The 55,563-nt window shown below is 40.3% G+C and carries 65 protein-coding genes, 11 tRNA genes and 1 pseudogene (1 of these 77 cut by a window edge); 68 read left to right on the top strand and 9 right to left on the bottom strand.

What is annotated here, in order from left to right; all coding sequences use genetic code 11:
- The 12 genes from ACI3ES_RS10395 to ACI3ES_RS10340 all read left to right on the top strand — a co-directional run.
- Positions 1 to 30 (top strand) — tRNA-Met (locus ACI3ES_RS10395); it begins 44 nt to the left of the window's first position.
- A gap of 13 nt (positions 31 to 43) precedes the next feature.
- Positions 44 to 117: transfer RNA gene (locus tag ACI3ES_RS10390), tRNA-Ile, on the top strand.
- Between the two features lie 22 nt (positions 118 to 139).
- Positions 140 to 229 (top strand) — tRNA-Ser (locus ACI3ES_RS10385).
- 29 nt (positions 230 to 258) lie between these two features.
- Positions 259 to 332 (top strand) — tRNA-Met (locus ACI3ES_RS10380).
- A gap of 2 nt (positions 333 to 334) precedes the next feature.
- Positions 335 to 408, top strand: a tRNA-Asp gene (locus ACI3ES_RS10375).
- A gap of 20 nt (positions 409 to 428) precedes the next feature.
- Positions 429 to 501, top strand: a tRNA-Phe gene (locus tag ACI3ES_RS10370).
- Positions 502 to 531: 30 nt separating this feature from the next.
- Positions 532 to 602 (top strand) — tRNA-Gly (locus tag ACI3ES_RS10365).
- 26 nt (positions 603 to 628) lie between these two features.
- Positions 629 to 702: transfer RNA gene (locus ACI3ES_RS10360), tRNA-Ile, on the top strand.
- 331 nt (positions 703 to 1,033) lie between these two features.
- Entirely contained in the window at positions 1,034 to 2,341 is a 1,308-nt protein-coding gene (gene serS, locus ACI3ES_RS10355; protein WP_114667424.1) for a serine--tRNA ligase, read from the top strand.
- Positions 2,342 to 2,469: 128 nt separating this feature from the next.
- Complete coding sequence (gene secA, locus ACI3ES_RS10350) at positions 2,470 to 4,884, top strand: preprotein translocase subunit SecA (protein ID WP_114667423.1); 2,415 nt, start codon at positions 2,470 to 2,472, stop codon at positions 4,882 to 4,884.
- Between the two features lie 50 nt (positions 4,885 to 4,934).
- Positions 4,935 to 6,053 carry a peptide chain release factor 2 gene (prfB, locus tag ACI3ES_RS10345; protein ID WP_114667422.1) on the top strand — a complete coding sequence of 373 codons (1,119 nt, stop codon included), beginning with the start codon at positions 4,935 to 4,937 and terminating at the stop codon, positions 6,051 to 6,053.
- Between the two features lie 148 nt (positions 6,054 to 6,201).
- A complete protein-coding gene (locus tag ACI3ES_RS10340) occupies positions 6,202 to 8,682 on the top strand; it encodes an ATP-dependent Clp protease ATP-binding subunit (RefSeq protein WP_004911311.1) in 2,481 nt (826 codons plus the stop codon).
- Positions 8,683 to 8,717: 35 nt separating this feature from the next.
- On the opposite strand, the gene ACI3ES_RS10335 is transcribed toward ACI3ES_RS10340, so the two are convergent.
- Together ACI3ES_RS10335 and ACI3ES_RS10330 are read right to left on the bottom strand one after the other, a co-directional pair.
- The gene (locus ACI3ES_RS10335; protein ID WP_233127267.1) at positions 8,718 to 9,080 is read right to left on the bottom strand and encodes a prepilin peptidase; all 363 of its coding nucleotides are present in this window, start codon (positions 9,078 to 9,080) and stop codon (positions 8,718 to 8,720) included.
- A gap of 33 nt (positions 9,081 to 9,113) precedes the next feature.
- Positions 9,114 to 9,368 (bottom strand): annotated as a pseudogene (locus tag ACI3ES_RS10330) (prepilin peptidase); the annotation flags it as partial.
- Positions 9,369 to 9,611: 243 nt separating this feature from the next.
- On the opposite strand from ACI3ES_RS10330, the gene rpsL reads away from it, so the two are divergent.
- The 36 genes from rpsL (at position 9,612) to rplQ (ending at position 32,126) form a co-directional block, all read left to right on the top strand.
- Positions 9,612 to 10,025, top strand: coding sequence for a 30S ribosomal protein S12 (gene rpsL, locus ACI3ES_RS10325; RefSeq protein WP_004911305.1), 414 nt, complete (start codon positions 9,612 to 9,614; stop codon positions 10,023 to 10,025).
- 15 nt (positions 10,026 to 10,040) lie between these two features.
- Positions 10,041 to 10,511 carry a 30S ribosomal protein S7 gene (gene rpsG, locus ACI3ES_RS10320; protein WP_004899475.1) on the top strand — a complete coding sequence of 157 codons (471 nt, stop codon included), beginning with the start codon at positions 10,041 to 10,043 and terminating at the stop codon, positions 10,509 to 10,511.
- A gap of 152 nt (positions 10,512 to 10,663) precedes the next feature.
- Positions 10,664 to 12,775, top strand: a complete 2,112-nt coding sequence (gene fusA, locus ACI3ES_RS10315) for an elongation factor G (protein WP_114667421.1) — start codon at positions 10,664 to 10,666, stop codon at positions 12,773 to 12,775.
- An 80-nt stretch (positions 12,776 to 12,855) separates the two neighbouring features.
- Positions 12,856 to 14,043, top strand: coding sequence for an MFS transporter (locus tag ACI3ES_RS10310; protein ID WP_080518851.1), 1,188 nt, complete (start codon positions 12,856 to 12,858; stop codon positions 14,041 to 14,043).
- A 96-nt stretch (positions 14,044 to 14,139) separates the two neighbouring features.
- Positions 14,140 to 15,243 carry an ABC transporter ATP-binding protein gene (locus ACI3ES_RS10305; protein ID WP_114667420.1) on the top strand — a complete coding sequence of 368 codons (1,104 nt, stop codon included), beginning with the start codon at positions 14,140 to 14,142 and terminating at the stop codon, positions 15,241 to 15,243.
- Positions 15,230 to 16,051, top strand: coding sequence for an ABC transporter permease (locus ACI3ES_RS10300; RefSeq protein WP_114667425.1), 822 nt, complete (start codon positions 15,230 to 15,232; stop codon positions 16,049 to 16,051). Before ACI3ES_RS10305 ends, ACI3ES_RS10300 begins: the two co-directional genes overlap by 14 nt.
- A 9-nt stretch (positions 16,052 to 16,060) precedes the next feature.
- On the top strand, positions 16,061 to 16,888 hold the full coding sequence (locus ACI3ES_RS10295) for an ABC transporter permease (protein ID WP_114667419.1): 828 nt from the start codon (positions 16,061 to 16,063) through the stop codon (positions 16,886 to 16,888).
- Between the two features lies 1 nt (position 16,889).
- Positions 16,890 to 17,969 (top strand): ABC transporter substrate-binding protein, encoded by a 1,080-nt coding sequence (locus tag ACI3ES_RS10290; RefSeq protein WP_114667418.1) that lies wholly within the window; start codon positions 16,890 to 16,892, stop codon positions 17,967 to 17,969.
- A 253-nt stretch (positions 17,970 to 18,222) separates the two neighbouring features.
- Positions 18,223 to 18,531 (top strand): 30S ribosomal protein S10, encoded by a 309-nt coding sequence (gene rpsJ, locus ACI3ES_RS10285; protein WP_002816040.1) that lies wholly within the window; start codon positions 18,223 to 18,225, stop codon positions 18,529 to 18,531.
- 75 nt (positions 18,532 to 18,606) lie between these two features.
- The gene (rplC, locus tag ACI3ES_RS10280; protein ID WP_407631993.1) at positions 18,607 to 19,293 is read left to right on the top strand and encodes a 50S ribosomal protein L3; all 687 of its coding nucleotides are present in this window, start codon (positions 18,607 to 18,609) and stop codon (positions 19,291 to 19,293) included.
- Between the two features lie 32 nt (positions 19,294 to 19,325).
- A complete protein-coding gene (rplD, locus tag ACI3ES_RS10275) occupies positions 19,326 to 19,949 on the top strand; it encodes a 50S ribosomal protein L4 (protein WP_004911281.1) in 624 nt (207 codons plus the stop codon).
- Positions 19,949 to 20,236 (top strand): 50S ribosomal protein L23, encoded by a 288-nt coding sequence (rplW, locus tag ACI3ES_RS10270; RefSeq protein ID WP_004911278.1) that lies wholly within the window; start codon positions 19,949 to 19,951, stop codon positions 20,234 to 20,236. The genes rplD and rplW overlap by 1 nt, the downstream gene beginning before the upstream one ends.
- A 22-nt stretch (positions 20,237 to 20,258) precedes the next feature.
- Positions 20,259 to 21,092 carry a 50S ribosomal protein L2 gene (rplB, locus tag ACI3ES_RS10265; protein ID WP_010296466.1) on the top strand — a complete coding sequence of 278 codons (834 nt, stop codon included), beginning with the start codon at positions 20,259 to 20,261 and terminating at the stop codon, positions 21,090 to 21,092.
- Between the two features lie 17 nt (positions 21,093 to 21,109).
- A complete protein-coding gene (gene rpsS / locus ACI3ES_RS10260; RefSeq protein WP_002816034.1) occupies positions 21,110 to 21,388 on the top strand; it encodes a 30S ribosomal protein S19 in 279 nt (92 codons plus the stop codon).
- Positions 21,389 to 21,402: 14 nt separating this feature from the next.
- Complete coding sequence (gene rplV, locus ACI3ES_RS10255) at positions 21,403 to 21,759, top strand: 50S ribosomal protein L22 (protein ID WP_004911267.1); 357 nt, start codon at positions 21,403 to 21,405, stop codon at positions 21,757 to 21,759.
- Positions 21,759 to 22,430: a 30S ribosomal protein S3 gene (gene rpsC, locus ACI3ES_RS10250; protein WP_004911266.1), complete on the top strand. Its 672-nt coding sequence runs from the start codon at positions 21,759 to 21,761 to the stop codon at positions 22,428 to 22,430. Before rplV ends, rpsC begins: the two co-directional genes overlap by 1 nt.
- Before the next feature lie 14 nt (positions 22,431 to 22,444).
- Entirely contained in the window at positions 22,445 to 22,858 is a 414-nt protein-coding gene (gene rplP, locus ACI3ES_RS10245) for a 50S ribosomal protein L16 (RefSeq protein WP_002816029.1), read from the top strand.
- Positions 22,858 to 23,064 (top strand): 50S ribosomal protein L29, encoded by a 207-nt coding sequence (gene rpmC / locus ACI3ES_RS10240; protein WP_002816028.1) that lies wholly within the window; start codon positions 22,858 to 22,860, stop codon positions 23,062 to 23,064. The genes rplP and rpmC overlap by 1 nt, the downstream gene beginning before the upstream one ends.
- Before the next feature lie 22 nt (positions 23,065 to 23,086).
- Entirely contained in the window at positions 23,087 to 23,353 is a 267-nt protein-coding gene (rpsQ, locus tag ACI3ES_RS10235; protein WP_004911259.1) for a 30S ribosomal protein S17, read from the top strand.
- 48 nt (positions 23,354 to 23,401) lie between these two features.
- Entirely contained in the window at positions 23,402 to 23,770 is a 369-nt protein-coding gene (rplN, locus tag ACI3ES_RS10230; RefSeq protein WP_004911257.1) for a 50S ribosomal protein L14, read from the top strand.
- Positions 23,771 to 23,793: 23 nt separating this feature from the next.
- Positions 23,794 to 24,102, top strand: coding sequence for a 50S ribosomal protein L24 (rplX, locus tag ACI3ES_RS10225; protein WP_002816025.1), 309 nt, complete (start codon positions 23,794 to 23,796; stop codon positions 24,100 to 24,102).
- A 23-nt stretch (positions 24,103 to 24,125) separates the two neighbouring features.
- A complete protein-coding gene (rplE, locus tag ACI3ES_RS10220) occupies positions 24,126 to 24,668 on the top strand; it encodes a 50S ribosomal protein L5 (protein WP_004911253.1) in 543 nt (180 codons plus the stop codon).
- 133 nt (positions 24,669 to 24,801) lie between these two features.
- Positions 24,802 to 25,200 (top strand): 30S ribosomal protein S8, encoded by a 399-nt coding sequence (gene rpsH, locus ACI3ES_RS10215; protein WP_004911251.1) that lies wholly within the window; start codon positions 24,802 to 24,804, stop codon positions 25,198 to 25,200.
- Between the two features lie 24 nt (positions 25,201 to 25,224).
- Positions 25,225 to 25,761 carry a 50S ribosomal protein L6 gene (gene rplF / locus ACI3ES_RS10210; protein ID WP_004911247.1) on the top strand — a complete coding sequence of 179 codons (537 nt, stop codon included), beginning with the start codon at positions 25,225 to 25,227 and terminating at the stop codon, positions 25,759 to 25,761.
- Positions 25,762 to 25,841: 80 nt separating this feature from the next.
- Positions 25,842 to 26,195 (top strand): 50S ribosomal protein L18, encoded by a 354-nt coding sequence (gene rplR / locus ACI3ES_RS10205; RefSeq protein WP_004911242.1) that lies wholly within the window; start codon positions 25,842 to 25,844, stop codon positions 26,193 to 26,195.
- A gap of 19 nt (positions 26,196 to 26,214) precedes the next feature.
- Complete coding sequence (rpsE, locus tag ACI3ES_RS10200; RefSeq protein ID WP_004911239.1) at positions 26,215 to 26,721, top strand: 30S ribosomal protein S5; 507 nt, start codon at positions 26,215 to 26,217, stop codon at positions 26,719 to 26,721.
- A gap of 11 nt (positions 26,722 to 26,732) precedes the next feature.
- Entirely contained in the window at positions 26,733 to 26,915 is a 183-nt protein-coding gene (gene rpmD, locus ACI3ES_RS10195; protein ID WP_004911238.1) for a 50S ribosomal protein L30, read from the top strand.
- A 29-nt stretch (positions 26,916 to 26,944) separates the two neighbouring features.
- Positions 26,945 to 27,379 (top strand): 50S ribosomal protein L15, encoded by a 435-nt coding sequence (rplO, locus tag ACI3ES_RS10190; RefSeq protein ID WP_114667416.1) that lies wholly within the window; start codon positions 26,945 to 26,947, stop codon positions 27,377 to 27,379.
- Entirely contained in the window at positions 27,379 to 28,713 is a 1,335-nt protein-coding gene (secY, locus tag ACI3ES_RS10185) for a preprotein translocase subunit SecY (protein WP_407631992.1), read from the top strand. Before rplO ends, secY begins: the two co-directional genes overlap by 1 nt.
- Positions 28,706 to 29,269: an adenylate kinase gene (locus tag ACI3ES_RS10180; protein WP_114667415.1), complete on the top strand. Its 564-nt coding sequence runs from the start codon at positions 28,706 to 28,708 to the stop codon at positions 29,267 to 29,269. Before secY ends, ACI3ES_RS10180 begins: the two co-directional genes overlap by 8 nt.
- A 103-nt stretch (positions 29,270 to 29,372) precedes the next feature.
- Positions 29,373 to 29,588, top strand: coding sequence for a translation initiation factor IF-1 (gene infA, locus ACI3ES_RS10175; protein WP_002816015.1), 216 nt, complete (start codon positions 29,373 to 29,375; stop codon positions 29,586 to 29,588).
- A gap of 45 nt (positions 29,589 to 29,633) precedes the next feature.
- Positions 29,634 to 29,753 carry a 50S ribosomal protein L36 gene (rpmJ, locus tag ACI3ES_RS10170; protein ID WP_002816013.1) on the top strand — a complete coding sequence of 40 codons (120 nt, stop codon included), beginning with the start codon at positions 29,634 to 29,636 and terminating at the stop codon, positions 29,751 to 29,753.
- 73 nt (positions 29,754 to 29,826) lie between these two features.
- The gene (gene rpsM, locus ACI3ES_RS10165) at positions 29,827 to 30,198 is read left to right on the top strand and encodes a 30S ribosomal protein S13 (RefSeq protein ID WP_002816010.1); all 372 of its coding nucleotides are present in this window, start codon (positions 29,827 to 29,829) and stop codon (positions 30,196 to 30,198) included.
- Between the two features lie 128 nt (positions 30,199 to 30,326).
- A complete protein-coding gene (gene rpsK, locus ACI3ES_RS10160; RefSeq protein WP_004911226.1) occupies positions 30,327 to 30,713 on the top strand; it encodes a 30S ribosomal protein S11 in 387 nt (128 codons plus the stop codon).
- A 47-nt stretch (positions 30,714 to 30,760) separates the two neighbouring features.
- Positions 30,761 to 31,705 (top strand): DNA-directed RNA polymerase subunit alpha, encoded by a 945-nt coding sequence (locus ACI3ES_RS10155; RefSeq protein ID WP_004911224.1) that lies wholly within the window; start codon positions 30,761 to 30,763, stop codon positions 31,703 to 31,705.
- A gap of 37 nt (positions 31,706 to 31,742) precedes the next feature.
- Positions 31,743 to 32,126, top strand: coding sequence for a 50S ribosomal protein L17 (gene rplQ / locus ACI3ES_RS10150; RefSeq protein ID WP_004911223.1), 384 nt, complete (start codon positions 31,743 to 31,745; stop codon positions 32,124 to 32,126).
- Positions 32,127 to 32,184: 58 nt separating this feature from the next.
- On the opposite strand, the gene ACI3ES_RS10145 is transcribed toward rplQ, so the two are convergent.
- Together ACI3ES_RS10145 and ACI3ES_RS10140 are read right to left on the bottom strand one after the other, a co-directional pair.
- Positions 32,185 to 33,183 carry a polyprenyl synthetase family protein gene (locus ACI3ES_RS10145; RefSeq protein ID WP_407631991.1) on the bottom strand — a complete coding sequence of 333 codons (999 nt, stop codon included), beginning with the start codon at positions 33,181 to 33,183 and terminating at the stop codon, positions 32,185 to 32,187.
- A gap of 60 nt (positions 33,184 to 33,243) precedes the next feature.
- Positions 33,244 to 34,920: an FAD-dependent oxidoreductase gene (locus tag ACI3ES_RS10140; protein WP_407631990.1), complete on the bottom strand. Its 1,677-nt coding sequence runs from the start codon at positions 34,918 to 34,920 to the stop codon at positions 33,244 to 33,246.
- A 174-nt stretch (positions 34,921 to 35,094) separates the two neighbouring features.
- Here ACI3ES_RS10140 and ACI3ES_RS10135 point away from each other — a divergent pair, with 174 nt between their 5' ends.
- The 13 genes from ACI3ES_RS10135 to ACI3ES_RS10075 all read left to right on the top strand — a co-directional run bounded on the left by ACI3ES_RS10135 (position 35,095) and on the right by ACI3ES_RS10075 (position 43,841).
- A complete protein-coding gene (locus tag ACI3ES_RS10135; RefSeq protein ID WP_114667412.1) occupies positions 35,095 to 35,913 on the top strand; it encodes an energy-coupling factor transporter ATPase in 819 nt (272 codons plus the stop codon).
- Positions 35,889 to 36,746 carry an energy-coupling factor transporter ATPase gene (locus tag ACI3ES_RS10130; protein WP_114667411.1) on the top strand — a complete coding sequence of 286 codons (858 nt, stop codon included), beginning with the start codon at positions 35,889 to 35,891 and terminating at the stop codon, positions 36,744 to 36,746. The genes ACI3ES_RS10135 and ACI3ES_RS10130 overlap by 25 nt, the downstream gene beginning before the upstream one ends.
- On the top strand, positions 36,739 to 37,542 hold the full coding sequence (locus ACI3ES_RS10125) for an energy-coupling factor transporter transmembrane protein EcfT (protein WP_004912908.1): 804 nt from the start codon (positions 36,739 to 36,741) through the stop codon (positions 37,540 to 37,542). Before ACI3ES_RS10130 ends, ACI3ES_RS10125 begins: the two co-directional genes overlap by 8 nt.
- Position 37,543: 1 nt before the next feature.
- On the top strand, positions 37,544 to 38,659 hold the full coding sequence (gene eis, locus ACI3ES_RS10120; protein ID WP_114667410.1) for an enhanced intracellular survival protein Eis: 1,116 nt from the start codon (positions 37,544 to 37,546) through the stop codon (positions 38,657 to 38,659).
- 24 nt (positions 38,660 to 38,683) lie between these two features.
- A complete protein-coding gene (gene truA / locus ACI3ES_RS10115; protein ID WP_114667409.1) occupies positions 38,684 to 39,454 on the top strand; it encodes a tRNA pseudouridine(38-40) synthase TruA in 771 nt (256 codons plus the stop codon).
- 15 nt (positions 39,455 to 39,469) lie between these two features.
- Complete coding sequence (locus tag ACI3ES_RS10110) at positions 39,470 to 39,976, top strand: hypothetical protein (protein WP_004912898.1); 507 nt, start codon at positions 39,470 to 39,472, stop codon at positions 39,974 to 39,976.
- On the top strand, positions 39,973 to 40,383 hold the full coding sequence (locus ACI3ES_RS10105) for a pyridoxamine 5'-phosphate oxidase family protein (protein WP_004912894.1): 411 nt from the start codon (positions 39,973 to 39,975) through the stop codon (positions 40,381 to 40,383). The genes ACI3ES_RS10110 and ACI3ES_RS10105 overlap by 4 nt, the downstream gene beginning before the upstream one ends.
- A 137-nt stretch (positions 40,384 to 40,520) precedes the next feature.
- Entirely contained in the window at positions 40,521 to 40,964 is a 444-nt protein-coding gene (rplM, locus tag ACI3ES_RS10100; RefSeq protein WP_114667407.1) for a 50S ribosomal protein L13, read from the top strand.
- Positions 40,965 to 40,982: 18 nt separating this feature from the next.
- Positions 40,983 to 41,378, top strand: coding sequence for a 30S ribosomal protein S9 (gene rpsI, locus ACI3ES_RS10095; protein WP_004912888.1), 396 nt, complete (start codon positions 40,983 to 40,985; stop codon positions 41,376 to 41,378).
- Positions 41,379 to 41,742: 364 nt separating this feature from the next.
- Positions 41,743 to 42,366 (top strand): hypothetical protein, encoded by a 624-nt coding sequence (locus ACI3ES_RS10090; RefSeq protein ID WP_242029734.1) that lies wholly within the window; start codon positions 41,743 to 41,745, stop codon positions 42,364 to 42,366.
- Positions 42,367 to 42,503: 137 nt separating this feature from the next.
- On the top strand, positions 42,504 to 43,592 hold the full coding sequence (locus ACI3ES_RS10085; RefSeq protein ID WP_114667405.1) for a DUF871 domain-containing protein: 1,089 nt from the start codon (positions 42,504 to 42,506) through the stop codon (positions 43,590 to 43,592).
- 55 nt (positions 43,593 to 43,647) lie between these two features.
- Positions 43,648 to 43,730, top strand: a tRNA-Tyr gene (locus ACI3ES_RS10080).
- Positions 43,731 to 43,769: 39 nt separating this feature from the next.
- Positions 43,770 to 43,841: transfer RNA gene (locus tag ACI3ES_RS10075), tRNA-Gln, on the top strand.
- A gap of 91 nt (positions 43,842 to 43,932) precedes the next feature.
- Here the strand turns inward: ACI3ES_RS10075 and ACI3ES_RS10070 are convergent.
- A tRNA-Leu gene (locus ACI3ES_RS10070) sits at positions 43,933 to 44,018 on the bottom strand.
- Between the two features lie 112 nt (positions 44,019 to 44,130).
- Here ACI3ES_RS10070 and ACI3ES_RS10065 point away from each other — a divergent pair.
- The 7 genes from ACI3ES_RS10065 to ACI3ES_RS10035 all read left to right on the top strand — a co-directional run bounded on the left by ACI3ES_RS10065 (position 44,131) and on the right by ACI3ES_RS10035 (position 52,070).
- Complete coding sequence (locus ACI3ES_RS10065) at positions 44,131 to 44,466, top strand: hypothetical protein (RefSeq protein ID WP_114667209.1); 336 nt, start codon at positions 44,131 to 44,133, stop codon at positions 44,464 to 44,466.
- Positions 44,463 to 45,272, top strand: a complete 810-nt coding sequence (gene tpiA / locus ACI3ES_RS10060; RefSeq protein WP_004912876.1) for a triose-phosphate isomerase — start codon at positions 44,463 to 44,465, stop codon at positions 45,270 to 45,272. Before ACI3ES_RS10065 ends, tpiA begins: the two co-directional genes overlap by 4 nt.
- Before the next feature lie 107 nt (positions 45,273 to 45,379).
- Complete coding sequence (gene eno, locus ACI3ES_RS10055) at positions 45,380 to 46,705, top strand: phosphopyruvate hydratase (protein ID WP_036067776.1); 1,326 nt, start codon at positions 45,380 to 45,382, stop codon at positions 46,703 to 46,705.
- A 72-nt stretch (positions 46,706 to 46,777) separates the two neighbouring features.
- Positions 46,778 to 47,392: a DNA-3-methyladenine glycosylase I gene (locus ACI3ES_RS10050; RefSeq protein ID WP_114667210.1), complete on the top strand. Its 615-nt coding sequence runs from the start codon at positions 46,778 to 46,780 to the stop codon at positions 47,390 to 47,392.
- An 89-nt stretch (positions 47,393 to 47,481) separates the two neighbouring features.
- The gene (locus ACI3ES_RS10045; RefSeq protein ID WP_114667211.1) at positions 47,482 to 48,960 is read left to right on the top strand and encodes an HD domain-containing protein; all 1,479 of its coding nucleotides are present in this window, start codon (positions 47,482 to 47,484) and stop codon (positions 48,958 to 48,960) included.
- Positions 48,961 to 48,969: 9 nt separating this feature from the next.
- Entirely contained in the window at positions 48,970 to 51,102 is a 2,133-nt protein-coding gene (locus ACI3ES_RS10040) for an RNA degradosome polyphosphate kinase (protein ID WP_114667212.1), read from the top strand.
- Positions 51,099 to 52,070: a Ppx/GppA family phosphatase gene (locus tag ACI3ES_RS10035; RefSeq protein WP_004912863.1), complete on the top strand. Its 972-nt coding sequence runs from the start codon at positions 51,099 to 51,101 to the stop codon at positions 52,068 to 52,070. The genes ACI3ES_RS10040 and ACI3ES_RS10035 overlap by 4 nt, the downstream gene beginning before the upstream one ends.
- A 224-nt stretch (positions 52,071 to 52,294) precedes the next feature.
- On the opposite strand, the gene ACI3ES_RS10030 is transcribed toward ACI3ES_RS10035, so the two are convergent.
- The 4 genes from ACI3ES_RS10030 to ACI3ES_RS10015 form a co-directional block, all read right to left on the bottom strand.
- Positions 52,295 to 53,362 carry a tyrosine-type recombinase/integrase gene (locus ACI3ES_RS10030; protein WP_317211696.1) on the bottom strand — a complete coding sequence of 356 codons (1,068 nt, stop codon included), beginning with the start codon at positions 53,360 to 53,362 and terminating at the stop codon, positions 52,295 to 52,297.
- 296 nt (positions 53,363 to 53,658) lie between these two features.
- Positions 53,659 to 54,423, bottom strand: a complete 765-nt coding sequence (locus tag ACI3ES_RS10025; protein ID WP_317211698.1) for a DUF5067 domain-containing protein — start codon at positions 54,421 to 54,423, stop codon at positions 53,659 to 53,661.
- Between the two features lie 63 nt (positions 54,424 to 54,486).
- Entirely contained in the window at positions 54,487 to 54,795 is a 309-nt protein-coding gene (locus tag ACI3ES_RS10020; protein ID WP_147651106.1) for a hypothetical protein, read from the bottom strand.
- 14 nt (positions 54,796 to 54,809) lie between these two features.
- Positions 54,810 to 55,496 carry an XRE family transcriptional regulator gene (locus ACI3ES_RS10015; protein ID WP_317211701.1) on the bottom strand — a complete coding sequence of 229 codons (687 nt, stop codon included), beginning with the start codon at positions 55,494 to 55,496 and terminating at the stop codon, positions 54,810 to 54,812.
- Positions 55,497 to 55,563: the final 67 nt, after the last annotated feature.

The following is a 55,563-nucleotide window of genomic DNA, read 5'->3' as shown; positions in this document are numbered from 1 at the left end:
AGGTCGAGGGTTCGATTCCCCCCGCCGCGATAGGCTCGAAAGAGGACCATTAGCTCAGTTGGTTAGAGCAGACGGCTCATAACCGTCCGGTCGTTGGTTCGAGTCCAACATGGTCCATGCAGGACGAAGCAAAGATAATGGAGAATTACCCAAGTCTGGCTGAAGGGAACGGTCTTGAAAACCGTCAGGTCGGGAAACCGGCGCGTGGGTTCGAATCCCACATTCTCCTTAGGCATGAAGATGTCGCAATAAAATTATCGCGGGATGGAGCAGTCTGGTAGCTCGTCGGGCCCATAACCCGAAGGTCGTAGGTTCAAATCCTGCTCCCGCAATTGGTCGCATGGTCTAGCTGGTTAGGACGCCTGCCTGTCACGCAGGAGATCGCGGGTTCGAGCCCCGCTGTGACCGTTCATTGGGAACAATGAGATGGCTCTGTAGCTCAGTTGGTAGAGCAATGCATTGAAGCTGCATGTGTCGGCGGTTCGATTCCGTCCAGCGCCATAGGGAGGAGACTTCCGACAGGAACTACTTGCGAATGTAGTTCAATGGTAGAATTCCAGCCTTCCAAGCTGGCTATGCGGGTTCGATTCCCGTCATTCGCTTGATGTTAGAAGCGGCATCAAAATATGGGCCATTAGCTCAGTTGGTTAGAGCGCTGTGTTGATAACGCAGAGGTCCCAGGTTCGAGTCCTGGATGGCCCATGATTCAGGGGGAAGCAAGTGTTATGGTAACATAACGTTTGTTTCCTCTTTTTGTTTCCCCTTGTGTTTTAATTTGTAATAGGATAGAATGTTCTTAGTGATTATTATAAGTAGCGCATCAAAGAAAGTTATTGGTTGATGAGAAATAACAGCGTGAAACTCCATTAATCTTAGTTTGGCAGGTAATGCTGCCCGGTGCCCTCGTTAAAGGTAATGAAGTGCTATAATTTAGGTTATAGAAATTGGGTGGTACCACGGAATCGCGTTTTTCGTCCCTTGTTTAACAACAAGACGAGAACGCTTTTTATTTTAAAAAATGAGGGAATATATTATGTTAGATATGCGTTATTTAAGAAAAAATAGTGAAGAAGCAAGTCAAAGACTTCTGGATAGAGGCGTTGAACCTGGCACGCTTGATCGATTGTTGGCATTAGATCAGGAACGACGTGATACCATTCAACGTGTTGAAAATTTGAAGGCGCAACGAAATGAAGTTTCTGACAAAATTGCCTATGCAAAACGTCAAAAAGAAGATGCTAGTGACGCGATTGCTCAAATGCAACAAGTTGGTAGTGATATAAAGGCGTTAGACGCCAAACAAGCAGAATTAGATGAGCAAGTCAATGAAATTGCGGCGCACTTGCCTAACTTGGCTGCTAGCGAAGTGCCTGTTGGACCAGACGAGTCTGCCAACGTTGAACAACGCAAATGGGCTCCTGAACATTATGATAATCGTCCTGAAGCACTTGTGAAAACAGATTGGGTGAAAGCTCACTACGATATTGGTGAAGCACTTGGAATTTTGGATTTTGAGCGTGGCGCAAAGGTTTCTGGCGCACGTTTCTTGTACTATGTTGGTGATGGTGCACGTTTAGAACGCGCTGTTTATAATTTTATGTTGGACGAGCATCGTAAAGAAGGCTACACTGAAATGATTACGCCGATTGTAGTCAATGATTCAGCAATGTTTGGAACCGGACAGTATCCAAAGTTTCAGGATGATGCGTATCGGGTAGCTGGACTCGATCAAACTTATATTCCAACAGCAGAAGTACCTTTGACAAATTATTACTCTGGAGAAACGATACCGGCAGAGGATTTGCCAATTAAATTAACGGCGTTGTCACCCTCATTCCGAAAGGAAGCGGGTTCTGCTGGAAAAGATACGCGTGGGTTAATTCGCTTACATCAATTTAATAAGGTTGAGATGGTTAAGTTTACTAAGCCTGAACAATCGTATGATGAGTTGGAAGCAATGACAGCAAACGCCGAAAACATTTTGCAAAAGTTAGCGCTACCTTATCACGTTATTTTACTTTCAACTGGGGATATGGGATTTTCTGCAGCAAAAACCTACGATGTTGAGGTTTGGATGCCACAACAAAATGTATACCGCGAAATTTCTTCAGTTTCAAATACAGAAGATTTTCAAGCGCGCCGTATGCATATCACTTACCGTGATGAAAATAACAAGTTACAGCTGGTCCATACTTTAAATGGTTCGGGACTTGCTGTGGGTAGAACTGTTGCTGCTATTTTAGAAAACTATCAGAATCCAGACGGCTCTGTCACGATTCCTGAAGTTTTGCGTCCCTACATGGGCGGACAAGAAAAGCTCGAAGCTAAAACTCATCATTAAAATTAAAAGAGTCTATTTTTTGGGCTCTTTTTTTGATATAATGGAACGTAGACTATTGTGCGCTAGACCACACAAATTTAGGTTTTAGAGGAGAAACGTGTCATTTTACTGAAGACACGCTAAATAACATGAATAATCCAATACGTAAATTAGTTGATAATTCAAAAAAACAACTCAAAAAATTAAACAACATTGCTGATCAGGTTGAAAGTTATGCTGATCAAATGTCAAAAATGTCTGATGAGGCCTTACAAGCTAAGACAGATGAATTTAAGGAAACCATCAACAAAGCAACAGATGGAATTAAAAATAAGGAAAAGCAAAATAAAGCGTTAGCAAAAGTACTGGATGAGATTTTACCTGAAGCATTTGCCGTTGCCAGAGAAGGCGCCAAACGTGTGTTGGGATTATATCCTTTCCGAGTACAAATTATGGGATCGGCTGTATTACATGATGGTAATTTGGCTGAAATGCGCACAGGTGAAGGAAAAACACTGACAGCGACGATGGCTGTGTATCTGAATGCTTTATCAGGACGCGGCGTTCACGTTGTCACTGTTAACGATTATTTATCAGCACGTGATGCGGAACAGATGGGACAACTCTACAATTGGCTTGGCCTATCCGTTGGTGTCAACGTTGGTGATGCGCCTGCTGAAGAAAAGCGTGCCGCCTATGACGCCGATATTACCTATTCGACGAACTTTAACATTGGATTTGATTATTTGCGTGATAACATGGTTCGTCGAGCGGAAGAGCGTGTGATGCAGCGTGGCTTGAACTTTGCATTGATTGATGAAGCTGATTCAATTTTGATTGATACGGCACGAACACCATTGATTATTTCTGGCCCAGGATCGGGCATTTCACAAATGTATGCTCGAGCAGATCGCTTTGTGAAAACTTTGCAACGTGATGAAGACTACAAGGTAGATGAAGAAGCTAAAGCAACCATGTTGACTAATGAAGGTATTCATAAGGGTGAAATTTTCTTCAACTTGGATAATTTGTATGATGCAAATGATACTGCTTTGACTCATCACATTGATCAGGCTTTACGGGCTAATTTCAACTATATCAACGACAAAGACTACGTTGTGCAGGATGGCGAAGTGAAGTTGATTGACCAATCAACAGGTCGTATCTCTGAGGGAACACGTTTGTCAGATGGTTTACATCAAGCAATCGAAGCCAAAGAAGGCGTTGAAATTCAAGAAGAAAACAAATCAATGGCACAAATTACGTATCAGAATTTGTTCCGTATGTATAAAAAGTTGTCAGGTATGACAGGAACGGCTAAGACTGAAGAAGAAGAGTTACGTGAAATTTACAACATGGAAGTGATTACGATTCCAACTAATCGTCCAATCCAACGTGTGGATTACCCGGATCTACTTTATCCATCAGTTCGTGCCAAGTATAATGCTGTTGTAAAGCTTATTGTTGAACTCCATGAAAAGGGTCAACCTATCTTAATTGGTACAGGTTCAGTTGAAGCATCAGAATTGTTATCTAAAATTTTGATGGCGCAAAATGTGCCACATAATGTTTTGAACGCTAAAAACAATGCCAAAGAAGCCGAAATCATTGCTAATGCTGGTCAACGTGGCGCTGTGACTGTGGCGACTAACATGGCTGGTCGTGGGACTGACATCAAATTAGGCCCTGGTGTTGAAGAACTAGGTGGCCTAGCAGTTATTGCAACTGAACGTCATGAATCACGTCGAATTGATAACCAGTTACGTGGTCGTGCTGGTCGTCAAGGGGACCGCGGTTTCTCACAATTCTTCTTATCACTGGAAGATGACTTGATGATTCGCTTTGGAGCTGATCGTGTTCGTTTGTTGATGCAGCGACTTAATTTGGATGAAGAAGACACAGTGATTAAAAATCGTATGATTACGCGTTCTGTTGAATCAGCGCAAAAGCGTGTCGAAGGAAACAACTATGACACACGTAAAAACGTATTACAATATGATGATGTTGTGCGTGAGCAGCGTGAATTAGTCTATCATGAACGAGATATTGTGATTGATGAGAACGAATCGCTCGAATGGGTGTTGATGCCTATGGTCGAACGAACGATTAATCGAGTTGTTGATGCGCAAACAAAATCTAAAGATAATAAGACTTGGGATCTAGCTCAAATCGTTGCTTTTGTTGGCAATGCTTTAGGACACGAAGATGCAGTGACTGTTGAACAGTTGAAAGGTTTGTCTCGTGACGATATCAAAGCAAAACTATTGCGATTAGCTAAGGATAATTATAAAGAAAAACAAGCCCAACTTTATGATCCCGCGCAAATGCTAGAATTTGAAAAAGTGGTTATTTTGAGAGCGGTCGATCAACATTGGACTGATCATATCGATTCATTAGATCGCCTACGCCAAGGTGTTGGTTTGCGAGGTTATGGTCAATTAAATCCTTTGATTGAGTACCAAAATGAAGCCTATGCTAATTTCAATAAAATGATCGCTGACGTCGAATATGATGCCACGCGCACCTTCATGAAAGCTGAAATTCGTCAGAATTTACGTGCTTAATAGACAAATAAAAGCGAACTTTGTTCGTTTTTATTTTGAAAGGAAATAATATGGAAATTATTGATGCCAAACATGCGATTGCTGATATGCAAGAAAATATCACGCGTTTTCGGAATAGTCTTGACTTGGAGGCATTAACTGAAGAAATTGCAGACTACGAAAACCGTATGACTGAGCCAGGTTTTTGGGATGACAATGATAAAGCGCAAAAAGTCATTGAAGAAAATAATGTTTTGAAAAATCGGCGTGATTCTTTCTTGAATTTGACTAGTCAAGTTGAGGATTTGGAAGTTTTGACAGAAATGTTAGCTGAAGATCCCGAAGATACAGATTTGGAAAATGAACTTTCTGAAGGTATTGCGAAAGCACAGCAAGACATTGATGCTTACAACTTGGAACAATTATTGACAGAACCTTATGATGCTAATAACGCCGTTTTGGAAATTCATCCAGGATCTGGTGGAACAGAATCAACTGACTGGGGTGCTAATTTGTACCGTATGTATACTCGTTGGGCGCAACAACATAATTTTCAAGTGGAAACGCTTGATTACCATGCGGGTGATGAAGCTGGTATTGATAGCGCTACGATAAAAGTGACAGGTCACAATGCATACGGTTTTTTACGCAGTGAAAAAGGTGTACATCGATTTGTTAGAATTTCACCTTTTGATAGTGCTGGACGGCGGCATACGAGCTTCGTATCGGTTGATGTGATGCCAGAATTGGACGACTCAATTGAAGTGGAAGTGCGTGATGATGATGTCAAAATGGATGTGTTCCGTTCGGGTGGTGCTGGTGGTCAAAACGTCAACAAGGTTTCCACTGGTGTGCGTTTGACACACGAACCAACAGGTATTGTTGTCTCATCAACAGTTGAACGGACACAATATGGTAACCGCGATTATGCCATGCGATTATTAAAAAGTAAACTTTATCAGTTAGAGCTTGAGAAAAAGGAAGCCGAGCGAGCAGCACTCACTGGTGAAAAAATGGAAAACGGTTGGGGATCACAAATACGTTCTTACGTTTTGCACCCCTATCAAATGGTTAAAGATCATCGGACTAACTACGAAACTAATCAGCCACAAGCGGTTCTTGACGGTGACTTGGATCCTTTTATCAACGCCTATTTGCAGTGGCAATTATCACTAAAAAATCCAAATTAATGAAGTCGAAACGGTCGTTTCGGCTTTTTGAATTTTGAATTGCGATTAAATGACGCTGATACAAACAAATGATTTCCTAATAACATCTAATTGGGTTATAATATAAGTCAATATTATACAAACACAGCCGAATTTTAAGGAGGCATACATGGATAATAACTATACACCAAGTGCTCAAAACGTTCTGGCTTTGGCACAAGAACAGGCAAAATATTTTAAACATCAAGCAGTTGGCACGGAACACTTGTTGTTAGCTTTGGCCATCGAACAAGAGGGTATTGCTAGCAAAATTTTGACGCAGTTTAATGTCACGGATGATGATATCCGTGAAGAAATTGAACACTTTACTGGCTATGGTATGTCAAGCCGCTATGAAAAGGGCGTTTATTTACCATATTCACCAAAAGCAGCTGATATTTTACGACAAGCTGGTGAAGAATCTCGTGCTTTGGCACAACCCAAAGTAGGAACTGAACATATTTTATTAGCGCTGCTGCAAGATGAAAGTATCTTGTCTTCACGAATTTTGTTGGCATTAGATGCTAATTTGCAAGATTTGCGTCGGGCAATCTTGCGGAAGCTGGGTGTCACAGACATTCGCAAACAAATGAAACAACGTGAGAAGCAGCAAGCAGCGGCCGGAACACCGACTTTAGATGGCTTGGCGCGTGACTTGACGCAGATGGCACGTGATGAAAAAATGGATCCAGTTATTGGACGATCTAAAGAAGTTCGCCGTGTTGTGCAAATTTTATCTCGTCGTACCAAGAATAATCCTGTTTTGATTGGTGAACCGGGTGTTGGAAAGACAGCAATTGCAGAAGGATTGGCTCAGAAAATTGTCGCGGGTGAAGTACCAGAAAATTTGTCACATAAGCGTTTAATGGCGCTTGATATGGGGTCATTAGTTGCTGGTACTAAATATCGTGGCGAGTTCGAAGATCGTTTGAAAAAAATAATCGAAGAAATCTATCAAGATGGCGAAGTTATCCTATTCATTGATGAGTTGCATACTTTAATTGGTGCTGGTGGTGCTGAAGGCGCTATTGATGCGTCAAATATTTTGAAACCAGCTTTAGCTCGTGGTGAATTACAGACATTGGGCGCAACCACCTTTGATGAGTATCAAAAGTACATCGAATCTGACGCGGCATTAGAACGACGTTTTGCTTCAGTGACTGTTGACGAACCAACGCAAGAAGATGCAATTGCTATATTGAATGGCATCCGACCTAAATTTGAAGAACATCACCAAGTACAAATTGATGATGAAGCGATAAATGCGGCTGTGAAGCTATCATCGCGGTACATCAGTGACCGTTTTTTGCCTGATAAAGCAATTGATTTAATTGATGAAGCGGGCGCAAAAGTTCGCATTGAAGCAACAGAAAATAGTGGTACGAATGACAAAGTAGTAACTCGTCTTAAGCAAATTGAGATAGACAAAGATGCTGCTATTGAAGCTTTAAATTTTGAAGAAGCAGCGCAACTGCGTACCGAAGAAATGAAGCTCAAGAAAAAATTAGCTAAGAAAGAGGCGAGAATACAAGCAGCAGTGGCTAATGGCGAACGCTCGCAATATGATTTACATGTGACAACACAAGACATCGCTGAAGTTATTTCTCAACAAACAGGGGTGCCGTTGACACAGTTAGAAAAAAACGATCAGCAGCGTTTAGTCAATTTAGAAAAAGTTCTAGGACGGCGAGTTGTTGGCCAACAGGCTGCAGTTTCCGCAGTTGCACGCGCTATTCGACGTGCACGTTCTGGATTGAAAGATCCTACGCGCCCCATTGGGACCTTTATGTTTTTGGGACCAACTGGTGTTGGAAAAACGGAGTTGGCTAAAGCGCTGGCAGAAGCTATTTTTGGTAGTGAAGATAATCTCATTCGTATCGATATGTCCGAATATCAAGAACGCTGGTCAGCTAGTCGATTAATCGGTTCTGCACCTGGGTATGTTGGTTATGATGAAGGTGGACAATTGACTGAAAAAGTACGCAATCATCCTTATTCAGTTGTTTTGCTAGATGAGGCTGAAAAAGCCCATCAGGATATCTTTAATTTGATGTTGCAAGTCTTTGATGACGGCTATCTGACTGACTCTAAAGGTCGTAAAGTTGATTTTCGCAATACAATCATTATTATGACTTCTAATTTAGGTGCCACACGTCTTCGCGATGAAAAATCAGTTGGTTTTGGTGCTGTTGATTTGAAAAATGATCATGAAGCTGTTGCAGCTAAAATTAGAGAAACACTGAAAGAGACTTTCAGGCCAGAATTCATCAACCGTTTAGATGAGGCAATTGTCTTTGAGAGTTTGACCAAACAAGAGTTACATGAAATTGTAAAATTGATGAGTCGTTCAGTGCTACAACGTGTTGCTGAACAAGGTATTACAATTAAGATGACGCCGGCCGCCATTGACGTTGTTGCCAGTGCTGGTTTTGATCCTGAATATGGTGCCCGCCCAATTCGACGTGCACTTCAGACAAGTGTTGAAGATGCACTTAGTGAAGAATTGTTACGTGGTAATATTACCACCGAAGATGCCGTTACAATTGGTGCAAAGAATGGCAGTATTAAAATTACAACGAAACCACTTAAAACGACGTCGCCAGCAACTTAATAGTTTAAACACTTGAAGATAATTCAAGTGTTTTTTTATATCAAGACACCAATTAGTAGCCAACCAACGGTTAGGAAAGGCACAAATGGTAAACGTTTTTGTGATGACAATGCTAAAAAAAGTGTGGCTAAACAACAGCCTAACAACAAGCCTAGTACAAAAACATAGGTTGTTGTTGAAAAAATGAGTGTCAATAAAACTGGAATATCACCGGATCCTAAAGCGCGTCGTATATAAACCAAATAATAAGCTATCAAGCCAATTAATAAAGCTAGAAAAATGTGCGATTGATCATGGTGTTGGTGGATTGCGTACAATAACAGCGGAATAATCAAGTAGCTATGGATGGTCTGCGACTCGCAGTCTTCAAGTGATAAAAACAGTAGTACTACTGCCATTAGCCATTGAAGGGTCGAGGAATACCAAAGCATGGTGCCAAACAGTGTGCACGTCAATTCTAATGCAGGATAGCGCCAACCAAAACGTTTGTGACAATAGCGACATTTTGCAAACGTGAAAACTGCCGAAAAAAACGGCACGAGATCGTACCACTTTAATAAATGATGACACATCAGGCAAAACGATCTGGGATGTAGTAATGAAATATTATGTTGGATGCGATCATTGGCACACATAACTGACGAAACAATGATGCTATTAAAAATCAATATCAATATATTTTCCATGTGGAATAGTACGAAAAAACAAATACTTATTCACAAAATGTAAATACCCACTTGACTTTATCGCTCAATCTGGTATTATATTGAACGTGCTTTTAAGTAATCTGTTCTGTGACATTGTCACACTGTGCTGAACGGCGCTGTAAAGGTAACTGTCAGCAGATTTCCGGTGAGCATTTTTGTTTGAAAACAGAAATGAAACACCTGGAACTGTGAAACTAATGAAAAATTTAAGGAGACTGTAGCATGCCTACAATTAACCAATTGGTTCGTAAGCCACGTAAGTCAAAGGTTTCTAAGTCAAAATCACCTGCTTTGAACTTTGGCTACAATTCAATGAAGAAAAAAGCAACTAACAATGCTGCCCCACAAAAGCGTGGTGTCGCAACACGTGTTGGTACAATGACACCAAAGAAGCCTAACTCAGCTTTGCGTAAGTACGCCCGTGTGCGTCTTTCAAACTTGTATGAAGTAACAGCATATATTCCGGGTATTGGTCATAACTTGCAAGAACACTCGGTTGTTTTGATTCGTGGTGGTCGTGTTAAGGATTTGCCTGGTGTACGTTACCACATTATCCGTGGTGCTTTGGATACTGCGGGTGTTGATGGTCGTATGACATCACGTTCAAAGTATGGTACAAAGGCGCCAAAGAAGTAAGAAGGAGACTGACTAATGCCACGTAAAGGTTATACTAAGCGTCAGGAAGTTTTGCCTGACCCAATTTACAATTCAAAACTCGTTTCACGTTTGATCAACAAGTTGATGCTTGATGGTAAGCGTGGTACAGCTTCAACAATCTTGTATGATGCTTTTGATCGTATCAAGGAAGCAACTGGCAATGAACCATTGGAAGTTTTCGAACAAGCCATGGAAAACATTATGCCAGTATTGGAAGTTAAAGCTCGCCGTGTTGGTGGTTCTAACTACCAGGTGCCAATCGAAGTTCGTCCAGATCGTCGTACGACTTTGGGACTTCGTTGGTTGGTTAACTACTCACGTTTGCGTAATGAACACACAATGGATGAGCGTTTAGCCAAAGAAATTATGGATGCTGCCAATGACACTGGTGCATCTGTTAAGAAGCGCGAAGATACGCACAAGATGGCTGAAGCCAACCGTGCGTTTGCACACTATCGTTGGTAATCTGTTGATGACAAGAATTTAATTATTCTTGCGCGTCAAATAGTGTACAATTGTCATAGATGGTGTTTGTCAAAACAAGCACCATCAAAAAGCGAACACAATTATGTGTCGCTTTTTGTTGCATATATAACTAAACCAGGAGATAACTCACAATGGCAAAACGTGAATACCCACTAGAGCGTACACGTAACATCGGAATCATGGCCCACATTGATGCGGGTAAGACAACGACTACTGAACGTATCTTGTACTATACAGGTAAAATTCACAAAATTGGTGAAACACATGATGGTGCTTCACAAATGGATTTCATGGAACAAGAAAAGGAACGTGGTATCACAATCCAATCAGCTGCTACAACAGCTGTTTGGCACGGCTTCTTTGATCAATTTGAAAAAACACCTTATCGTGTTAACATCATTGATACACCTGGACACGTGGACTTCACAATCGAAGTTGAACGTGCTTTGCGTGTTCTTGATGGTGCCGTAGCCGTACTTGATGGTGCAGCTGGGGTTGAACCACAAACAGAAACAGTTTGGCGTCAGGCAACAACCTATGATGTGCCACGTATCGTCTTTGTTAACAAGATGGACAAAATGGGTGCTGATTTCCAAATGTCAGTTGACTCAATGCACGAACGTTTGCAAGTTAATGCTGAAGCAATTCAATGGCCAATCGGCGCTGAGGATGACTTCGAAGCTGTTATTGACTTGATTACACAAGAAGCTTATTACCCTGTTGATGAACTTGGTGAAAAGTGGGAACCACGTGATATTCCAGCTGATTTGAAAGATTTGGCGGAAGAAAAGCGCAACACATTGATTGAAGCTGTTGCTGATGTCGATGATGATTTGATGGAAAAGTATCTTGAAGGTGAAGATATTTCTGTTGAAGAATTAAAGGCAGCGATTCGTCGTGCTACATTAGCACTTCAATTCTACCCAATTCTTGCGGGTTCAGCTTATAAAGATAAGGGTGTTCAAATGATGTTGGATGCCGTTGTTGATTATTTGCCAGGACCTTTGGATGTTAAGCCATATATTGCTAAAGATCCAAAGACAGACGAAGAAGTTGATTTGATTGCTGATGATTCAAAGCCTTTCGCTGCTTTGGCATTCAAAATCATGACAGATCCATTCGTTGGTCGTTTGACATTTATGCGTGTTTATACTGGTACTTTGCAATCAGGTTCATACGTACAAAATACTTCCTCTGATACACGTGAACGTGTTGGTCGTTTGCTACAAATGCACGCTACTTCACGTACTGAAATTGAAGAAGTATTCTCTGGTGATATTGCTGCGGCTATTGGTTTGAAGAACACGACAACTGGTGATTCTTTGACAGCTGTTGACCATCAACTGATTCTGGAATCAATGGAGTTCCCAGAACCAGTTATCGAATTGGCTATCGAACCAAAGACAAAGGCTGATCAAGACAAATTGTCAAATGCCATTCAAAAATTGGCTGAAGAAGATCCTTCATTCCGTGCTACAACTAACCCTGAAACTGGTCAAACATTGATTGCTGGTATGGGTGAATTGCAATTGGATATCATGGTTGATCGTATGCGCCGTGAATTCAATGTTGAAGCCACTGTTGGTGCACCACAAGTTGCTTATCGTGAAGCCTTTACTAAGACAGTGCAAGCACGTGGTTACTTCAAACGTCAATCTGGTGGTAAAGGTCAGTATGGTGATGTTTGGATTGAATTCTCACCAAACGAAGAAGGGGCTGGATTTGAATTCGAAGATGCCATCGTTGGTGGTGTTGTGCCTCGTGAATATATTCCATCAGTTGAAGCTGGTTTGAAGGAAGCATTGAATGCTGGTCCTTTGGCTGGATTCCCATTAGTTGATTTGAAAGCTAAGTTGTATGATGGTTCATATCACGATGTCGATTCAAGTGAAGCTGCCTTTAAGATTGCTGCTTCATTGGCTTTGCGTGAAGCTGCTAAGACAGCCGGCGCGGTTATTTTGGAACCAATTATGGCTGTTGATATTGTTGCACCTGAAGATAACCTTGGTGATGTTATGGGACACGTCTCAGCACGCCGTGGTATGATTGAAGGTCAAGAGTCACGTGGTCCTGTTTTGGCAGTTAAGGCTAAGGTGCCTTTGTCAGAAATGTTTGGTTATGCCACTACTTTGCGTTCAGCAACGCAAGGCCGTGGTACATTCCAAATGGTTTTCGATCACTACGAAGCTGTTCCTAAGAACATTCAAGAAGAAATTATCAAGACTCACGGTCAAGAAAATTAATCTTTAACTGACTGATGGTTCAGTATAAACGGCGTCACTCAACGGAGTGACGCCGTTTTGTTATTATTAGGTAAATTGACATGAAAAATCACAGTAAGTTTTTAATTCCAGGTATTATTGTTGTCGGGATGATTTTGAGATTACCCTTCACGGCTATACCACCAATTTTGAGTAGTATTTCCAAATCAGAAGGTGTACCTGTTGGCCAATTGGGTATGCTAACAACTATTCCATTGATAGCATTTGCGCTATTTTCTTCCACAGCTCCAAAAGTAGCACAGAAGATTGGTTTAGAAAGAGCATTTGCGTTGATGTTAATGCTGCTAATTATTGGGTCGGGTATTCGAGTCATCAATGCAACTTTTCTCTATATTGGAACAATGCTAATTGGTATTGGTGTTGCTCACATGAATGTGTTGCTGCCCAGTGTTATTCGAACGTATTTTCCGATGAAAGTCGGTCCGATGACGTCTGTTTTTACATTTAGCATGATGTTAGCAACAGCCGTTGGGGCAAGTCTAGCAGCGCCAATAACAGCATTAACTAGTTGGCAAATTTTCGTAGGACTGCTAACAATCTTGCTAATTGGCGCTTTACTGGTTTGGTTGCCTAATGAGCGATTTGCGGCAAAAAGGCAAGCTACTCAAATAACGAGTCCTCACCAGAAAACGGTCCGATTCAATGTTTGGAAAAACCGTAATGCTTGGTTATTATTGTTTTTTGGTGGTATGCAATCTGCAATGTTCTATGTTTTGATGGCATGGGGGCCGACAATGGCAATTCAAACCGGATTAACGCCGGCCACCGCTGGTTTATTTTCTGGTCTTAACTCGTTAATTGGTTTACCATTTGCGTTAACAGTACCTTCAATTGTTGTTAGGTTGAACAAACATCAAAAACAATGGCTGGTTGCTAGTTTTTCAATTTTAGGTACAATTGGCTACCTTCTGCTACTAAATCCACAAGGCACATTTGCCTACTGGTTACTGGTCAATTTATTTATTGGTGTCGGCACATCGGTGTTATTTCCGTATTTGATGACCACATTCACGCTTAAAACCAGCACGCCGGGGCAAACAGCGCAATTGTCGGGTATGTCGCAAAGTGGTGGTTATTTGATTGCGGCAATTGGTCCAGCTATGTTTGGTTACGCATATGGTTGGTGGCATTCTTGGACACCGCAAATTATCGTTATTATTATTTTGTTCATCTTAATGACACTAGCTATTGTTGTTGTTGAAAATCATGAAAAAATCGTTGAGGCATAGTAGTCACTGAGGCTAAATGGCAGAATATGATTTTCTTTTTATGTCTTAAAAATTAGTGTAAAATTGAAATTATCGAAAAGAGTTGAGGTTGAGAATTTGGCAGAGCAAACACCAATTATTGAATTTAAGTCTGTAAGCTTAGCTTATGGTGACACAGAGATTTTGAAGGGCATCGACTTGTCTTTAGAACAAGGTAAATTTTATACCTTGTTGGGGCCATCGGGATCTGGTAAAACAACGATATTAAACTTGATTTCTGGTCAATTGGCGGCAACTTCAGGTGATATTTTATTTGAAAACAAGCGTATCAATGATGTACCAGTGGAAAAACGAACTGTTAACACTGTTTTCCAAGACTATGCTTTGTTTCCTAATATGAATGTTTTTGAAAACGTGGCTTTTGGGCCTTCTATAAAGAAAATGTCAAAGACCGATATTGAACGACAAGTTCATGACATGCTGAAGTTGGTTAAACTTGATCAATATGCTGATCGTGATATTAGTGAGCTGTCAGGTGGGCAACGGCAGCGTGTGGCGATTGCGCGCGCTTTGGCTAATGATCCAAAAGTTTTGTTACTTGACGAACCATTGTCTGCATTGGATTACAAGTTGCGCAAAGACATGCAGTATGAGTTACGTGAAATTCAGCAAAGACTTGGTATTACATTTGTTTTTGTGACGCATGATCAAGAAGAAGCGTTGGCCATGTCTGATTGGATTTTTGTGATGAATGATGGTGTCATACAACAAAATGGGACACCTGAAGATATCTACGATGAACCGATTAACCATTTTGTTGCGGACTTTATTGGTGAAAGTAACATTGTTGATGGCATTATGAAGACGGATTACGTTGTTCATTTTGTTGGCAAAGATTTTGAAAATGTGGATGCTGGTATGCGACCTAATGAACGAGTTGAGGTTGTCTTACGGCCTGAAGATTTGGATTTAACTACCATTAAAAATGGTAAGTTAATTGTGACCATTGATGACCAATCATTCCGTGGTGATTATTATGAAATTACAGCAATTGATGATGATGGTAATGAGTGGCAAGTTCAAGCAACGAACTCGGCTCAAGTTGGAGAACGAGTTGGCTTGACATTTGATCCAGAAGATATTCATATTATGCGTTTTAACGAGTCGGAAGATGATTTTGACGCGCGTTTGGAAAGTTATGAGGATGATGATGAAGAGTAAACAACAACGTCAGTTATTTTATCTCGTACCTTATGGCGCGTGGCTACTGCTATTTGTTATTGCCCCACTTTTTTTATTGCTATTTCAATCATTAACTAGTGCGAATGGTGGTTTAACTTTACATAACTATGCTGTTTATTTTGGTAGTGGCACATACCTTCGCATGACGTTCAATTCAGTTTGGTTTGCTTTTTTGATTACACTAATTACATTGGTAATTAGTTATCCGATGGCTTACCTACTCAATCAGCTCAAGCAAAAACAATTTTGGTTGCTATTAGTAATCCTGCCAACGTGGATTAATTTGCTGTTAAAGACCTATGCGTTTATTGGTCTCTTGTCAAAAACCGGTACGGTTAATAATTTCATGAGCTTCTTTGGCATTGCCCCACTGCAACTGTTGTTTTCTGATTGGAGCTTTTTGTTAGTTGCTGCCTACATTGAAATTCCGTTTATGATTCTGCCAATTTTTAATTCGTTGGCAGAAATTGATCCAAAACTGGAGCAAGCTAGTCGTGATTTGGGTGCCAATAAATGGCAAACATTACGACGAGTTATTTTGCCATTATCAATGCCAGGCGTGAAGGCAGGCATTCAAGCTGTTTTCATTCCAAGTTTGTCATTGTTTATGATTACACGTTTGATAGGCGGTAATCGTGTGATTACGTTAGGTACAGCAATCGAGGAACATTTTTTAGTAACCCAAAACTGGCAACTTGGATCGACGATTGGTGTGATTTTAATTGTAGCGATGGTTGTGACGATGATTTTGACGCGTGACCGTGTCAAAAAAAATACGAGAAAGTGAGTAATATAAATGAAAAAAGCTTTTAAATGGTCAAATTTATATTTGTGGTTTGTTTTCATTTTGCTGTACTTACCAATTTTTTTCTTGATTATTTATTCATTTAATGCAGGTGATGTGATGCAAGGATGGGACGGATTTTCCTTGAAGCATTACGCTGAGTTGTTCGCAGATACGCGCATTATCGAGATAGTGGTTAATACTTTTTTAATCGCACTATTGTCTTCGCTTTTGGCTAGTATTTTGGGAACGGCTGGTGCGTTGTATATTTATGATCAGCGCAATCAGTTGATTAAAAATATTTTCTTATCATTAAACAATATTCTGTTGGTATCACCTGATGTTATTATTGGCGCTTCGTTTTTGATATTGTTTACAGTTGTCGGTTTTTCATTAGGATTTGCGTCAGTACTCCTGTCGCATATTGCTTTTAGTATTCCGATTGTTGTTTTGATGGTTTTGCCGAGACTCCAAGAAATGAATCAATCCTTAGTTGCTGCTGCTAAAGATTTAGGCGCTAATAACTGGCAAATGTTATCGCGCGTGATTTTACCCGTTATATCACCAGGTATTTTGGCTGGATTTTTTATGGCATTTACGTATTCTTTGGATGATTTTGCGGTGACATTTTTCGTAACTGGTAATGGGTTTTCGACGTTATCTGTTGAAATATATTCTCGGGCCCGTCAGGGGGTTAGCTTGGAAATTAATGCCTTGTCGGCAATGATGTTTATTGTATCGCTCGTACTTGTCTTACTATATTACGTTATTTCAACGCGCTCATCTAAAAATAAAAAGCGTGGTACGCGACTGGTAACACCGGCTACGGAGGGTTTATAGCATGAAAAAGTTATTGACTAGTGTCGTTGCCATTTTAATTGTTGTTGCTGTTTTGTTCGGTGCACAGCGCTATTTGGCTGCCAAAACTGGTAGTGGTGAGGGTGGTTCTAAAGTTTTGAATCTGTATAACTGGGGAGATTATATTGATCCAGCTCTACTTAAAAAGTTTACTAAAGAGACAGGTTACAAAGTCAGTTACGAAACTTTTGATTCCAATGAAGCCATGTTTACGAAGGTTAAACAGGGTGGGACATCTTATGATTTAGCTGTGCCGTCGGAATACATGATTGAGAAAATGAAGGCTGCAAATTTATTGTTGCCACTGGATCATCAGAAACTGACGGGATTAAAAAATTACGACAGTCGATTCCTGAACCAATCTTTTGATAGACACAACAAATACTCTGTCCCATACTTTTGGGGAACTTTAGGTATTATCTACAATGATAAATACGTAAAAGCCAGTGATGTCCAACATTGGGATGATTTATGGTCGTCCAAGTTTAAAAATCAAGTCATGTTAATTGACTCGGCACGTGATGTATTAGGTTTTACATTGATTACACAAGGAAAGTCTGTAAATGATAAGTCAACAGCTGATTTGGCGGCGGCTCAAGGCAAACTAACAACTTTGATGCCAAATGTTAAAGCCATTATTGCTGACGAAATCAAAATGTATATGGCACAAGACGAAGCGTCAATTGCCGTAACATATTCTGGAGAGGCGTCCGAAGCAATGGCGAACAATAAACACTTACATTATGTTGTGCCGAGCGAGGGGTCAAATCTTTGGTTTGATAATATTGTTATGCCAAAAACTGCTAAACATAAAGCGGCTGCCTATGCTTTCTTAAATTTCATTAGTGAACCAAAAAATGCGGCCCAAAATGCCGAATATATTGGTTATGCAACGCCAAACAAAAAGGCATTAGCACTATTACCTAAGAGTATTCGTGAGGACAAACAGTTTTATCCAGACGCCAAAACTGTGAGTCACTTGCAAGTATATTCAGACTTAGGACAAAAATGGACAGAAAAATATAATGATGCCTTTTTGGAATTTAAAATGACACAAAGATGAGTAAAAAGAATTGTTGAAAATATCGCACAAAACCCTTGCAATGCAGGGGTTTTTCTGTTATTATATTTGAGTACGCTTTTGGAACAGTAGTCATATAAACCTACCGAAAGCCTGGTGTATCAATGTTTAGCGATGATGATTAAGGTTGCGACACGCGCGGCCGCGTTGCCATGGGCGCGCAAAACACAAGCAGTGTTGTCGGTTTTTAATCGGAGTTAGCTGATTTACAAAATCAACGAGGAGGCACGAAATAATGGCACAAAAGAAGATCCGTATCCGTTTGAAGGCATACGAACACCGCATCTTAGACCAATCAGCAGAAAAAATTGTTGAGACAGCTAAGCGTACGGGCGCAGAAATTGCTGGTCCTATCCCATTGCCAACTGAACGTACATTGTATACAATTCTACGTTCACCACATAAGCACAAGGATAGCCGTGAACAATTTGAAATGCGCACGCACAAGCGTTTGATCGACATTGTGAACCCTACTGACAAGACAGTTGACGCATTGCGTAAGCTTGAATTGCCATCAGGTGTTGCGATCGAAATCAAGTTGTAATCTTAACGGATATAACTTCGCGTCTCAACTTAGAGACAAAAAATAAGTTAAGCACAATAATTAAGGAGATTAGTCATGACTAAAGGTATCTTAGGCCGCAAAGTCGGTATGACTCAGGTTTTCACAGAATCTGGCGAATTGATCGCAGTTACCGTAGTTGAAGCAACACCAAACGTCGTTTTGCAAGTAAAAAATGCAGAAACAGACGGTTATAGTGCTATTCAACTCGGTTACCAAGACAAACGTGCAATTTTGTCAAACAAACCTGAACAAGGTCACGCTTCAAAAGCAAACACGACCCCTAAGCGCTACGTTCGTGAAGTCCGCGACGCGGAAGGCGAATTTAACGCAGGGGATGAAATCAAAGTGGATACATTCCAAGCAGGGGAATACGTCGACGTAACGGGCATCACAAAAGGGCATGGCTTCCAAGGCTCAATTAAGCGTCTTGGTCAGTCTCGTGGACCTATGGCCCACGGCTCACGTTATCACCGTCGTCCTGGTTCAATGGGTGCGATTATTAACCGCGTCTTCAAGGGTAAGCTCTTGCCAGGTCGTATGGGTAACAACAAGCGCACAATGCAAAATGTTGCTATTGTACACGTTGATGTTGAAAATAACCTCTTGCTATTGAAGGGAAATGTTCCCGGCGCCAACAAGTCACTTTTGACAATCAAATCAACTGTTAAAGTTAATGCAAAGCATCCTGAAATCAAAATGGCTGGTGTATCTGCACCTGTCGCTGATTCAGAAGAAGCTTAATCTAAACTATATAGAAAGGAGAACAATCAATCATGACTAAAGTTGCTGTATTAAAGCAAGATGGTAGTCAAGCTGCTGAAATTGAATTGAATGATGCAGTTTTCGCCATCGAACCTAACAACGCCGTTATTACAGATGCAGTATTGATGCAACGTGCATCATTGCGTCAAGGTACACATGCTGTCAAGAACCGCTCTGCTGTTTCTGGTGGTGGTCGTAAGCCTTGGAAGCAAAAGGGTACTGGTCGTGCACGTGCTGGTTCAATTCGTGAACCTCAGTTCCGTGGCGGTGGTATTGTTTTTGGTCCTACACCTCGTTCATACGCTTACCGTATCAACCGTAAAGCTTATCAATTGGCTTTGAAGTCAGTATTATCACAAAAAGTTGCTGATAATAAGTTGGTTGTTGTTGATGCTTTGTCATTTGAAGCACCAAAGACACAAGACTTTAAAAAGGTTTTGGCTAACTTGTCAGCTGACACAAAGACATTAGTAGTTGTTGATGAAGACAATGAAAACGCGATCTTGTCAGCACGTAACTTGGCTAATGTTCAAGTTATGACAACAAAGGGTATCAACGTACTTGACGTTGTTAATGCAGATAAGCTGGTGATTGTTCAATCATCAATCGAAGAAATCCAAGGAGGTCTTGCCTAATGGATGCACGCGATATTATCCGTCGCCCTATCATCACCGAAGCTTCAATGGCGCAAACAGAACGTAAGCGTTATGTCTTCGAAGTAGATACTCGCGCAAAAAAGCCTGAAATCAAGAAAGCTATCGAAGAAATTTTTGATGTTAAAGTTTCAGGTCTCAACACAGCAAACGTTCGTGGTAAGCTTAAGCGCCAAGGCCGTTATGTTGGTTATACACGTAAGTTAAAAAAGGCAACTGTAACGCTGTCAAAAGATTCAAAAGATATTCAAATCTTTAACGAAGGTTAATTCTAAATAGGAGGATAAGACATTGGCTATCAAGAAATATAAGCCAACCTCTAACGGACGTCGTAATATGACGACTTCAGATTTTGCTGAAATCACTAAGACAACGCCCGAGAAGAGTTTGTTGGCTAAAAAGTCAAAGACTGGTGCACGTAATGCATCAGGTCGCATGACAGTTCGCCACCACGCTGGTGGACATAAGCAAGCCTACCGTATCGTAGACTTTAAGCGTATTAAAGATGACAAGACAGCTACTGTTAAGGCTATCGAGTACGATCCAAACCGCACAGCTAACATTGCTTTGTTGGTATATGAAGATGGTATTAAGTCATACATCTTGGCGCCAAAGGGATTGAAGGTTGGCGATAAAGTTCAATCTGGTCCTGATGCCGACATTAAGCCCGGCAATGCCTTGCCATTGAGTGCTATTCCTGAAGGTACTTTGATTCACAATATCGAATTAAAGCCTGGTAAGGGTGGCCAATTGGCTCGTTCAGCGGGTACATCAGCACAAATTTTGGGACGTGATGGTAAGTACATCATTGTTCGATTGACTTCAGGAGAAGTACGTTTGGTCTTAGCTACTAACCGCGCCACAATTGGTGAAGTTGGTAACGCCGAACATTCATTGATTAACTGGGGTAAAGCTGGTCGTAACCGTTGGCGTGGAAAGCGTCCACACGTTCGTGGATCAGTTATGAACCCTAACGATCACCCACACGGTGGTGGTGAAGGTAAAGCACCAGTTGGTCGTCCAAGTCCTATGTCACCATGGGGTAAGAAGACTGCCGGTAAGAAGACTCGCGATAAGAAGAAAGCTTCAACAAAGTTCATCGTTCGCGGTCGCAAGAGTAAGTAAGGGAAAGGAGACAACTAATGGCTCGTAGTTTAAAAAAGGGACCATTTGCGGACCCACACTTGCTTAAGAAGATTGAAGCGCAAGTTGATTCTGAAAAGAAATCAGTGATCAAAACTTGGTCACGTCGTTCAACAATCTTCCCAAGCTTCATCGGCTTTACAATTGCCGTTTATGATGGTCGCAAGCACGTTCCAGTATATGTGCAAGAAGATATGGTCGGTCACAAGTTAGGTGAATTCGTACCAACTCGTACGTTCAAGGGACACAAGAACGACGATAAAAAGACTGGTAAATAAGGAGGAAGTGAAAAATGGCTGAACAAGTTACATCAGCTCGCGCGACTGCTAAGATCGTTCGCGTTGCCCCACGTAAGGCACGCTTAGTTCTTGACACTATTCGCCGTAAGAGCGTTAACGAAGCATACGCAATTTTGAAGTTCCTACCTAATACTTCTACTGAAGATATTTACAAGGTTTTGAACTCAGCAGTTGCTAATGCTGAAAATAACTTCTCACTAGACAGAGAAGATCTTATTGTGAAGGAAGCCTTCGCGAACGAAGGACCAACGCTAAAGCGTTTCCGTCCACGTGCCAAAGGTTCTGCTTCACCTATCAACAAGCGTACAAGCCACATTACAATTGTGGTTGCTGAGAAGGAGGCAAAGTAATGGGTCAAAAGATTAACCCTACTGGGTTCCGTGTTGGCGTTATTCGCGACTGGGACGCAAAGTGGTTTGCTGACAAGGCTGATTATGCTAACCAACTTCACGAAGACTTGCGTATTCGTAAGTATATCGAAAAGAATTTAGCTGATGCCTCAGTTGATCGCATTGAAATTGAACGTAGCACTAAGTCACGTGTTGACGTTTCAATCCACACTGCCAAGCCTGGAATGGTAATTGGAAAGGGTGGTTCAGAAGTTGAAAAGCTTCGTACTCAATTGGCAAAATTGACAGATAAAGATGAAAAGGGTCGTTCAAAGCGCGTTTTCATTAACATCGTTGAAATCAAGAAGCCTGATTTGAGTGCACATTTGGTTGGACAACAAATTGCTGGTGATTTGGAACGCCGTGTTGCTTTCCGTCGCGCAATGCGTGGTGCTATCCAACGTGCTACTCGTGCCGGTGCAAAGGGTATCAAAGTTATGGTTTCAGGTCGTTTGAATGGTGCAGATATTGCCCGTATCGAACAATATACTGAAGGCACTGTTCCTTTGCATACTTTACGTGCAGACATTGACTACTCATGGGATGAAGCAATGACTGCTTATGGTAACTTGGGTATTAAGACTTGGATTTACCGTGGTGATGTTTTGCCACAAAAGAAAAACAGTAAGTAAGGAGGGAAGCAAACATGTTAGTACCAAAGCGTGTTAAATTCCGTCGTGTACACCGTGGTCACATGCGTGGCGAAGCTAAAGGTGGCAAGACGGTGACATTTGGTGACTTTGGCTTGCAAGCAACAACATCAAGCTGGATCACTAACCGTCAAATTGAAGCTGCTCGTATTGCAATGACACGTTATATGAAGCGTGGTGGTAAGGTTTGGATTAAAATCTTCCCTCACAAGTCATATACATCAAAAGGTGTTGGTGTTCGAATGGGTAATGGTAAGGGTGCTCCCGAAGGATGGGTTGAACCTGTTAAGCGTGGCAAGGTAATGTTTGAAGTGGCAGGTGTTCCTGAAGCAACTGCACGTGAAGCATTGCGTTTGGCACAACATAAGTTGCCTGTACGTACGAAGATTATTGCTCGGGAGGCTGAATAATGGCTAAAGCAAGTGAATTGAAAGAATTGTCACTTGCGGATTTGCAAAAGCGCGAAGCCGAATTCAAGGAAGAATTGTTCAACCTTCGTTTCCAATTGGCTACTGGTCAGTTGGAAAACACGGCGCGTATCGCACAAGTTCGTAAGGACATTGCACGAGTTAAGACAGTTATTCGTGCACAAGAATTGGCAAACGCCAACAAATAAGACGAAAGGAAGAAGCTGAAAAATGAGTGAAGAACGTAATACTCGTAAGGTTTACCAAGGACGCGTTGTTTCAGATAAGATGGACAAGACAATTACTGTTGCTGTTGATACTTATTTAACACACGCCGTCTACGGTAAGCGTGTCAAGTACACAAAGAAGTTCAAGGCCCATGATGAAAACAATAGTGCCAAGCAGGGCGATATTGTTCAAATCATGGAAACACGTCCTTTGTCTGCAACTAAGCACTTCCGTTTGGTTAAGATCGTTGAAGAGGCTGTTATTCTTTAATGTTCGACCCAAAACGTCGTAATTAATTGCTAACAAGGAGGAAGAACCATGATTCAACAAGAGAGTCGTTTAAAAGTGGCTGATAACTCTGGCGCACGTGAAATCTTGACGATTAAAGTGCTCGGTGGTTCAGGCCGTAAGTTTGCAGGTGTTGGCGACATGATCGTTGCAACAGTTAAGCAAGCTATCCCTGGTGGTAACGTAAAGAAGGGTGACGTCGTTAAGGCTGTTATCGTTCGTACTGTATCTGACGTTCGTCGTGCAGATGGCTCATACATTAATTTTGATGAAAATGCCGCTGTTATCGTGAAGGACGACAAATCACCAGTTGGTACGCGTATTTTTGGTCCAGTTGCACGTGAATTACGTGACAACGACTACATGCGTATTGTTTCATTGGCACCAGAAGTGCTCTAATACTGACAAGGAGGAGCCAAATCATGTTTGTAAAAACAGGTGATAAGGTTCGCGTCATTGCCGGCAAAGACAAGGGAAAAGAAGGCACAATCACTAAGACTGTTGCTGGAAAAGATCGCGTCGTTGTCGAAGGCGTGAACATCGTTAAGAAGCATCAAAAGCCTTCTAACGAATATCCACAAGGTGGTGTTATCGATATCGAAGCACCTATCCATGTTTCTAACGTGCAATTGCTTGACCCTTCAACTAACGAACCAACGCGCGTTGGATTCAAAGTGGAAGATGGCAAGAAAGTTCGCGTATCTAAAAAGTCTGGTAACGTACTAGGCTAATATCGAAAGGTGAAATCATTTTCATGGCTAACGCTTTAAAAGAAAAATATGTTAATGAAGTTCAACCTGCTTTGATCGAAAAGTTTAACTTCAAATCATCAATGCAAGCCCCAAAGATTGACAAGATCGTCTTGAACATGGGTGTTGGTGATGCAGTTTCAAACTCAAAGAACTTGGATGAAGCGGTTGAAGAATTGAAGTTGATTGCTGGTCAACAACCAGTTATCACAAAGGCAAAGAAGTCAATCGCTGGTTTCCGTTTGCGTGAAGGTATGTCAATCGGAACTAAGGTAACACTACGTGGTGAACGTATGTATGACTTCTTAGACAAGTTGATCAACATTTCATTGCCTCGTGTTCGTGATTTCCGTGGTGTATCATCAAAGGCTTTTGATGGCCGTGGTAACTACACTTTGGGTATTCGTGAACAATTGATTTTCCCGGAAATCGATTTTGACAAGGTTAACCGTGTTCGCGGTTTGGACATTGTTATTGTTACAACTGCTCAAAACGACGAAGAAGGTCGTGAGTTGTTAACACAATTGGGAATGCCATTTACTAAGTAATTAGTGAATAAAAATGTTGTTACTCTAAATGAGTGACGCGTTTTTAACTGTTATCGACTAAAATAGTCTATAATAGTTAAGAGCGTGTCATTTTGCATGATTACGTTCAAAATTTAAAGGAGGATATCGATAGATGTCTATGACTGATCCAATTGCTGATTTATTGACACGCATTCGTAACGCCAATTTGGCGCATCACGAAGTTGTGGAAATTCCAGCATCAAAAATTAAAAAGAGTATCGCTGAAATCTTGAAATCAGAAGGTTTCATCCGCGATGTGGAGTATATTGATGATAACAAGCAAGGTGTTATCCGTGTATTTCTCAAGTACGGAGAAGACCGTAATCGTGTGATTACTGGTATTAAGCGTATCTCAAAGCCTGGTTTGCGTAAGTATGCCAAGGCTGAAGACTTGCCAAAAGTTTTGAATGGTTTGGGAATTGCTATTATCTCAACTTCTGCCGGTGTGATTACTGACAAAGAAGCTCGTTCAAAGCAAGTTGGTGGCGAAGTGCTCGCCTACGTTTGGTAATATATCTAAGAAAGGAGACTTACCATGAGCCGTATTGGAAACAAAACAATCACATTGCCTGCTGATGTGACTGTATCTCAAGAAGGTGCAGTTGTCACAGTTAAAGGGCCTAAGGGTGAATTGTCACGTGAAATCGTTTCAGCAATCACGATGAATGTTGAAGGAACTGAAGTTTCTTTCACACGTGAAAGTGACGACAACAAGACTAAAGCTTTGCACGGGACTACACGTGCCAACGTTGCAAACATGGTCGAAGGTGTATCTGAAGGTTTCACAAAAACATTGAAGCTTGTTGGTGTTGGTTACCGTGCCGCAAAGTCAGGTTCAAAGTTGACTTTGAGTGTTGGTTATTCTCACCCAGTTGTCTTTGAAGATCGTGAAGCGTTAACTGTTGAAGTACCAGATGCTTTGACAATTAAAATTTCAGGTATTTCAAAACAAAAAGTCGGCGATTTAGCAGCTGAAATTCGTGCCGTTCGTTCACCAGAACCTTATAAAGGTAAAGGTATTCGTTACGAAGGTGAAGTTGTTCGTCGTAAGGAAGGTAAGACCGGTAAGTAATTATTTACTGCTAGTAGTACAAGTTCTGTTAAAAAAATATTTTAAAATGGCATAAGCCATAAGAAAAGGAAAGCACAGCTATGATTTCAAAACCAGATAAGAATAAGCTTCGCGTAAAGCGCCACAAGCGTGTACGTGGAAAAATCTCTGGTACTGCTGCTCGCCCACGTTTGAACGTTTTCCGTTCTAATGCAAACATCTACGCTCAATTAATTGATGACGTAGCGGGTGTAACGCTAGCAAGTGCCTCAAGTCATGATGCCGAAGTAACGGGATCAAAGACTGAACAAGCAGTTAAAGTTGGTGAATTGATCGCCGCACGTGGTAAAGCCGCAAAGGTTGAAGAAGTTGTCTTTGATCGTGGTGGTTATGTTTATCATGGACGTGTTCAAGCACTAGCAGAATCAGCCCGTGAAAACGGTTTGAAGTTCTAAGGAAAGGAGGAATATTAAAATGGTTGAATTCGTTAATCCTAAGTCACTTGGTGAATTAGAAGAGAACGTGGTTGCTATTAACCGTGTCACAAAGGTTGTTAAGGGTGGTCGTCGCTTGCGTTTTGCAGCGTTGGTTGTCGTTGGTGACAAGCAAGGACACGTTGGTTTTGGTACTGGTAAAGCACAAGAAGTTCCTGAAGCTATCCGCAAGGCTATTGAAGATGCTAAGCGTAAGTTGATCACTGTGCCAACAGTTGCTACAACTATTCCTCATGAAGTCCTTGGCGAATGGGGCGGTGGTAAGATTTTGGTCAAGCCAGCCGAAGAAGGATCTGGTGTTGCTGCCGGTGGTGCCGCACGTTCTGTTATGGAACTTGCAGGTATTGCTGATGTGACTGCTAAGTCACTTGGTTCATCAACACCAGTTAACGTTATTCGTGCAACTTTCGATGCGCTAACAAGCTTGAAAGATGCCGAAGAAGTTGCTAAGTTGCGTGGTGTTTCTTTGGAACACTTAGCTGAATAAGGAGCGATAAAATGGCAGATTTGAAAATCACTTTGATTAAGAGTGCGGTTCATCGCTTACCTAAGCAACGCGCGATTGTTAAGTCTCTTGGACTTGGCCGCGTATCTAGTTCAGTGGTGAAGCCTGATAACGAAGCTACACGTGGTGCAATTTTCCATATTGCTCACTTAGTTAACGTTGAAGAAGTTAAGTAATTACACATTAAAATAGGAGGTACCGAAAGATGAATTTGAACGAATTACAACCAGCTGCTGGTTCACGTCACGTGCGTAACCGTGTTGGTCGTGGTACATCATCTGGAAACGGTAAGACATCCGGACGTGGTCAAAAGGGTCAAAAGGCTCGTGGAAAAGTGCGTTTGGGTTTTGAAGGTGGTCAAATGCCTTTGTACCGTCGTATTCCAAAACGTGGATTTACTAACATTTCACGTAAGGAATTTGCAGTTGTGAACTTAGATAAGTTAAACAACTTTGATGATGGCACAGAAATTACACCAGCGCTTTTGATTGAAAACGGTATTGTTAAAAATCAAAAGTCAGGTATTAAGATTTTGGCTGTAGGTCAACTTGAAAAGAAGTTGACTGTGAAGGCACATAAGTTTTCAGCAGCAGCTGTTGCTGCTATTGAACAAGCCGGTGGGTCAACTGAGGTACTTTAATGCTTAGCACGTTATTTAATGCAGTACGTGAAAAAGACATACGCAAAAAGCTGGGATGGACATTTTTGATTTTGTTTGTATACAGAATTGGAACACACATCACTGTGCCAGGGGTTAACCCTGCTGCTATGTCTGATATGGCCAACTCAGGATTGATGAACATTTTGAACATCTTTTCTGGTGGCGGCTTGATGAATTACTCATTGTTTGCTATGGGTGTTTCACCATACGTGACGGCACAAATTGTTGTGCAACTTTTGCAATTAGATATCGTGCCTCGCTTTGTCGAATGGAGTAAGCAAGGTGAAGTTGGTCGGCGAAAGTTGAACAACGCCACACGTTGGTTGACACTTGTGCTTGCTTTTGTTCAATCCGTAGGTATTACAGCAGGATTTAATTCACTGTCTTCTTATGGATTAGTTAGTCAAACAAATAACGTGATGTCTTTTATTGTGATCGGTTCGGTCATGACAATTGGAACGTTTTTTGCGATGTGGCTGGGTGAGATGATCACTGAAAAAGGTCTTGGAAACGGTGTTTCTATGATTATTTTTGCAGGTATTATCGCACAAGCACCAGAAGGTTTGTATGAAATTTTCAAAGAAAATATTTTACAAGCTGGTAATGGTGAGCTGTTAAATGGTTGGGAGTTCATGATTGTGTTGTTAGTAGCAATGATTTTGGTTGTTGCGTTTACAACTTGGTCATATGAAGGAACCCGCCGTTTGCAAATGCAGTACACACGTTCGGCTACTTCGTATGGTAGTGAAGCGTATTTACCTTTGAAAGTCAATGTTTCAGGTGTTATTCCTGTCATCTTTGCCTCATCATTTATTAGCACGCCGCAAACAGTGTTGTTGGCCTTTCAGGATAAATATGCTTCTGCTCAATGGTATCAAGTTATGCAACAAATATTTAGCATGACAACATTACCAGGGGCGATACTTTACACTGTATTAATTGTTATTTTCACTTATTTTTACGCATTTGTTCAAGTTAACCCTGAAAAATTAGCTGAAAACTTACAGAAACAAGGGGCTTACATTGTTGGTGTGCGTCCTGGTGATCAAACGAAAGCTTTTGTCTCAAAACTCCTATTAAATCTGAGCTTTGTCGGTTCAATTTTCTTAGGTGTTGTTGCATTAGTACCATTGATCGCATCTGATGTGTGGGGATTGAACGAAAAAATCGGTTTAGGTGGCACAAGCCTGTTGATTTCAATAGGTGTTGCCTTGGACTTAATTCGTCAAATCGATGGTTTAATGCAGAAAAAAAATTATGTTGGCTTTATTACAAAAGATCAATTAGCAGCTCGGGAGGCAATCAATGGCTAAGAATTTGATTTTATTGGGATTACCTGGTGCCGGAAAAGGTACACAGGCAGACTTCATCGTGAAGGACTATCCTGTGGTTCATATTAGTACTGGAGATATTTTCCGTGCTAATTTGGCCAACAACACAGAATTAGGTCAAAAAGCTCGTGAGTTCATGGATGCTGGTGACTTAGTTCCCGATGAAATTACTAACGCTATGGTTGCTGACCGTTTAAATCAAAGTGATGTTGAAGCTGGCTTTATGCTTGACGGATATCCTCGTAATGAAGCACAGGCTGAATTTTTGGATAGCTATCTGTCTAATAACAATAAGTCCGTTTCTGCAACATTATACTTTGAAGTTTCCGACTCATTATTGCGTCAACGTCTTTTGGGACGCGGACGCGCAGATGATACGCCCGAGGTAATTGATAACCGCTTAGCCGTTAATAAAGCGGCCAACTTGCCTTTGGTAGATTATTACCAACGTGCTGGTGTTTTGTACACCATCGATGGCGGTCGCCAACTTGCTGACGTGTATCGTGATGTTAAGGAAGTTTTAGATAATTTGGATTAATTATCTAAAATGTCATTGAGAAATACCATTATTTCTGGTATAATTTGATAGGTTAGGCACTTATCAACAATGTAGAACATGATAAGCACAGGAGGTTGAGTGCGTGGCCAATGATGTCATTGAAATTGAAGGTAAAGTGAAAGAAACTTTACCAAATGCGATGTTCCAAGTAGAACTCGAAAATGGTGCTGTGATTTTGGCACATGTTTCTGGAAAAATTCGTAAGAATTTTATCAGAATATTGCCAGGTGATCGCGTCACTGTTGAAATGTCACCATACGACTTAACTAAGGGTCGTATTACTTATCGTTTCCGATAAGGAAAGATTTGGAATAATCAGTTAACCGAATAGGAGGAATAGATTATGAAAGTACGCCCATCAGTTAAAAAGATGTGTGATGCTTGCCGCGTTATCAAGCGCAATGGTCGCACAATGATCATCTGCTCTGCTAACCCAAAGCACAAGCAACGCGCTGGTAAGTAATTACCACGCATTAATTATTGATTGAATAAGGACATAATTGTCGTTTTCAAAATACTAAAGGAGGTAAATTGTTATGGCTCGTATTGCAGGTATTGATTTGCCACGTGACAAGCGAATTGTCATTGGCTTAACATACATCTACGGAATCGGTAATACTACTGCACAAAAGGTTTTGGCTGAAGCTGGTGTGTCTGAAGACGTTCGCGTTCGCGATTTGACATCAGACCAAGAAGACGCTATCCGTGCAACAGTTGACAAGTTGAACTTGCAACTTGAAGGTGACTTGCGTCGTAAGGTATCTCTTGATATCAAATCGTTGCAAGAAATCGCTTCGTACCGTGGCATTCGTCATCGTAAGGGCTTGCCAGTTCGTGGACAAAACACGAAAAACAACGCTCGTACACGTAAAGGCCCAGCTAAAGCAATTGCTGGTAAGAAAAAGTAATTCACTTTTTCTGGTTGTATCCTCATCGATACGGCACATGATTATCGCAACCATAGTTGCGTAATGTTGGTTAATATATTTGTTAACCCGAGAAATTATATATAAAGTATTGAAAAGGAGGCAAACAAATGGCAGGTCGTACAACGCGTAAGCGTCGTGTAAAGAAGAATATTGAATCTGGTGTGGCTCACATCCATTCAACATTCAACAACACCATCGTCATGATTACAGATGTTCAAGGTAACGCAGTTGCTTGGTCATCTGCTGGTGCACTTGGCTTCAAAGGAAGTCGTAAGTCGACACCGTTCGCTGCACAAATGGCAGCAGAAGCTGCAGCAAAAGGTGCCATGGAAATGAACATGCGCACAGTTGCAGTAACTGTTAAAGGCCCAGGTTCTGGTCGTGAATCAGCAATCCGTGCTTTGGCAGCAGCGGGCTTGGAAGTAACATCTATTAAAGATGTGACACCAGTTCCCCACAACGGATCACGCCCACCAAAGCGTCGTCGTGTTTAATTGAATTTCATTGCTCTTGCTGTGAAAGAAGGGGTAAGAATTTACAGATGATTGAATTTGAAAAGCCAAATATTCATAACATCGAAGAGGATGCCCGCTATGGCAAGTTTGTCATAGAGCCTCTTGAACGAGGATATGGAACGACATTAGGTAACTCTTTGCGTCGTATCTTATTATCCTCGCTTCCAGGCGCAGCCGTTAACACGGTACAGATTGACGGCGTAGTTCACGAGTTTTCAACTGTGGACGGCGTAGTTGAAGATGTCACACAAATTATCTTAAATCTTAAGAAAGTTGTGTTGGCGATTGATTCTGATGATGAGCGATCTCTTGAAATTGATGTTCAAGGGCCAGCAGATGTGACAGCTGCAGATTTGCAGGGTGGCGCAGATGTTGAAGTGCTTAATCCAGATTTGCATATCGCTACTGTGGCAGCAGGTAAGTCATTGCATATGACAGTCACGGCAGTTAAAGGTCGTGGATATACATCAGCCGATGAGAACAAAAAATTGCGCGATGAAATGCCTATCGGTGTTTTGGCGGTTGATTCAATTTATACACCAATTGAACGTGTTAACTATCAAGTAGAAAATACGCGTGTTGGTGCACGTGACGATTATGATAAGCTCACATTTGATATTTGGACAAATGGTTCCATCAAACCTAGTGATGCGCTCAGCTTAGGTGCTAAAATCTTAGCAGAGCATTTGAACTTGTTTATGGACATCTCACCAGTAGCTGCAGAAGCCAGCGTTATGGTTGAGGCAGAGCCAGTTGCAGTTAGTGCATCTGATTCCGCACCAATTGAGGATTTGGATTTGTCTGTTCGTTCTTATAATTGTCTCAAACGGGCCGGTATCAACACCATCGTGGAGTTGACAGATCGCACTGAAGCCGACATGATGAAGGTGCGTAATCTCGGTCGGAAATCACTTGACGAAATCCAAGAAAAGCTCACAGAAATGAACTTGGGATTCCGCAAGGAAGATTAACACATGTCTTTAAACTACTAAAAAGGAGGATTCACCAATGCCATATCGTAAATTGGGTCGTACGTCTTCACAACGTAAGGCAATGTTACGTGACTTGACTACTGATCTTTTGATTAATGGTCGTATTACGACAACAGAAGCTCGCGCCAAAGAAGTACGTAAGACAACTGATAAGATGATTACATTAGGTAAGCGTGGTGACTTGAATGCTCGTCGTCAAGCCGCTGCCTTTGTCCGCAACGAAGTTGCAGATGTTATCGAAGATGGTGACAATGTTAAAGTTCAATCAGCTTTGCAAAAGCTTTTTGATGATGTTGCCCCTCGCTTTGCCGAACGTAATGGTGGTTATACACGGATTCTCAAGACTGTCCAACGTCGTGGCGACGCCGCTCAATTGGTCATCTTGGAGCTCGTTGATTAATCAATTGTAACAAAAAACACTCGAAGTATTTTGATACTTCGAGTGTTTTTTGTACACATCAATATTGACGATTTAACAAGATATTACTTAATTGTTCGATCTGGGTCTTAATATTTTGTTGCGGTAACTGATCTATCAATAGATTTAGTTCATCGTTATACTTAACTAACAGTGAATTAAGACGGGTCATTGCTGAACTTTCATCTACAATGGTATGCACACGATTAAGTTGATCATCAGAAATCTCATCTCGAAGTTCAAGAAGGCTGATTAGTTCGTCATGGATTGTGACTTCTTCTAGAGCGAATAAAATGGGTGCCGTATAAATACCATTCCTAATATCTTGCCCAATTGGTTTTCCTAGTGCTAAGTTCTTTGATAATGCCTCAAAGTCAAGGTAATCATCTAATAGTTGAAAGACAATACCAAGCGTTTCACCAATCTGAGGAGCGATTTGTTTGAGTTTGGGATCATCTATACGATCACTACTGATACCGAACATGACGCTTAACTTAAATAGTGCTGCAGTTTTACCACTGATTTGTGAAATATAGCTTGGGAATGTAACATCAGTATGATAACGATTCTGTTTTTGTGTGAGTTCCCCTAGCAAAATATCTTGAAGTGCGCTTAAGGCAAGTTTGTCTGCGCCAGTATCATCGGCTTCACTCAAAAGTGAAAACATGCCCGTCAACAAATAATCACCTGCATAAACAGCGGTGTCTTTGCCAAATTGTGATTGGATACTTTCAAAACCACGTCGAAGTTTCGATTCGTCAATAATATCATCATGAATTAACGTTGCGAGATGTAACAATTCAACACTCGCACCAAGAGCGATAGCTTTCTTGTTATAAGGTTGTGCAGTTAATTCAGAAAATAAGAGCGTCAAAGCCGGTCGTACAAGTTTGCCGGCGTTTAATTGTGAACGAATGGCATTGTCAATTTCTGAAAAACCAATTTGCCAGCTGTTTGACATTTTGGTTAATACTGCTTGTAATGGTTCGTTAAGTTCTGGGAAAGAATCCCATATAGTTGGAAGGGATGGCGTTGCCATGGAAATCTCTTTTCATTAATATGTACAAAGTGCGAGAACGTGGATTCTCGCACTTTATTATTATAACTTATTTTCAAGTTCATTATATGTTGATTTGGCTTTTCCGTACCAAAGACCACCAAAAATCTTTTGTAAGAATGGTACAACGTAGAAATCAAGACCAAATCCACGACCAGAACCGTTCATAACTGCTAAACTACTCAAAATAATAAACCAGTGTGTCATGTCAAATCCGTTTGTAGACCAAGCAACAATTGTTAGGACAATTGATAGAAGTCCCAATGGCCAAGTTAGCAAACCAAGGAAAAGACCAGCACCAGTAATGATTTCTAAGAAGCTAGCAAAGCCGTGTTGCCAGAATAGGTCATTGAGGCTACCAATATTGCCCAATGCTGCCAGAATCCAGAAAACACCAAGGAACAAGCGGAGTGGTGTTGACCAGAGCACGTTTCCTAGTCTTGATATGCTGCCCTTGAAAGGATTACGACAATTTTCTGTTCGGAAGAATTCATCCATCAAATAGTGGAAAATAGAATAAGCGGAGCGAATCTGCGAGTAGAAGAATAAATTGATGCCATGTTTGGCAATACTTGCAAAAAATCCTGAGAAATTCAATCCCATGAGACTTGCAACGGTATAGTGTGAACCGATTGAAACAGCGAAGCCATGATATTTAACAGCTTCGGCAAAACTTTTTGATTTACCAAAACCTAAGTCTGCAAGAATGTTAGCAGCAGCAGCGCGTGCAGCACTTTCAGCACCCTCAACTGTTTGTGGTACAGGACCAGTTTTGTCATCTACGTATGATAGTGTGTCACCGGCAACGTAGATGTCTTTTTCGGGTGTATCATCATCTTTAGTTGCATGCATGTAGTCATCTGCTTCAATACGACCACCGCGGCCATACTTGAAGCCCCAATCAGAGATGAATGATTTTGCCTTAACACCAGCAGTCCAAATCAGTGATTTCGTTGGCAAAGTTGAGCCATCAGCAAATACGACACCATCTTCAGTCACACCAGTGACACGGGCACCTAAGCGAATGTCAACACCATTATTTTCCATGTACTTAAAGGCTTTGTCCGCTAATTTACGATCCTTAAGCATGTTCAAAATTGATGGTGAAGCTTCAAGTAAGACTAACTTAATTTCACTTTCGGATAATTTATAAGTTTGTGCTAATACTTTGCGTTGTTCAATAAACTCACCCATTAATTCGGCGCCAGTGAAACCAGAACCGACAACGGCGATAGTTAGCATTTGTTCGCGCTTAGCGGGATCAAGTTCGGCAGCGCCTTGACCAATTGTGTGTTCAATGTGCGAACGAATTGCCAAAGATTCTTCCATTGACCATAATTCAAAACCATGTTCCTTGACACCGGGAGTACCGAAATCATTGGATTGACCACCAACAGCTAATACTAACTTTTCATAAGGAATATCACCCTCAGTCGTTGAAACAGTTTTTGCATTTTTATCGATACCGTTTACTTCAGCTGTGAGCAATTTAACATTCTTATTTTGATAGAAAAGATGTTCTAAGTCTTCTTGTACGTGCTTGGGTTTAACACGTTGTGATGCCACCTCATGCAATTCAGTCATATAAGTAAAATATGAATGTTTATCAATGAGGATAATGTTGTAATCCTTGTGCCCTTTCAATTTCTTAGATAGTGTTTTAGCTGCAAAAACACCACCAAATCCGGCACCAACGATGACAATATTTTTTTCTGTCATGAAATACTCCCTTTGTGAAATTTCTAATTTATTAGTATTTTACTCTTTTTAGTATAGACTAGTTTAGCTTAATTTACTAGGTTTATGAGATAATTTCTTTGTGAATTACATTGTTTAAATACAGGCCAGGGCGTAAACTATTTTTGGTAGGAAAATGTGGTAAAATATAGAATAATGACTCAAGCAATTACAATTAACAATTTAACTTATCAATATGATGATCTCGAACTTTTTGATGGTTTCAATTTATCAATTGAAGCCGGTGAATGGGTGGCGCTGGTCGGTCATAATGGTTCGGGCAAATCAACCTTGGCAAAATTAATTGTTGGCTTAATAGTTGCCAACGGTGGTGATATTGATGTCTTTGGTAAACGCCTCACGGTGGATAGTGTCAACGATATTCGTGCCCAAATCGGAATGGTGTTTCAAAATCCGGATAATCAATTCGTTGGGGCAACAGTTGCTGATGACGTCGCATTTGGTTTGGAGAATATTGAGTTGCCAAGTAATGAAATGCCACAGAGAATTGATGAAGCTCTTCATACTGTTGGCATGGAAAATTTCAAAGAACGTGAACCACATACTTTATCAGGTGGGCAAAAGCAACGTGTGGCTTTGGCAAGTGTTTTAGCGTTAGGGCCAAAGATTATTATTCTTGATGAAGCGACTGCTATGTTGGACCCAGAAGGACGCGCTTCCATCATGACGACACTTCAAAATTTAAAGGCACAATTTGGTTCAGAATTGACATTGATTACAATTACGCATGATATGGACGAGGCTGCGTTGGCGGATCGCATCGTCGTTATTAATGATGGACGATTGATTATAGATGGTAACCCAGATGATGTATTTTCAAAATCACAAACGATGCATGATAATGGATTAGAGTTGCCATTTGCGGGTGAACTAACAGCGCGGTTGACCGTTAAACCAAAAAAATATTTGGATGAGAGAGAATTAATACATTGGCTATCACCTTCGAACAAGTAAATTTTAGTTATGGTGCCGGCACAACTCTGGCCAATCCTATTTTGCACGATATCAATATTACGATTGCTGACCACCAAGTGACTGCTATCATTGGGCAAACTGGTTCTGGTAAGTCCACATTGATTCAACATTTAAACGGTTTGTTAAAACCGACAACGGGTCAAGTCACTGTCGATGATTTAATTGTGACAAACGCCACTAAAGAAAAGCAATTAACTAAATTGCGAGCAAAAGTTGGCATGGTGTTTCAATTTCCCGAAAATCAATTATTTGCAAACACCGTTTTGGAAGATGTGATGTATGGACCATTGAACTTTGGGTATCAAACTGATGAAGCTAAACAGTCCGCACAATCAGCTTTAAAAATGGTAAATGTGGCCGAAAATTTGTGGCAAAAGTCGCCCTTTGAATTATCGGGTGGTCAAATGCGCCGTGTTGCAATGGCTGGTGCTTTGGCTAGTAATCCAGATATTGTTGTCATGGACGAACCAGCCGCTGGCTTGGATCCCAAAGGACAAGCTGAACTACTTGAATTGGTGGCCAATCTAAGACAGTCAGGGAAATTAGTTGTTTTCATTTCGCATCAAATGGATCATGTTGTATCAGTTGCTGATCAAGTGATTGTTATGCAGGATGGTCATGTTGCGGCGCAAGGAACCCCGGCTGATGTATTTAATCGCGACATTGACTGGTTTAAAAGTGTGAATTTGGACTTGCCACGTGCCGGCCAATTTGCCGAGCAATTACGAGCTAACGGTGTCTCACTCAGTCGGCGACCATTAACTTTAACTGAATTGGCAACCATGTTAAATGAGGAACACAAGCATGAATAATATTATGATTGGTCGTTTTGTGCCGGGATCTTCTTGGGTACACCGATTAGATCCACGAACAAAAATGATTGTAACTTTTGTGTTCATTTTTGTGATGTTATTTGCATCATCATGGGCTACCTATGCGTTATCAGCAGCTTTTGTAATTTTAGCAATACGATTAACGCAACAGCCTTTCAAGCTCTATTGGGATGGATTAAAACCCATTTTTTGGCTGATTTTGTTTACTGTCGTTTTGCAATTGTTTTTGACGCCGGGAACGCCTGTTGTGTTCCATGTTGGACCCCTTCAAGTGACATGGCCGGGTATTTTAAATGCTATTTACGTTATGATTCGGTTTACATTGATTATTTTGATGTCAACTATTATGACCTTAAGTACACCACCAACTAGCATTGCTAACGCATTAGAATCATTGTTGGCACCACTTAATAAAATCCATGTGCCAGTGGCGGAGTTAGCGTTGATGTTGTCAATTGCATTACGCTTTGTACCACTTTTAATGGATGAAACACAAAAAATTATGAATGCACAAAAATCTCGAGGCATGAGTTTTTCAACTGGTGGGCCAATCAAACGTGCTCGTGCTATTGTACCACTCCTGATTCCTTTATTTGTAGGTGCCTTACAGCGGGCCCTTGACCTTGCCAATGCAATGGAAATTCGTGGTTTTAAGGACGCAGCATCACGAACAAAGTATCGTGTTTTGTTGTATGGCAGACAGGATGTTGTAGCATTTATCGGTACGCTGATTTTCGTTTTAATTTTCATTGGTATCAAGATAAGCGGGGTTTGATATGATTACAACAGTTGCCATCACACCATCGAACTTTGAACAAATTCTTGCTCTGGACGCGGATGCTTTTGGCTATCCATTGGGGACTAAGACAACGTATCGTCGTGAGCTTGTTAAGAACGCGACGGTTTATGGCGATATTAATGATGACACTATCACTAGTCAAGTGTTCGCGTTACCATTGCATGTTAAGCTCAATGCAGCAACTGTTAAAATGGTTGGCATTGGAAATGTTGCGTCATATCCTGAAGTGCGTGGCAATGGGGCAATCCGTCGCATTATGACACAAATTCAGTCAGATGCTTATGAAGATGGCGCTATATTGTCCTATTTAGCGCCGTTTTCGTATCGATTTTATCGTCAATTTGGCTATGAATGGCTATTCGATCAAAAACAGTATACTTGGGACGCTGATACGGTCCCAGCAGGGGCCAAAACAACACCGGTTAAGCGAGTATCATTTGATGAAGCGTTACCCACAATGAAAGCAATTATCGGGCAGCACCCAGATTTCCAATTTGGTGCTTTAGCGCGAGATGACTGGTGGTGGCGGTTTCGCTACACAGTACGCCTCTCTGATTTGAAAATTGCTACAACTGAAAATGGTTACATGATGTATCGTTTTGAAGGTGATAAGCTAATCATACAGGAATTAGTGACGCTTACTCATGATGCTGAACTGGCATTGTGGCGTTTTATTAGTAGTCGAGCAGGCACATTCAAGCAATTTCAACTAACGGACGGGCAAACTCGTGATTGGCGTGATTTATCTGCAGAACCAATGGCAGTAAAGATACAACAACAGGCAGGTATGATGGTACGCATTGTCAATATAGCTGCGTTATTAAAGATACTTGCCTTACCAGTTGAAATGGTCATTGATGTTACTGATGGTTTTGAACAAAACGCCGGTCGTTGGCAAATGAATGGTGAGAAATCAACCGCAATCGCCCAATTGAGTGGTACGGTTCAAGCATGGACAAAAGTTCTATTGCATGCGCGTCGTGCTGAAATGCTGTTACAAACTGGTGAATTGCATGGCGATATAAAATCAGCCCGCAGATTAGATCAGGTCATTGATTTCAGTCAACGACCTGTTTTAGCAGATTATTTTTGAAACAGATAGAGGTAAAAATACAGTATGCCACGTTATAAAGCAATTGTTGCCTACGATGGCACAGATTTTTTTGGATTTCAACTTCAAACAAAAAACGGCGTTGAGTCAGCTCGTACCGTGCAAGGTGAACTTAACAAAGTGGTTAACCAAATGGCTAAAAAGCCTCAACCACCCATTAAAGTGGTTGGCGCATCACGAACAGACACGGGCGTACATGCATTTGGACAAGTCGTGCATTTTGATTTTCCTTATGATATTGCATCGGATAATTTCCGCAAGGGGTTGAATACCTTGTTGCCTCGCGATATTCTGGTTAAATCTGTGACACGCGTGTCTGATGATTTTCATGCACGATTTAATACGCATGCCAAGCGTTATATTTATCGGATTTCAACGTTAGATTACATAGATCCGTTCAAGCGGCATTATACTGGACATTTTCATTGGCATTTAGATGTTGAGCGTATGAAATTAGCGTTACCTGATTTCCTGGGTGAACATGATTTTGCCAGTTTTGCCGCTTCTGGTAACGAGACGGCTACCACCGTGCGCCGAATTACACGCGTTGAATTAACTGAAAAAGCTGAAGAACATGAACTGGTTTTGGTCTTTGAGGGTAATGCCTTCTTATATAATCAGATTCGAATTATGGTTGGCGTTTTGCTAGAAATTGGCACTGGACGACGACCGGTTCATGATATTCAAAGATTAATTGCGGTTAAGGATCGGGAACAAGCGCGTTTTACAGCACCGGCCAGCGGTTTATATTTGGATGAAATTTCTTATAATGACTAAAGAGGTAAATGAAAAATGGGTGATGTGATTGATTTTAAAACCGTCAGTGACAGTGGGCTAACGGATTCATCGTTATCAGCTTCACTAGCAGGTTTTCGTGCGAGCAAGGCGAAGTATTTTTCGCGAAAATATCACTCACAATATGTCTCATTTTCTCCTGACGAAAAGCCACGAGAAATCTCGCATTTCAATCAAATATTACTAGAGGAACGGCAATTGGTATTTGATTCACCCATTATTGCAGTGGCACTGTATGAGGATGCGAATGTTTTCTGGCCCGAATTTTATTATCAAAATGGTATGGTGCTAAATTTACTGTATGAAAAGCGCGGTCAAGATGGTAAAAAGCCTAAGCGAGCAGTGGGAATTGTTCTGGTCGAAGGGGCGGCGATACCAGATGCTTTAGTTGGTAAATTTAAATTTGCGCATCAACGGTCTAAATTAGCTGGGGATGTTCGAGGTACTTATTTTGTTGTGAAACAAAATTGGGATGAACTATTATTTGGAGGAAACAATTTATGACACTTTTTGAGGAGTATATTCAAGCATCACGAGGATTAGCATTTGTTGCCACTAGCAAACAAAATCAACCAAGTATACGTATTATGGGGTTTGCGGCTGACCCTGATCAACCAAATATGTGGTATTTTAATTCCAAACCAAATACTGAGAAGATGATTGATTTGGCGGCCAATGAGAACGTTTCAGTCATAACGCCACTAAATCAAAATGGTGCCCGAATTGAATCTAATCACGCTACAATGCGCCGTTCGGATAAAAAATGGGCTGACATTAAAACCCTTTTTGCAAACAATAAGCCCTATCTTCACGCACATCCAGATGTTGAAAATGAAGTGATTTTAGTATTAGAAATTCACTCAGCTCGTCTTGCTTCATACGCTGGTACGGAAATAGTTAATTTTGATTAAAACCATTGACATTGCACGGTTTTTTAGGTAAGATTGTAGACGGTATTGTTTACCTCACGATAAGCCCCGGAAACTTATTGTAATTGCTTGGCAAGGAACGGCCAAGCCTGTAAACAACTAATCAAAGGAGCGCAAACATGCGTACAACATTTTTAGCAAAACCAGGTGAAATCGAAAAGAAGTGGTATATTATTGATGCCAAAGACGTCGTTTTGGGACGTTTGTCAACAGTAGTAGCTTCAATTTTGCGTGGTAAGAACAAGCCAACGTTTACACCAAACGTTGACATGGGTGACAATGTCATCATCATCAATGCAAGCGAAGTTAAGTTGACTGGTAAGAAAGCTACTGATAAGATTTATTACCACCACTCAAACCACCCAGGTGGCTTGAAGGCTCGCACAGCCGGTAACTACCGTGAATTCAACCCTGAGAAGTTGCTTGAATTATCAATCAAGGGTATGTTGCCAAAGAACACTTTGGGTCGTAAGCAAGGCTTGAACTTGCACGTGTATGCAGGATCAGAACATGATCATGCAGCACAACAGCCTGAAACACTTGACATCAACAAGTTGGTTTAAGAAAGGAGAATCTGAATTATGGCTACAGCAGTACAATATGCCGGCACAGGTCGTCGTAAGAATTCAGTTGCTCGTGTACGTTTGGTTCCAGGTAATGGCCAAATTACAATGAACGGCAAGGCAATCGAAGAATACATTCCTTTCGCTAACTTGCGTGAAGTTGTTTTGCAACCATTCAACGCTACTGAAACATTGGGTAACTACGATGTATTAGTTAACGTTGTTGGTGGTGGTTATTCTGGTCAAGCTGGTGCAACTCGTCACGGTATCGCCCGTGCTTTGTTGACAGTAGATCCTGATTTCCGTGCAGCATTGAAGGCAGCAGGTTTGTTGACTCGTGACTCACGTATGAAGGAACGTAAGAAGCCAGGTTTGAAGAAAGCCCGTAAGGCATCACAGTTCTCAAAGCGTTAATATTTTATTGGTTATATAGACTCTTAATATATAAGCGTTTTTGATTTATAGCGTGATTAAAAGTGTTGAGCAAAACTCGTTCAACACTTTTTTTACTGCGTTTTTGATCAATGCAATAAGTGGCAATGTTTCTTTTTTTATAAAATAATTCAGTGGATTACCGAAGGGTTATGGGCGACCAATAATGTGGAAAATTTCGATTATTAAGCGGTTAAATTGAAAAGTAAGGAAATGAATTCAACTTTAAGTTTGTGAATAGTAATCGAACAAATTGTGAATTCGATTTAATTGGCAAATTGAGGTGATATAATAATTTTCGGAAAGTCGCTATTTGTTACTTATATTTGAAAGGAATTTACATATTGTGCATTCAATTTTAGGTGTCATCGCAATGGGGGCAATCATTTATAGAAATGTTCCTGCATTAATTGCTCTGAAAAAAGGAACGTTTCAGCCTAGTTCACCAACCTGCTTTATCTGGGCCACTATTTCATTTATTGAGGCTATCATTATTTTAAGTAGCCACGGAGGTTGGGCTGCAACTTCAACAGTTGTGACCACAATATTTTGCTTTTTCTTTGGCTTAAAAGGCATCAAGTTTATCAAGCAACAGCCTGTCTCAGTTAAGTTTCTTGGCACTATGGCTTTCTTCATAGTAGTACCAACGACACTATCTATTTTAAACGTAATTCCTTTAAGTTGGTTACTTATTGATTTGGCCATTATTGAAGCTTTAGCAATTATTCCAACTATTAAGAAAATTAAAAAAGCACCATTTTCAGAAAACCTTGAACTATATGTATGGGGAGACGCAGCCATGATTTTAAGCATTATAGCTGCTTCAAATATCAATTTTAATACAGTCTTTATACCTTTACTATGGATCGTTATTCTGATAGGCACGATCATTTATATGTTGGTTTTGCGTAAAGGTACTGTCAATCAAAATAAGCCAGTAACTCAAAATGCTGATTCAACAGTTATTTAAGGTCACAGATAATCGCCCTGGTGATTTCAAAGCGTCTAATCCTTGTATTAGACGCTTTTTGTTTTCTCCTAATAAAAAACATCAACAAAATGTAAGCGGTTACGTTATAATGTTATTAATGGAAAAGGAGCGAATAAATGCCAGAATTAGGACTATCAATTTATCCATCACAAGCAAGTTTTGAAGATAATGCAGCCTATTTAAAGCAAGCTGCGCAGTATGGTTTCACAAGAATTTTTACATCGTTATTAGAAATAAAAGGTGATGCTGACGCGGTTATTGCTGACTTTAAAAAAATAATTGCTGTTGGTAATGAATTGGGGATGAAAACAATCCTTGACATCAATCCAGCCCTTTTTGACCAATTAGGCGTTGATTACAATAATTTGAAATTCTTTGCTGACTTGGGCGCTTGGGGCATACGGCTTGATTTAGGTTTCACAGGGCAAGAAGAAGCGGCAATGACGCAAAATCCCTATGGTCTCAAAATCGAGGTCAATATGTCTCGAGGAACACACTATATTGATCAAATCGTTGATTATGTGCCAAATCGTGATAACCTGATTGGGTCACATAATTTTTACCCACAGCGATTTACGGGATTGGGACGTGACTATTTTGCTAACACGTCAACACAATATCGTAATCATCACTTACGGACAGCCGCATTCGTAAATGCACCCAGTGGCACTTTTGGTCCTTGGCCAGTATCTGATGGTCTCGTTTCACTTGAAGATCATCGTAATTTACCAATCGCAACACAGATTCAGGAATTGCGGTTGGGCGGTTTAATTGATGACGTTATCATAGGCAATGCATTTGCGTCGGAAGCCGATTTAAAGGCGGCTAGCGATGCTTTCAAGCTTGGACGTCCACGACTACGCGTTGTGACGGCAAATGACTTGAGTCAAGCAGAACAAGCGGTGCTCTTTAATCAAGAACAAATGTATCGTGGTGACAAATCTGACTATGTTTTGCGGTCTTCCATGACACGTGTTATCTATAAAGATGAAGATTTTCCAACTAAACACACCAACGCGATTAAACGTGGTGACTTATTAATTGACAATAATGAATTTGGTCAATATAAAGGCGAACTGCAAATTGCGTTGCGTGATTTACCCAACGATGGTCGCATCAACGTAGTTGGCCACATTCATGAAGATGACTTGAATTTATTACCACTAATTCAACCATGGGGCAATTTTGATTTGATACGTGGCTAAAAGGGGTTGTCAAGAACAACGATATTTGATATGATAGTAGAGTTGTTTGAGATATGGGAGTGTAGCGAAGTCTGGCTAAACGCGACGGACTGTAACTCCGTTCCTTCGGGTTCGTAGGTTCGAATCCTACCGCTCCCATTGCCGATTTAATAGTTAACGGCAAAATAAATTAACTATTGCCCCTTCGCCAAGCGGTAAGGCATCGGTTTTTGGTACCGACATGCGCTGGTTCGAATCCAGCAGGGGCAATCCAAAAAGCCTCTTACCATAGGGGCTTTTTTCTTTTATTAATTATAGTGCTCACAAAAAAACGCTCACTGATGTGAACGTTAGTTAGTAGTGCAGCTGGCGGGAGTCGAACCCGCACGCCCTAAAACGGGCACAGGATCCTTAATCCTGCGCGTCTGCCAATTCCGCCACAGCTGCATATTATAATTGGCAACTCTATAATTATACCCATTTAATGCTAACACGTCAATAGAATTCTACTGACGCGACACCTCGAAGTTTGATAAAATGGAGGTAATGGAGAAATGACATGAAATTTTTTAATCGTAAAAAAACCGAAGAAGATAATCCTGAAGTTAAGGCGCAAACTGAAATTTTACAAAACGAAAACGATGATTTACTAGATCAAATAGAGGCGTTGAAACTTGATGTCACTGAACTGAAGGCTGAAAATATACGCCTGTCAGAGTTATTAACGACCAGTAAATACTATCGGACATTAGTTAAAACAGGTGGCGGACTATCAGCTCTATTTTTGAGTTATATTCTACTGTCAGTCGTTGGTGAATCCTCACGGGATATTATTTGGTTACTGTTAATTGAAGCAGCATTTATTTTCATGATGCTCAAAGGAGACGAAAAATGAGTCAACATAAAGCGGCACGTGTTCCATTCGTGGTTGCTAACTGGAAAATTAACAAATTGCATGCAGATGTGATGGCGTTTTTGAATGAGGTTAATGACAAAGTACCTGACCAAAAAGTCGTCGAAACTGGTATTGCGGCACAAGATTTATTTTTGGCAGACATGGTTCGTGCCACAGAAAAGTCACCAATTCATGTAGTAGCGGAAAATGTTCATTGGGAAGATTGTGGTGCCTATACAGGAGAAACTTCCCCTAAAGCACTTAAGGACATTGGTGCCAAATATGTGCTGATTGGTCATTTTGAACGCCGAAAGTTTTTTAATGAAACTGATTCAACTGTCAACCTAAAAGTAACTGCTGCCTTACGTAACGGGTTACGCCCCATTATTGATGTTGATGAAGATATGAGTACGTATGCGCAATTCATGGATGCTGAACCATCTGTGGCACAAGTCGCAGCTGCCTTGGCAGGCGTTTCAGTTGATCAAATTCGTAATGTCACATTGGCTTACGAACCAACTTGGGCGATTGGCTCAGGAGAAGCAGCAAGTGCAGACCAAGCACAAAAAGCTGCTCACTTAATCAGACAAACGTTAGCCAAACTTTATTCACCAGTCATTGCGGAACAAGTTAGAATTTTATATGGTGGTTCTGTTACGCCTGCAAATGCCCGAGAGATTATGCTCCAAGACGATATTGATGGGGTACTGGTCGGCACCGCAGCGTTAGATCCGCAGAAGTTTTTGGAATTGGTAGCGATTGCCCATAACCCGACTATTCCTGATTTTGATACAGAAGAGGTTTAATCAACAATTATTTGGTTGTGATCCCATTATCAATTTTTGGCAAATTATCGCTGCTGTGTGATATAATAAACATGGTATAAAACCGAAAACCAAAGGAGAATAGACACATGTCTTTAATCACTGATATTATCGCACGCGAAGTCCTTGACTCACGTGGAAACCCTACACTTGAAGCTGAAGTTATCACAGAATTAGGTGGCTTTGGTCGTGGTATGGTGCCTTCTGGTGCTTCAACAGGTGAACACGAAGCTGTTGAATTGCGTGATGGCGACAAGTCACGTTTCTCAGGCAAGGGTACAACAAAGGCTGTTGCCAATGTTAACGATGTTATCGCAAAGGCATTGGTTGGTAAGTTTGATGTTACTGATCAACGCGCTATCGACCAAGCTATGATCGAATTGGACGGTACAGAAAACAAGGGTAAGTTGGGTGCCAACGCTATTTTGGCCGTTTCAATTGCTGCTGCCCGTGCTGCTGCTGATGAATTAGGTGTGCCTTTGTTCTCATACATTGGTGGTATGAACTCATACGTTTTGCCAACACCAATGATGAACGTTATCAACGGTGGTGCTCACTCAGCTAACAAAGTTGACTTCCAAGAATTCATGATTATGCCTGTTGGTGCTCCAACAGTTAAAGAAGCAATTCGTTACGGTTCAGAAACTTTCCACGCTTTGAAGAAATTGTTGGAAGCTGATGGTAAGGCAACTTCAGTTGGTGATGAAGGTGGATTTGCCCCTGACTTTGCTGATAATGAAGAACCTTTGAAGTACTTGATCCGTGCGATTGAAGCTGCTGGTTACAAGCCAGGAAAAGATATTGCGATTGCTGTCGATGTTGCCTCATCAGAATTGTACGATGCAGAATCAAAGACATACAAGCTACGTTGGTCAACAGGTGAGGAATTCACAACACCTGAATTTATCAAGTATCTTGAAGATTTGGCAGATCGTTACCCAATCATCTCAATCGAAGATCCTATTGACGAAAATGAATGGGAAGACTGGGCTACAATTACTGCTGAATTGGGCAAGAAAGTTCAATTGGTTGGTGATGACTTCTTCGTTACTAACACACAATACTTGGCTAAGGGTATCAAGATGGGTGCCGCTAACTCAATTTTGATCAAGGTTAACCAAATTGGTACCTTGACAGAAACTTTGGAAGCTATTGAAATGGCTAAAGAAGCTGGCTACACAGCTATTGTTTCACACCGTTCAGGTGAAACAGAAGATACAACAATTTCTGACTTGGTTGTGGCTACTAACGCTGGTCAAATCAAGACTGGTTCATTGTCACGTACTGACCGTATTGCAAAGTACAACCAATTGATCCGTATTGAAGAATTGTTGGACACAACTGCAAAGTATAAGGGTATCCACTCATTCTACAACTTGTCAGCTGATGCTCGCGAAGCAATTGAAAACAAGTAATTTAACTTTACTAAATCATCTCGTTAAGAGATGATTTTTTAGTATCTAAAAAATCAAAAGGGTAAAATAATCATGGTACCAACAGATAATCTTTTAAAACCCACTCCGACTGACAATATGATTAAACGATGTGAGTGGGTTAGCCACTATTCCGCCACTGACATGATGACAAAATATCATGATACTGAGTGGGGCAAACCATTACGGGATAATGATGTTAAGTTATTTGAATTGCTCACTTTGGAAATATTTCAAGCCGGATTAAGTTGGGAAATATCATTGAAAAAGCGCTCGGGATTGAACGAAGCTTTTTTTCATTTTGACGTTGACCGTGTCGCAAGTATGACGGAAGCTGATGTTTTGCGTTTAAAGCAAGACGAAAATATCATTCGTAATGGTTTAAAGATTGCGGCTACCATTAACAATGCTCAGATTATTCAGCATTTACAGGCTACTTTTGGTAGCCTATCTGAATATTTGTGGCACTTCACTGATAATCAAACAATTAATCATCATATTACGCGATCATCAGAAATTGTTGCGCAGAATGCATTATCTCAGCAGGTCGCTAAAGATATGAAAAAGCAAGGATTTAAATTTGCTGGTCCAGTGACAATATATTCTTATTTGCAAGCGATGGGTGTTATTAACGACCATGAGTCGACATGTGATTTTAATCCAGAATGAGTGTCTGAATATTATTATGGTATTTTAATGATAATTGTAAACAATATCTTTACAAAAATATGTTAAACTAGCCAGAGAGGACACTTTTAATGGCAAAATTACAAGGTATTATTTTACTCAACTCAGGTGTTGCAGAATTACAAATTGTTGATGGCAGCGGTCATAAAATTGAAACTGTCAAACGTGAATATAGTGAAAATGATTTAGAGTTGAGGCATTTTTCAACCGAGGTCATGCAGCGTGCCTTATCTCAATTACAGCGTTTTCAGCAGTTGTTGCGAGATTATGATGTGATGACTGTTCGTCTATTTGGTAGTGAAAATTTGTCAAAAATGCCTAACGCTGTGTACTTTGTTGATCAGGTAGAAAATGTGACAGGATTAACATTGCGTTGGTTAAATGCGAATCAAGAAAATTACTATCGCCAATTGGCACTACGCATGCATGAACAAAAGGTTTTAAGTGGTGGAAATGCTTTTGTTTTAGGTGTTAGCTCTACGAGAATTGATTTGTCTTACTTTGAAAATGAACAGTTTAAATTTTCACAACATTCTGCTATTGGACCGGTTAGATTGACCCAATCAATTCGCAAAATGACAGCAGAAATCACACAGATTTCAGATCTTGTACCTGAATTTATTAATAGTAAACTTGCTGATTTTTGGCATATGTTGCCACCTTTTCAACAAGCCGACAGTGTTGTTTTGTTAGGTGCTGATGTTTTAAACAACGTGTTTTTGGCGCATCAATCTTCAGTAACTATTACGAAAAAAGATGTTGAGAATCTGGTTGCAAATTTTACTCGTATGAATAATCAAGCAATTTCGGAAGAATACACCATTGACGATAAAGATATTTGGATGATTTACATGGAAGCTGTATTAGTGCTCAATGTGATGTCTGCTGTATCTGCCAAAAAGTTGCATATTAGTAATTTAACCGTATTGGATGGGTTAGTTGTTAAAGACACAACGGCGCAACAAGACATAATTACGGCAGCGCGCGGGATTGCTGATCGTTACATGGTTGAGGATAAGCATCGTGAAATTGTTCTACAATATGCATGGCGATTATTTGATCGTTTGAAAAAAATTCATCGTTTAGACGCGCGTGATCGTCTTTTGCTAGGGGTCGCTGCTTTGACACATGATGTCGGTAGTTTTATTAATTCACAGCGACATTATCAGTATTCGGAAGAAATATTAGAGGGAATTGACTTTCATGGTTTGTCGACTTCGGAACAACGCATGATTGCAGCCATAGCACGCTATCATAGCGCTGAAACGCCGGATAACGCATTACGTGCTACCAATGAGTTTTCTCCAAGGCAGCGTATCCGAATTGCTAAGATGGCTGCGCTACTAAGATTAGCAGATGCGTTGGATGATAGCCGTTTGCAAAAAATTACCAAATTAACGGTGTCTGTGCAAGCAGAAAAAGTTGTTGTGACAGGGCACACACCGTTAGATTTGCAATTAGAAATTTATGTTTTTACTGACAAGGCAAGGTTCTTTGAGGCAGTGTTTGGTATGCCTATTGTGTTGAAACGACAAGGGAAGAGAGGCTAGGCAACGATTATGAGTGAATTAAAATTACCGAAATACTACGTCAATCGAGAAGTAAGTTGGTTAGCGTTCAATGACCGTGTGTTAGAGGAAGCAAGAGATACTCAAAATCCATTATTAGAACGAGCTAAGTTTTTAGTTATCACGCAAAAAAATATGGATGAGTGGTTCATGGTGCGTGTAGCGAGTTTGCAGCAGCAAGTTTTTGTTGGACATGACAAGCCTGATGCAGCAGGACTACTGCCCAAAGAACAGCTAGATATTATTTCTGAAGCAGCTGGAGAACAAATTAAAAATCAGTACCAAGTATTAAATCGCAGTATTTTACCAGCCCTCAAAAGAAATGGTTATGAGTTAAAGCATGCCGAAGATTTAAGTGCCGAACAGCTAAGTTTTTTAAAGCGTTTTTTTGATGAGGAATTGTTACCGGTCTTAACGCCAATGGCAATTGATAGCACGCGTCCGTTTCCATTTTTGGCAAATGATACGTTGAACATTGGTGTTCGCTTAAAAAAAGACGATGAAAAATCAGAAAAGCATATAGCTGTCTTGCAGGTCCCAACAACATCAGGACGTGTGATTGCATTGCCAGAGTCTAATCAAGTCATTTTGATTGAAGAAGTCGTCCAGCAGTTTCTTGACGCATTATTTCAAGGCTATACGATTAAAGAGTCAACGGTCTTCCATATTTTGCGCGATATGGAATTAGACGTCGCTGATGATGAAGATACGCCAAACATTCTGCAAGAAGTGCAAAGTAAATTGCAAGAACGTGAGCGTGGTCGCGTTATTCGCGTCATTGTTAGTGCCAACACAAGCAAAACGTTGATGAATAAGCTAATTAAAGCGTTAGAAGTACCAGATGAACGTGTATATGATGTAAATGGCGCAATCGATTTAACGTTTTTAGATGCTTGGCTGAAGTTGATTGATGCGCCAACGCTAGAATTTTCACATTTTAAGGGCTATGAAAATCCTGATTTGGTACCTGAAAAAATGTTTGCCAGTATTAAACAACGTGATTATCTATTGCACCATCCTTATGACACTTTCAAACCAGTGGTGCAGTTTATTCAAACGGCTGCTCGCGATGAAAATGTTTTGGCAATTAAAATGACACTCTATCGTGTTTCAGGTAATTCACCAATCATCAAAGCATTGGCAGACGCAGCGCAACAAGGAAAACAAGTGACTGTGCTAGTTGAAATTAAAGCCCGCTTTGATGAAGAAAATAATGTTCACTGGGCGAGGGAATTAGAGCAAAAAGGTGTTCATGTTGTCTATGGATTGCGTGGTTTAAAAGTTCACGCCAAAGTTGCCTTGGTGGTTCGTCGGGAAGATGATACCATTCGACGGTATGTCCATTTAGGAACCGGTAATTATAATGACGTGACAGCTAATTTTTATACAGACCTTGGCTTGTTTACCAGTGATGGTGAGTTAGGAGCAGATGTTGCTTCTATTTTTAATATTTTGACTGGCTATTCAGATCCCGTGTATTTCCACCAATTGCATATGTCACCAGAGGGCATTCGCGAGTTTATTTACGACAAAATTCACGCTGAAATGGCCAATGCAAAAGCTGGCAAACCAGCAGGCATTAAAATGAAATTTAACTCACTCTCAGATGAACACATGATTCGACATTTATATGAAGCCAGTGAGGCTGGTGTACCAGTTGAATTAATTGTGCGTGGTATTGTGATGTTACGTGTTGGTATTCCAAAAATTAGTGATAAGATTGAAGTACATTCGATTGTTGGTCGTTTTTTGGAGCATAGTCGCATTTATAGTTTTGAAAATGATGGGAACCCAGAAGTTTACCTATCATCAGCGGATTTGATGACCAGAAATTTGGATCGCCGTGTTGAGTTGCTATTTCCTATTAAGAATCTTACCTTACGACAACGTGTATTATCAATTTTCCAAACCATGTGGGAAGACAACGTTAAAACACGTGTTTTGCAAGACGATGGTGTGTTTGAAAAAATTGATCGACGGGGTTTGTCGGCTAGCAATGCTCAAGAGTTCTTCATTGCAGCCTCATTGGCAGAACAAATTGAATTACAACAACGTGAAGAGGCGTTACATCGGCGCCGAGATTTCGAACCAATCAACAATCCATTTACAGGGGAGGAAGTATGACAATACTAGCGGTAATAGACTTAGGATCTAACTCAGTCCGTATGACGATTAGTAAATACCATCAAGATGGTCACTATGAGGTGTTGGAACGTTATCAAGAAATGGTACGTTTGTCTGAAGGCATGGGTGAAGATAAAATTTTGCAACCAGAAGCCATTGAGCGGACATTAGATGCGCTTAAACATTTTAAAAAAGCGTTATCAGTTTATCCTGAAACAGATATTAATGTGAGGGCCGTAGCGACGGCTGCAGTACGTCAGGCTGCTAACCAAGATGAATTTTTAGTGGCGTTTAAAAATACAATGGTGTGGCCGTTGGAAGTCTTAACTGGTGAGCAGGAAGCGCATTTTGATTATGTTGGTATTGTCAACACACTTAACATCAATGATGCGTTGATACTAGACACTGGCGGTGCTTCGGCTGAATTAGTGCTAGTCAGAAACAAGGAAGCGTTACATGAAGTGAGTTTGCCCATTGGCGCTGTCACAATTAGTGAAGGTTACCTAGAAAAAGATATTGTAAGCGCGGCTTCATTGTTTGAAGCTACCGTTGCCTTACGCAGAATGTTTGGTGATGTCTCATGGCTAAATGAGGCAGCAAATTTACCTTTGGTTGCGCTAGGAGGCAGCAATAGAACATTAGCAAAGATTTCGCGTCGACAGAAGAAAATTGTTGATTTACCAGTTCATGGCTACCATTTGAGCACACAAGATGCTACTGCGATTTATCAAATGATCTTAAGTAAAGATTTGAATGAACGTAAAAAAATGGCTGGTTTAGCTAAAGAACGTGGGGATATTATTATTGGTGGATTACTACCTCTGATGGAATTGCTGATTTTATTGAGTGGGCAGCAGGTTATTTTCTCTCAATCTGGTCTACGTGAAGGCATTTTATTTGAAACAATCAAACGTGAAACAGGACATGATGTCATAGCACCTGAGCCAGCAGCCATGACAATTGACTAATAAAAAAACTGGTACTGTATCAACAGCATCAGTTTTTTTGCTACAAAATTACATCATAGCGTTTATAATGATCCACCCGGCTATTTTTATATGTTTATTTCAAAAACCTATATATCAACGTTTGTATAGATAAACCGTTGATATGAGTACGCTTATAGCTTGTTTATCATTGTTATTTATTGTTTATTTTTGCATGTTATTGTTCAGTCAGTGCTACAATAATGCTACAATTTTTTAAGTTCGTTGATTGCCTTTTGTGTTTCTTCTGAACGCTTTTTATCTAACAAATGAGTATAGACACTTAGCGTGATATTAACATCAGCGTGTCCCAATCTCTCACTGACATATTGAATTGCAATATCTTTAGAAAGCAGATAACTAGCGTGCGTGTGACGTAATCCATGAAACGTAATTTGCTTACTGTCTACATCGCTTAAAAAACGTCTTAACTGCTTGTTGACGGCATTATTAGTTGGTGGCAGACCATTTACACCTTGAAAGGCGTAGTCTTCACCAAACGTCCATTTTTTAGCTAATCTCATTATTTCATCAGGCATATCTATAATGCGATTAGATGTTTTTGTTTTAGTTGCCTTAAATTCTTGATCGTCTGCTTGCCATGATTTGTTAATATCAATGGTATTGTTTCTAAAGTCGAAGTCATCTTTTGTAAGCCCTGCAATTTCAGCATAACGAGCACCAGAGTATATTGCAATAATAATCATGTGGCTAGAGACGGCATCACTCGTTAGTGCTCTTTTAATTAACCTCTCAAGCTCATCGTTTTCTAAAAATTTTAGATCACTACTTTTACTTTCTTTAGCAGCATAGGTTTTAGCGTTTCTGGTGAAATCTTTGCTAATGAAATCCTCATCTACGGCATAACGCACAAATGCGCTGATAATGTTTTTAACATGTGATACAGATGACCAAACGTGATTTTTACCATAATCGTTTATCATTGACTGGAAGTCAGCTGATGTTATTTCAGATATTTTTTTGTCAGGCCAGTAACGCCGAATGATTTTTGATATAGCTGTATACCAAGCTTTACTCTTTGTTTCTAATTGTGGTTGTTTAAAAATTCTATACCACTCATCAAACATATCAGCAAAAATACCATCGTTCATTTTTAACTGATTATTTAGCTTTTTGTCTTCGATACCAACAGCCCATTTGTTAGCTTCTGATTTTGTAGCAAACCCTGATTTAGTTTTTCGTTTTCTGGTATTTCCTTGCAATATGAAAACATTAGCCGTCCATGTTTTACCACGTTTGTATATTGAAGCCATAATAAAAACCTCCTTTAAAAAGGGGGCTTATATCTGTTATAATCTAATAGAACGCCCCGTGCGTTTGCGTTTAGCACACCCTTTGACTTGCAGGTTAGGGGTGTGCTTTTTTATTTGTCTTTAAATTTTGACCATAATAGATATAAAACACCAGCCAAGATAAGTAAAGCTGCAAGGCTATAAATGGCAATAAACACCCATTTTAGTTGTAGCTGACTATACTCGAGAAAGTAACGCACATTATTCATCTCCTCTCATCGCGCCGTTTTTTTATGTACGCCCATAAGGGCATTTGTTTACTTTACATTGAATGTTTCTTTAGCAATCACGTCATCATTAACAGCACTTTTAGAAAACGAAAGGGTTACAGGAGTTGTATCGTCAGACAGTTCGTATGATACTGCATTTTCAGCAGTTGCCCCAATTTTAATATCTTGTGTCTGTGTATCTAAAAACTTTTCATCAGGTAAACTTCCGATGTTCAATGTATTTACTTGTGAGGAATTATTATCTTGAACGGCCTTTACATCACCAGATACTATCCAAGCGCTCATTGGATCAAGTTTATCGTCCTTGATATTTTTAACGTTATACCAGAATGCGATAAGTGTTTTGTCACCATACTCATTTCCTGCTTGACCTGCTGGAATTATTTTGTAGCTAGTTACTGTAATTTCAAATTTACCATTATCAACTGAAATCGGAGTATTAATAATTTTTGGAATTGTCTTTTTTTCTGATGAACTAGAAGCTGATGATTTTACTTTCTTACTAGAAGAGTCTGCCGAATTTGAAACAGATTTAGTCGCATTATCAAATGCTTTTGAATAAGAATTTTGCGTTACTAATACTAATACCAGTGATAACAAGCTTATTACTGTTCCGACTATTGCTAGTATCTTTTTGTTTTTTCGGTTCAAAATAAGAGCAATAACACCTAAAATAAAGCCAATTAAACCAATAACGAATGCTAAATTATTAATAAAAGGCACCCACGAAAACACTAAACCAACGCCTCCAAAAACGATGGCAAGAATCCCTAAAACTTTTCTCTCTGTCATTTCTCAATCTCCGAGCTTTTTAATGTGGACGCTTAGCACATAATATGTACACCGCAAAGCGGTTTATCTAAACTTTAATTTAGAAATACTTTTATCAAACTTTTTAATCGTCTTCTTTTTATCTAAATAATTGACCCATTCTTTATATGTTCTAACTTTTCTTCCTTTTGATTCAAAAACATCATTGTAAAGTTTTGCAATAACGTTGTTCCACATAAAGTATATTTTGCTATTGATTTGTTCAACACGCCATTTCTTATATTTAGATCGTTTATTGTTTTTATCAATTTGATATTTAGCTGCTTTGGTTATAAAGACTTTATAAGCCTTACTGTTCATCTCGATATAATCTTTAAATTCTAAAAAGTTCATTGATTCCTTTCTACTTATAATACAACAACGCCAATAATCTGTGTCTCGTGTGTTTCATCAATAGGCATGTCATCATAACTCTTATTCAAAGATACGAAGCGTGCGCCTTTTTCATCATTGACGTACTTTTTAACGTATGCTTGATTATCATAGTAGGCGATAACAACTTGACCACTACGTGCTTCAAATGTCTTTTTAACAAAGATAATCTGCTTATCTTCAAACAGTGGTCTCATAGATACACCGTTGACGATAACGGCATAATCATGTTCAGGAACCACGCCCTCATAGGGTACAAGTTCAGGTGTATTGTCTAATAGATATTCACCAGTACCAGCAGATACAGCGCCGTATAACTTAACATCACTTTGAACAGGCATTGGAATAATCTTGTTTTGTTCATTATATTGTTGTTTTGTGTAGTTGTATACATTATTTTGACGTTCATTATTTAACGAGTCGTACATTCGTATAACATCGGCTCGATTATCAACCGTATCACTCAAGTCTTTGTTCATTAGGTCGGTAATTGAAACACCGAATATTTCAGCGATATCGTTAAGCACTCCTATTTTAGGGGTATATTTGCCCTTTTCCCACTCACTAACAGAAGAAGAACTTTTTCGACCAAGTTTCAATGCCAAGTCAATTTGATCCATTCCATTTTTTTCACGTAGGTATCTTAAATTATTTGCGAACATAATTTTATCTCCGTTTTCTATACCTTATATTATACACCACTTCGGAAAAAATGAAATACGTTTCTGA

It is taken from the genome of Leuconostoc falkenbergense (genome assembly GCF_045801155.1).
GTDB classification, from domain to species: Bacteria; Bacillota; Bacilli; order Lactobacillales; family Lactobacillaceae; genus Leuconostoc; species Leuconostoc falkenbergense.
This window is presented reverse-complemented; position numbering and strand designations above follow the sequence as displayed.

Excerpts from the sequence above, each read along its gene's own strand:
- ACI3ES_RS10040 (WP_114667212.1), top strand. The coding sequence starts at position 48,970 with ATGAGTGAATTAAAATTACCGAAATACTACGTCAATCGAGAAGTAAGT.
- rpsK (WP_004911226.1), top strand. The coding sequence starts at position 30,327 with ATGGCAGGTCGTACAACGCGTAAGCGTCGTGTAAAGAAGAATATTGAA.
- rplW (WP_004911278.1), top strand. The coding sequence starts at position 19,949 with ATGGATGCACGCGATATTATCCGTCGCCCTATCATCACCGAAGCTTCA.
- rpsL (WP_004911305.1), top strand. The coding sequence starts at position 9,612 with ATGCCTACAATTAACCAATTGGTTCGTAAGCCACGTAAGTCAAAGGTT.
- ACI3ES_RS10135 (WP_114667412.1), top strand. The coding sequence starts at position 35,095 with ATGACTCAAGCAATTACAATTAACAATTTAACTTATCAATATGATGAT.
- ACI3ES_RS10295 (WP_114667419.1), top strand. The coding sequence starts at position 16,061 with ATGAAAAAAGCTTTTAAATGGTCAAATTTATATTTGTGGTTTGTTTTC.
- fusA (WP_114667421.1), top strand. The coding sequence starts at position 10,664 with ATGGCAAAACGTGAATACCCACTAGAGCGTACACGTAACATCGGAATC.
- ACI3ES_RS10045 (WP_114667211.1), top strand. The coding sequence starts at position 47,482 with ATGGCAAAATTACAAGGTATTATTTTACTCAACTCAGGTGTTGCAGAA.
- rplR (WP_004911242.1), top strand. The coding sequence starts at position 25,842 with ATGATTTCAAAACCAGATAAGAATAAGCTTCGCGTAAAGCGCCACAAG.
- ACI3ES_RS10015 (WP_317211701.1), bottom strand. The coding sequence starts at position 55,496 with ATGTTCGCAAATAATTTAAGATACCTACGTGAAAAAAATGGAATGGAT.
- ACI3ES_RS10105 (WP_004912894.1), top strand. The coding sequence starts at position 39,973 with ATGACACTTTTTGAGGAGTATATTCAAGCATCACGAGGATTAGCATTT.
- ACI3ES_RS10140 (WP_407631990.1), bottom strand. The coding sequence starts at position 34,920 with ATGACAGAAAAAAATATTGTCATCGTTGGTGCCGGATTTGGTGGTGTT.
- truA (WP_114667409.1), top strand. The coding sequence starts at position 38,684 with ATGCCACGTTATAAAGCAATTGTTGCCTACGATGGCACAGATTTTTTT.
- rpmC (WP_002816028.1), top strand. The coding sequence starts at position 22,858 with ATGGCTAAAGCAAGTGAATTGAAAGAATTGTCACTTGCGGATTTGCAA.
- ACI3ES_RS10310 (WP_080518851.1), top strand. The coding sequence starts at position 12,856 with ATGAAAAATCACAGTAAGTTTTTAATTCCAGGTATTATTGTTGTCGGG.
- rplN (WP_004911257.1), top strand. The coding sequence starts at position 23,402 with ATGATTCAACAAGAGAGTCGTTTAAAAGTGGCTGATAACTCTGGCGCA.
- ACI3ES_RS10085 (WP_114667405.1), top strand. The coding sequence starts at position 42,504 with ATGCCAGAATTAGGACTATCAATTTATCCATCACAAGCAAGTTTTGAA.
- rplO (WP_114667416.1), top strand. The coding sequence starts at position 26,945 with ATGAATTTGAACGAATTACAACCAGCTGCTGGTTCACGTCACGTGCGT.
- eno (WP_036067776.1), top strand. The coding sequence starts at position 45,380 with ATGTCTTTAATCACTGATATTATCGCACGCGAAGTCCTTGACTCACGT.
- rplF (WP_004911247.1), top strand. The coding sequence starts at position 25,225 with ATGAGCCGTATTGGAAACAAAACAATCACATTGCCTGCTGATGTGACT.
- rpsJ (WP_002816040.1), top strand. The coding sequence starts at position 18,223 with ATGGCACAAAAGAAGATCCGTATCCGTTTGAAGGCATACGAACACCGC.
- ACI3ES_RS10155 (WP_004911224.1), top strand. The coding sequence starts at position 30,761 with ATGATTGAATTTGAAAAGCCAAATATTCATAACATCGAAGAGGATGCC.
- ACI3ES_RS10050 (WP_114667210.1), top strand. The coding sequence starts at position 46,778 with ATGGTACCAACAGATAATCTTTTAAAACCCACTCCGACTGACAATATG.
- rpmJ (WP_002816013.1), top strand. The coding sequence starts at position 29,634 with ATGAAAGTACGCCCATCAGTTAAAAAGATGTGTGATGCTTGCCGCGTT.
- rpsE (WP_004911239.1), top strand. The coding sequence starts at position 26,215 with ATGGTTGAATTCGTTAATCCTAAGTCACTTGGTGAATTAGAAGAGAAC.
- ACI3ES_RS10110 (WP_004912898.1), top strand. The coding sequence starts at position 39,470 with ATGGGTGATGTGATTGATTTTAAAACCGTCAGTGACAGTGGGCTAACG.
- ACI3ES_RS10035 (WP_004912863.1), top strand. The coding sequence starts at position 51,099 with ATGACAATACTAGCGGTAATAGACTTAGGATCTAACTCAGTCCGTATG.
- prfB (WP_114667422.1), top strand. The coding sequence starts at position 4,935 with ATGGAAATTATTGATGCCAAACATGCGATTGCTGATATGCAAGAAAAT.
- ACI3ES_RS10335 (WP_233127267.1), bottom strand. The coding sequence starts at position 9,080 with ATGGCAGTAGTACTACTGTTTTTATCACTTGAAGACTGCGAGTCGCAG.
- rplV (WP_004911267.1), top strand. The coding sequence starts at position 21,403 with ATGGCTGAACAAGTTACATCAGCTCGCGCGACTGCTAAGATCGTTCGC.
- secY (WP_407631992.1), top strand. The coding sequence starts at position 27,379 with ATGCTTAGCACGTTATTTAATGCAGTACGTGAAAAAGACATACGCAAA.
- ACI3ES_RS10125 (WP_004912908.1), top strand. The coding sequence starts at position 36,739 with ATGAATAATATTATGATTGGTCGTTTTGTGCCGGGATCTTCTTGGGTA.
- eis (WP_114667410.1), top strand. The coding sequence starts at position 37,544 with ATGATTACAACAGTTGCCATCACACCATCGAACTTTGAACAAATTCTT.
- rplM (WP_114667407.1), top strand. The coding sequence starts at position 40,521 with ATGCGTACAACATTTTTAGCAAAACCAGGTGAAATCGAAAAGAAGTGG.
- rplQ (WP_004911223.1), top strand. The coding sequence starts at position 31,743 with ATGCCATATCGTAAATTGGGTCGTACGTCTTCACAACGTAAGGCAATG.
- ACI3ES_RS10020 (WP_147651106.1), bottom strand. The coding sequence starts at position 54,795 with ATGAACTTTTTAGAATTTAAAGATTATATCGAGATGAACAGTAAGGCT.
- rplD (WP_004911281.1), top strand. The coding sequence starts at position 19,326 with ATGACTAAAGTTGCTGTATTAAAGCAAGATGGTAGTCAAGCTGCTGAA.
- rpsQ (WP_004911259.1), top strand. The coding sequence starts at position 23,087 with ATGAGTGAAGAACGTAATACTCGTAAGGTTTACCAAGGACGCGTTGTT.
- ACI3ES_RS10180 (WP_114667415.1), top strand. The coding sequence starts at position 28,706 with ATGGCTAAGAATTTGATTTTATTGGGATTACCTGGTGCCGGAAAAGGT.
- ACI3ES_RS10145 (WP_407631991.1), bottom strand. The coding sequence starts at position 33,183 with ATGGCAACGCCATCCCTTCCAACTATATGGGATTCTTTCCCAGAACTT.
- ACI3ES_RS10300 (WP_114667425.1), top strand. The coding sequence starts at position 15,230 with ATGATGAAGAGTAAACAACAACGTCAGTTATTTTATCTCGTACCTTAT.
- rpsS (WP_002816034.1), top strand. The coding sequence starts at position 21,110 with ATGGCTCGTAGTTTAAAAAAGGGACCATTTGCGGACCCACACTTGCTT.
- rpsM (WP_002816010.1), top strand. The coding sequence starts at position 29,827 with ATGGCTCGTATTGCAGGTATTGATTTGCCACGTGACAAGCGAATTGTC.
- tpiA (WP_004912876.1), top strand. The coding sequence starts at position 44,463 with ATGAGTCAACATAAAGCGGCACGTGTTCCATTCGTGGTTGCTAACTGG.
- secA (WP_114667423.1), top strand. The coding sequence starts at position 2,470 with ATGAATAATCCAATACGTAAATTAGTTGATAATTCAAAAAAACAACTC.
- rpmD (WP_004911238.1), top strand. The coding sequence starts at position 26,733 with ATGGCAGATTTGAAAATCACTTTGATTAAGAGTGCGGTTCATCGCTTA.
- rpsC (WP_004911266.1), top strand. The coding sequence starts at position 21,759 with ATGGGTCAAAAGATTAACCCTACTGGGTTCCGTGTTGGCGTTATTCGC.
- ACI3ES_RS10025 (WP_317211698.1), bottom strand. The coding sequence starts at position 54,423 with ATGACAGAGAGAAAAGTTTTAGGGATTCTTGCCATCGTTTTTGGAGGC.
- rplC (WP_407631993.1), top strand. The coding sequence starts at position 18,607 with ATGACTAAAGGTATCTTAGGCCGCAAAGTCGGTATGACTCAGGTTTTC.
- rpsG (WP_004899475.1), top strand. The coding sequence starts at position 10,041 with ATGCCACGTAAAGGTTATACTAAGCGTCAGGAAGTTTTGCCTGACCCA.
- rpsH (WP_004911251.1), top strand. The coding sequence starts at position 24,802 with ATGTCTATGACTGATCCAATTGCTGATTTATTGACACGCATTCGTAAC.
- ACI3ES_RS10065 (WP_114667209.1), top strand. The coding sequence starts at position 44,131 with ATGAAATTTTTTAATCGTAAAAAAACCGAAGAAGATAATCCTGAAGTT.
- rplE (WP_004911253.1), top strand. The coding sequence starts at position 24,126 with ATGGCTAACGCTTTAAAAGAAAAATATGTTAATGAAGTTCAACCTGCT.
- ACI3ES_RS10290 (WP_114667418.1), top strand. The coding sequence starts at position 16,890 with ATGAAAAAGTTATTGACTAGTGTCGTTGCCATTTTAATTGTTGTTGCT.
- ACI3ES_RS10030 (WP_317211696.1), bottom strand. The coding sequence starts at position 53,362 with ATGGCTTCAATATACAAACGTGGTAAAACATGGACGGCTAATGTTTTC.
- rplP (WP_002816029.1), top strand. The coding sequence starts at position 22,445 with ATGTTAGTACCAAAGCGTGTTAAATTCCGTCGTGTACACCGTGGTCAC.
- rplX (WP_002816025.1), top strand. The coding sequence starts at position 23,794 with ATGTTTGTAAAAACAGGTGATAAGGTTCGCGTCATTGCCGGCAAAGAC.
- rpsI (WP_004912888.1), top strand. The coding sequence starts at position 40,983 with ATGGCTACAGCAGTACAATATGCCGGCACAGGTCGTCGTAAGAATTCA.
- ACI3ES_RS10340 (WP_004911311.1), top strand. The coding sequence starts at position 6,202 with ATGGATAATAACTATACACCAAGTGCTCAAAACGTTCTGGCTTTGGCA.
- serS (WP_114667424.1), top strand. The coding sequence starts at position 1,034 with ATGTTAGATATGCGTTATTTAAGAAAAAATAGTGAAGAAGCAAGTCAA.